The sequence below is a fragment of the Mesorhizobium sp. M1C.F.Ca.ET.210.01.1.1 genome, assembly GCF_004791585.1.
Lineage (GTDB): Bacteria > Pseudomonadota > Alphaproteobacteria > Rhizobiales > Rhizobiaceae > Mesorhizobium.
This window is the reverse complement of sequence record NZ_SRUU01000022.1, coordinates 1-55253: the sequence shown is the minus strand read 5'-3', so window position 1 is coordinate 55253 and position 55253 is coordinate 1. Positions and strand designations below refer to the sequence as shown.

Genomic DNA, 55253 nt, shown 5'->3' with positions numbered 1-55253 from the left:
CCAAAGGCCTTAGCGAACCACGTAGGGCAGCAGGCCGAGGAAGCGGGCGCGCTTGATCGCCTTGGCGAGCTCGCGCTGCTTCTTCTGGCTGACGGCGGTGATGCGCGACGGTACGATCTTGCCGCGCTCGGAAATGTAGCGCTGCAGCAGACGCACGTCCTTGTAGTCGATCTTCGGAGCATTGGCGCCAGAGAACGGGCAGGTCTTGCGGCGGCGGTGGAACGGACGCCGGGTCGGGATCTGGTTGATGTCGACCATTATTCTGCACTCCCTTCAACGCCTTCGCGCGGACGGCGCGGACCGCGCTCGCCATCGAAGCTGCGCGGGCCACGATCACCGCGGTCGCGGTCGCCGAAGCTGCGCGGGCCACGATCACCGCGGTCACGGTCGCCGAAGCCGCCGCGCTCCGAGCGCTCCTCGCGCTTCTGCATCATCGCCGAGGGGCCTTCCTCATGCGCCTCGACCTTGATGGTGAGGAAGCGCAGCACGTCTTCCGACAGGCCCATCTGGCGCTCCATTTCGTTGAGCGCGGCCGGCGGGCAGGTGATGTCCATCAGCGTATAGTAAGCCTTCCGGTTCTTCTTGACCCGGTAGGTGAGGGACTTCAGTCCCCAGTTCTCGATCCGGCCGACCGATCCGCCGTTGGCGGTGATGACGCCCTTGTACTGTTCGACAAGCGCATCAACCTGCTGCTGCGACAGGTCCTGCCGGGCAAGAAACACATGTTCGTAAAGAGCCATTATGTCTTTCTGCCTTTCTTCGTTTCTCTTACCGGCCCTCGCGGCTAAGCCTCTGCAACTTGTCTGACCCGGTCGCGAAGGAGCGGGGAAGAAAGGAGCATCACGAGACGGTCGAGAGCGGAGACACGGGAGGCCAAAAGCGCTTATGGCTTCATGACGTGGCCTTCGAAAAGCCACGGCCCTCCGTTCAGCCCCCAGCAAGGACCGGCAGATTGCCGGCGTCTATACAGCAATTCCTGAGGAAGGCAAGGGCGGGAGACAGGATCGACGATCCCACGATGCCGCATGGCCGCAAAGCTCCGGCGCTCGCGCAAATAGTGGCAGGCTCAGCTCGTATGCGCGACGAGCGGGACGATCGTTTCGGGGAAGAAGTCGGGCGCTATGCGGCGCTTGCCGAACATCATGTCGTACTGGATCAGCCGGAAATCGTTGATCTGCGGATCGATCTTCTTCTGCCTCGCCCAGTCGGGCGTCGCCTCGCCAAAGCGCGACAGCAAAAGGTTGCGGTCGACCACCCGGTAGCGCTCGCGCAGAGCGCCGAGGAAACCGGTGTAATAGGGGTGCGTGATCCCGGCCGTGGTGAGGATATGGTAAGGCAGGAAGGCCGGGCTGACCGAGCCCAGGTTCTCCACCGGACCGGAGCGGTTCGACCAGATGATCAGCGGTGTGTCGTGATGCTCGAGCGCGGCTTCGGGCGTCGGCTCCTTGCGCGGCGCGACATTGTCCTTGAGGAAGCCGGTCTCGACATAGACCGGGCCGAGCGGCGGCAGATGGTCGCCGAAGAAGGCGACGATGGTCGGCCGCTCGCGCTTCTTCGCCCAGTCGATCAGGCGCTGCAGGCCGCGATCTGCATCGGCCGAGCCTTCGGCATAGGAGAGCAGCGATTCCCGCGCCCAGCTGCTGATCGGCGCGTCGATCGTATGGGTCGGATTGTAATAGCGGTAGGGCTCGTAGGGCCCGTGGTTCTGCAGGCTGACCGCGAACAGGAACACCGGGTCCTCGCTGGCGTCGGCCTCGCGGATGATCTCGTCGGTCATCGCCGCGTCGGAAGCCAACGGCCCGCGCTTTTCCATCGGCGGCAGCGTCTCTTCCGAACGGAACTCGTTGAAGCCGAAATCGGCGTAGACGGCGCCGCGGTTCCAGAACCAGTTGGTGCCCGGATGGATGGCGCGGGCCCGGTAGCCCTCGCTTTTCAGGAAGGTCGCCAGCGACGGCGTCGGCGCGCGCACATATTGCTGGTAAGGGATCGAGCCCGCCGGCAGGAAGGCGTTGGAGAAGCCGGTCAGCGCCTCGAACTCGATATTGGCTGTCATGCCGCCGAATTCCGGCGAGAACATCGAGCCCGAGCGCAGCGCCCGCACCGTCGGGATCGGATCGGGCTTGATGCTGACGCCGGGAAGCTCCGTCGAATCCCAGAAGGATTCGCTCATCACCACGATGATGTCGGGCTTCTCGTCCGGCACCGTGGCGGCGACGTCGGGACGCGTGATCGCGTCCAGCGTCTTGTCGGTATAGCCAGGCGGGGCCGAGACATGCGCCATCGGCACGTTCATCGCGAAGGCGAGCGCGAAGCCGTTCGAGGCGTAGTTCTCCTTCTGGTCCCACATAATCGGGATGATCTGCAGCCTGTCGCGCGTCCACGAGAAGGTGGCGTAGTCCATGATCGAGACGAAGAAGGCGAGCAGCGGCACGGCCAGCGACAGCCGCGCCAGCCGTCCCTTGCGGCTGAGGATCGGCACGCGCCGGCGCCAGAGCCGCCAGCCATAGACGAGCAGTGTCAGGCTGGCGACGATGGCCGCGGCGAGCATCAACGCGGTCCAGGGTCGCTCGCGCACCAGAAGCGGCATCAGCGCCATGATCTGGCGGGCATAGAGGAAATCGGTCGGATAGAGCGGATCGCCGAGATAATGCGATTTCTGATGGCCGACGAAGGCCAATGCCAGCGTCAGCGGCGCCACGATCATCAGGCTCTGATGGCTGCGGCCGAGTATGGCGTCGAGGCCAATCAGCACCAGCGCAAAGACGATGATGGTCGTCCAGCCCGGCTTGAAGGGCTGCAGGAAGAAGTCGACCGTGCCGAAGAAGTCGCCGCGCACGATCCATTCGATGGCGAACACCAGAAGCGCGGAGGCAAGCAGCGTTGCCAGGCCGTAACGGACGATCGGCCATCTCCGCCCCGGCAGATAGCCGGTGGACGGATCGTCTTCCAAAAATTGCGGCGCGGGCTTGGCCGCGCCTTTCCTGATCCTTGCCACTTTGCTTCCCCGGCCCTGCTACGCGTCTTCCACTCGCGTCACGCCACTGTCATCGAAATGTCACGCAAGCTAGCGCCTGTGGCGGAAATAAGAAGAGCCAGCAAACGATTCGTGAGCGGTTTTCATCAGGTGTGATCGCCAAAAAGCCTTTTGGAACAGGCAACTCGGCTCGTTTCCCGGCTGAAATAGGCGCGGAACGGGCGCCTGCGGGCTTGACTTGGCCGTCCGCCTTGCGCCAGAGGCAGGGAAAAACAAGCCGCTGGAGACGCTAAGATGGCCGTCGCATTCACCTTTCCGGGACAGGGCAGCCAGTCTGTCGGCATGGGCAAGGACCTCGCCGATGCTTTTTCCGAGGCGCGCCGCGTATTCGAGGAAGTTGACGAGGCGCTCGGCGAAAAGCTGTCGACGCTGATCTGGGAAGGGCCGGAAGAAGCCCTGACGCTGACGGCCAACGCCCAGCCGGCGCTGATGGCGGTGTCGCTTGCGGCGCTTCGGGCGCTGGAATCGCGCGGCTTTTCGCTGAAGGATAAGGTGTCTTACGTCGCCGGCCATTCGCTAGGCGAATATTCGGCGCTTGCCGCTTCCGGCTTCGTCTCGGTCGCCGATGCGGCACGGCTGCTGCGCACCCGCGGCAATGCCATGCAGGCGGCGGTGCCGGCGGGCGAGGGCGCCATGGCGGCGATCATCGGGCTGGAGCAGGCGGATGTCGAAGCCGCCTGCGCGGAAGCGGGACAGGGCTCGGCCAAAGGGGCGGTTTGCCAGATCGCCAACGACAATGGCGGCGGCCAGCTGGTGATCTCCGGCGCCAAGGCCGCCGTCGAGCTGGCGGCGAAACTCTGCACCGAAAAGGGCGCCAAGCGCGCGCTGATGCTGCAGGTCTCCGCCCCCTTCCATTCGGCGCTGATGGCGCCGGCGGCCGAGATCATGCGCGAGGCGCTGGCCGGCGTGGCGAAGACGGCGCCGATGGTTCCGGTCGTCTCCAACGTCACCGTCACCCCGACGAGCGACCCGGACGAGATCGCCCGCCGCCTTGTCCAGCAGGTAACCGGCCGCGTGCGCTGGCGCGAGACGGTGGAATGGTTCGGCCAGAACGGTGTCGCGACGCTCTACGAAGTCGGCGCCGGCAAGGTGCTGTCAGGCCTGGCGCGCCGCATCAACCGCGACATCGCCACAGGCGCCGTCGGCACCGCGGCGGAGGTCGAGGCGGCGCTGGCGGCTTTAGTGTAAGCAGGGGCGTTTCAATTTCATCCGCAGGTGCGGCATGCCCACATCGGTTCGACCTTCTCCCGAAATTGAGCAACGCCTGGAGGATCTGGCGTGGAAGACGGGTCGAAGCAAAGCTCAGCACCTGCCAGATTTCGTTGAGCGCGGACTCGAAGATCTTGAGGACTACTATCTAGCTGCGGAAGTGCAGGAGCGGATCAGGCTCGGCGAAGAATCAGTCGTGAGCGCCGAGAACTTCTGGTATGGCCTGGACAGCATGACGAATACAGAACGAGGGTCGCTAGCGGGGCGTCCGGAAGAGAGAGGTTGAAGAAATGTTCGAACTGACCGGCCGCAAGGCGCTCGTTACCGGCGCATCGGGAGGCATCGGCGAGGCGATCGCCAGGGTACTGCACAGCCAGGGCGCCGTCGTCGGCCTGCACGGCACCCGGGTCGAGAAGCTGGAAACGCTCGCCGGCGAGCTGGGCGAGCGCGTGAAGCTGTTCCCGGCGGACCTCACCAACCGCGACGCGGTCAAGGCGCTTGGCCAGAAGGCCGAGGCCGATCTGGAGGGCGTCGACATTCTGGTCAACAATGCCGGCATCACCAAGGACGGCCTGTTCGTGCGCATGTCGGACGCCGACTGGGATTCGGTGCTGGAGGTGAACCTCACCGCGGTGTTCCGGCTCACCCGCGAGCTCACCCATCCGATGATGCGTCGCCGCCATGGCCGCATCATCAACATCACTTCCGTGGTCGGCGTCACCGGCAATCCCGGCCAGACCAATTACTGCGCCTCCAAGGCCGGCATGATCGGCTTTTCCAAGTCGCTGGCGCAGGAGATCGCCACCCGCAACATCACCGTCAACTGCGTCGCCCCGGGCTTCATCGAATCGGCCATGACCGACAAGCTCAACGACAAGCAGAAGGAGACGATCATGGCGGCGATTCCGACCAGGCGCATGGGCACCAGCGCCGAGGTTGCTTCGGCGGTCGCCTATCTCGCTTCGAACGAAGCGGCATACGTCACCGGCCAGACAATCCACGTCAATGGCGGCATGGCGATGATCTAACCGACCAAGGTCGGTGGGCTGTGAAAACAGCCATTTCGGCTTGGACGCCCGCCTTTTTTCGTGTAATGCGGCCGGCAACCCGGCGGTTCGGGCAAAAACCGGTCCTGTGGCGTTGCGTTTCCCACAAGACCATCTTTCAGCTTGATTAGCGGCATTCCGCCCGCTAACGAAGACAACACAACGTAAGACGAGGCCCCAAATGAGTGACACCGCAGAGCGCGTCAAGAAGATCGTCATCGAGCATCTCGGCGTCGATGCCGATAAAGTGACGGAGCAGGCGAGCTTCATCGACGATCTGGGCGCGGACAGCCTCGATACGGTCGAACTCGTCATGGCGTTCGAAGAAGAGTTCGGCGTCGAGATTCCGGACGACGCCGCCGAGACCATCCTGACTGTCGGCGATGCCGTGAAGTACATCGACAAGGCCTCGGCCTGAGGCTTTTCGCAGGCATCACCTGGGAGGACCTGCGATGAGGCGTGTCGTCGTCACGGGCCTTGGCCTGCTTTCGCCGTTCGGCATGGGCGTCGAGCATAGCTGGAAGGAACTGCTTTCCGGCCGCAGCGCTGCCCGCCGCATCACCGAGTTCGAGGTGGACGACCTTGCCTGCAAGATCGCCCACATCGTTCCGCGCGGCGACGGCACCAACGGCACCTTCAATCCCGAGGCCGTGCTCGAGCCGAAGGAACTGCGCAAGATCGGTGACTTCATCCTCTACGGCATCGCGGCCGCCGACGAGGCGCTGGCCGATTCCGGCTGGAAGCCCGAGACGCATGAGGATCAGTGCGCTACCGGCGTGCTGATCGGTTCCGGCATCGGCGGCATCGACGGCATCGCCGAGAACGCGATGATCCTGAAGGAGCGCGGTCCGCGCCGCATCAGCCCGTTCTTCATTCCCGGACAGATCATCAATCTGGTCTCCGGCCAGGTTTCCATCCGGCACGGGCTGAAGGGCCCGAACCATGCGGTCGTCACCGCTTGCTCGACCGGCGCGCACGCCATCGGCGATGCCGCACGGCTGATCATGTGGGGCGATGCCGACGTCATGGTGGCCGGCGGCGCCGAGGCGCCGATCACGCGGCTTTCCATGGCGGGTTTCGCGGCGTGCCGCGCGCTCTCCACCGAGCGCAACGATACGCCCGAGATCGCTTCGCGCCCCTATGACCGCGACCGCGACGGCTTCGTCATGGGCGAGGGCGCCGGCGTTCTCGTCCTGGAAGAGCTCGAGCACGCCAAGGCGCGCGGCGCCAAGATCTACGCCGAGGTCACCGGCTATGGCCTGACGGGCGACGCCTATCACATCACTGCTCCGGCGGAGGACGGCGACGGCGCGTTCCGCTGCATGACGGCGGCGCTGAACCGGGCGAAGCTCGCGCCCGCCGACCTCGACTACATCAACGCGCATGGCACCTCGACCATGGCCGACACGATCGAGCTCGGCGCCGTCGAGCGGCTGGTCGGCAATGCCGCCTCCAAGATCTCGATGTCGTCGACCAAGTCGTCGATCGGTCATCTGCTGGGCGCCGCAGGCGCCGCGGAGGCGATCTTCTCGATCCTCGCCATCCGCGACAACGTCGCCCCCGCCACTATCAATCTCGACAACCCGGAACACGAGACGGCGATCGATCTCGTGCCGAACAAGCCGCGCCAGCGCCAGATCGATGTGGCGTTGTCGAACTCCTTCGGCTTCGGCGGCACCAACGCCTCGCTCGTCTTCCAACGTTATGGTGGCTGAAAGGCCAGCTAGCCGGCAGTCCCGCCACCTGCCGTCATTTTTGCCAAATTCTCCCCTAGCTTCCGCTGGGGGATTCCTTGCGAGATGAGACGGTAGGGCGCTATGAATACAAATCCGGGCGGCGGGGAATTCGGACAGCGCCAGACCCAAGGACCGATCGTGCCCAAGACAGCCGCCGAAGCGCTCCGCCCCGAGGCCGGCACACCGCCGCCGTCGAAGCGCTCGCGCGCATCGCGCAGCCAGGTCGTCGTGTTCCTGAATTTCTTCCTGTCGGTGGTCATCCTGATCGTGCTTGCCTCGGGTGCTGCGCTTTATTTCGGCATGCAGGCCTTCGTCGAGCCAGGTCCGTCGGCCAATGGCGACACCTTCATGGTCAAGCCAAGCACCGGTGTGCAGGAGATTGCCGACCAGCTGGAGCGCCGCGGCCTGATCAGCGATGCCCGCATCTTCAGGCTCGGCGTGCGCGCAACCGGCAATGATTCCGCGCTGAAGGCCGGCGAATACGCGATCAAGCCGCGCGCCTCGATGCGCGACATCATGGAGCTGCTCAAGAGCGGCAAGTCGGTGATGTATTCGCTGACCATCCCCGAGGGGCTCACGGTCGAGCAGGCGCTTGAGCGCGTGGCCGACCAGGAGGCGCTGACCGGCGACATGCCGGCGTCCATGCCGCCCGAGGGCAGCATCGCGACCGACACGCTGCGTTTCACCCGTGGCGCCACCAGGCAGCAGATGATCGACAAGCTGGTCGCCGACCAGAAGAAGCTTATCGAGGATGTCTGGGCGCATCGTGCGCCCGACCTGCCGGTGGCCAATATGGAGGACTTCGTCATCCTCGCCTCGATCGTCGAGAAGGAGACGGGCAGGGGCGACGAGCGCTCGCGCGTCGCCGCCGTCTTCCTCAACCGGCTGGCCAAGGGCATGCGGCTGCAGTCCGATCCGACCATCATCTACGGCCTGTTCGGCGGCAAGGGCAAACCGGCCGACCGGCCGATCTATCAGTCCGACATCGACAAGCAGACGCCCTATAACACCTACCTGATCAAAGGCCTGCCGCCGACGCCGATCGCCAATCCGGGCCGCGCCGCGCTGGAGGCTGTGGCCAATCCGTCGAAGACCGACGACCTCTATTTCGTCGCCGACGGCACCGGCGGCCATGTCTTTGCCGCGACGCTGGAAGAGCACAACCAGAACGTTGCCCGTTACCGGGCGCTGCAGAAGAAGCAGGCCGACGATGCCGCCAAGGCCTCCGGCCAGACCACGGCGCCGGCCGCCCCTGATGACAGTACCGGCTCCGGCGACAGCGGCGAGAATGGCGACGCGGGCGGCGACGCCGCCCAGTAGGCCGCAGCGGTCGCCGGATCCGCCCGCTTCCTTTGACGCCGGGCCGTATTCATGTTTTGAGGGGAAATCCGACGCTGGCCAGAAGTCCAGCGTTTTGCAAGGGGTGCATGTTCGGGCAATCGAGCCCGGAGCTGCGACAGGGGTAACGCGCATCATGAACGTGCAGAGCATGACCGGTTTCGCGCGAGCCGTTGCTGAATACAACGGCACGTCGATCGCCTGGGAAGTGAAATCGGTCAACGGCAAGAGCGTCGAGGTCAGGCTGCGGCTGCCGCAAGGCTTCGACCGGCTGGAGACCGCTGTACGGCAGACCGTGCAGAAGCGTTTCGCGCGCGGCAATTTCCAGGCGACGCTGACCGTCGCCCGTGGCGTCGCGCAGCAGGCGCAGCCGGTGGTCAACGAGGCCTTCCTGAAGGACCTGGCGGGACTGGCCAGACGCCTGCAGGAGCAGTTCGGCACCCAGCCCGCCACCGCCGACGGTCTGCTGGCGCTGCGCGGCGTCCTCGATATCCCGGAGACGGTCGAGACGGAGGAGGAACGGGGTGCCCTCGACGCCGCGATCCTGTCGGCGCTGGACACGGCACTCGCCGGGTTGGAGCAGGCAAGGCAGAGCGAGGGTGCCGCGCTGCGCACACTGTTGTCCGGCCATATCGGCACCATCGAGGCGTTGACGCTGAAGGCCGAGGCCGACCCGTCGCGCGAGCCGGCGGCGATCCGCGAGCGCATGGCCGAACAGGTCCGCCTGCTGATGGATGCGTCGGCCAATCTCGACGCGGCGCGGCTGCATCAGGAAGCAGCCTTCCTCGCCACCAAGGCCGACATCCGCGAGGAGATCGACCGGCTGAAGACGCATGTCGCTTCCGCGCGTGCGCTGCTCGGCAACGGCGGCGCCGTCGGCCGCAAGCTCGATTTTCTGGCGCAGGAATTCAATCGCGAATCGAATACCTTATGCTCCAAGTCGAACGCCGCCGCGGTTACCGCGATTGGGCTGGAACTCAAGGCGGTGGTCGACCAGTTTCGCGAACAGGTTCAGAATCTGGAGTGACGGGGATGGTTGCCAAGGAACCGACGGCCGCCAGGGATCTGGGGTCCCGCATCCGCCGCCGTGGGTTGATGCTGGTGCTGTCGTCGCCGTCGGGCGCCGGCAAGTCGACGATTGCGCGCAATCTTCTGGAAAGCGACACAAGCCTGGAGCTGTCGGTCTCCGTCACCACCAGGCCGCGCCGCGGCTCGGAGATCGAAGGCGTCCACTATCATTTCCGCACCATGCGCGAGTTCGAACGGCTGCGCGATTCTGATGCGCTGCTGGAGTGGGCCGAGGTGCACGGCAATTTCTATGCAACGCCGCGCGAGCCGGCGGAAATGGCGCTGGCCGAAGGCCGCGACATGCTGTTCGACATCGACTGGCAGGGCGCCCAGCAGCTCAAGGAGAAGATGCGCGCCGATATCGTTTCGATATTCATCCTGCCGCCCTCGATGAAGGAATTGAAGGCGCGCCTGAAGCGCCGCGCCGAGGACCAGGAGCAGGTCATCGAAACCAGGCTGAAGAATGCCCGCGTCGAGATCGAGCACTGGAAGGAATACGACTTCGTCATCGTCAACGACGATCTCGACCGCGCCTTCGCCGAGGTCCGCGCCATCGTCACCGCCGAACGCCTGCGCCGCGACCGCCGGCCTGGCCTGTTCGACTTCATTTCCGGGTTGCTGGACGAGAAGACGGAGTGAGGCACCTCTCCTTCTCCCACAGGGGAGAAGGGCAGGGCGCTTCTACACCGCGTTCGTCAACCGCACGAACTCTTCCACGCTGAGCGTCTCCGCCCGCCTTGTCGGGTCGATGCCAGCGCGGGTGAGCAGCGCTTCCCCACCCAGGCTCTTCACGCTTTGCCGCAGCATCTTGCGGCGCTGGCCGAAGGCGGCTTCGGTGACGCGCCCGAGCTTCCTGCCGTCGGTGGGCAAGGGGGAGGCGCGCGGCACCAGATGCACCACCGAGGAGGTGACCTTGGGCGGCGGGGTGAAAGCCTGCGGCGGCACGTCGAAGGCGATCTTTGCTTCCGTGCGCCAGCCGGCAAGCACGCCGAGCCGGCCATAGGCGTCGCTGCCCGGGCTGGCGGTGATGCGCTCGGCGACCTCGCGCTGGAACATCAGCGTCATCGATTGATAGAAGGGCGGCCAGTCCGCCACCGTCAGCCAGCGGATCAGAAGCTCGGTGCCGATATTGTAAGGCAGGTTGGCGACGACCTTCACCGGCCCGCCATTTGCCTGCCCGGCCAAGGCGGCGAAATCCGTCTTCAGCGCATCGCCGGGAATGACTTCGAGCCGGCCGGGATAGTGGCCGGACAGCTCGGCCAGCGCCTCAAGGCAGCGCTCGTCGCGCTCGATGGCGATCACGCGCCGCGCTCCGTTGAAGAGCAGCGCCCTGGTCAGGCCGCCGGGGCCGGGGCCGACCTCGATCACGGTCGTCTCGCTGAGGTCGCCGGCGGCGCGCGCGATCTTGCTCGTCAGATTGAGGTCGAGCAGGAAGTTCTGGCCGAGCGCCTTCTTCGCCTGCAAGCCGTGCCGCTCGATCACCTCGCGCAGCGGCGGCAATCCGTCGATGGTCACGCGCCCCCCGCTCAATCGAGCCTCATGCGGCGGCGGCATGGCGGCCGCTGTCGGCCAGCCGGCGCGCGAGCCTCAGCGCCGCGATCAGGCTTTCGGGCCGCGCAATGCCCTTGCCGGCGATGTCGAAGGCCGTGCCATGGTCCGGCGAGGTGCGGATGAAGGGCAGGCCGAGCGTCACGTTGACGGCCTCGTCGAAGGCCAGCGTCTTGGCCGGGATCAGTGCCTGGTCATGATACATGCAAAGCGCCGCGTCATAGCTTGCTCGTGCCCGCGGGTGGAACATGGTGTCGGCCGGCAGCGGTCCGACCGCATCGATGCCCTCCGCCTTGAGCGCCTCGACGGCAGGCAGCACGATGGACAGATCCTCCGTGCCCATCGCCCCGCCTTCGCCGGCATGCGGATTGAGCCCGGCAATGGCGAGCCGCGGCCTGGCGATGCCGAAGCGGCTCTGGAGGTCGGCGGCGGTGATGCGGCCTGTGGCGACGATCAGCTCGCTCGTCAGGACCTTCGGCACCTCGGCGAGCGGGATGTGGATGGTGACGGGAACGGTGCGCAGTTCGGGTCCGGCAAGCAGCATCACCGGCGTCACCTCGGTGCCGGTATGGCGCGAGGCCAGATGCGCCAGGTATTCGGTGTGGCCGGGGAAGCGGAAGCCGGCGTCGTAGAGCGGCTTCTTGGCGATTGGGCAGGTGGCCACCGCGGCGGCGCGGCCGGCGAGGCAATCGGCGACCGCGCGGTCGATCGCTTCGATGGTGCCCGCGGCGTTGGCCGGATTCGGCCTTCCTGGAGCGTCCAGATGGCGGGCATAGAGCGGAACAACGGGCAGCGCGCGGGGGAAATGATGCGCCGCTTGCCCCGGCGAGGTCTCCATGATCGCCACCGTGAGACCAATTTCGCGCGCACGGGCCTCGATCAGGGCCGGGTCGGCAAGCAGATAGAACGGCGGCACGCCGGCGCTGTCGCCCGCCTGCCATGCGGCGATGGCGATATCGGGCCCGATGCCGGATGGATCGCCGACGCTGAGCGCCAGCGGCGCGTCGTTCCTGCGCATGCTCATGGTGCCCAGCGAAATGCCGTGCCTGTTTCGGGGTAGGGCGGGAGGCTCGAGCCTTGTTCTGTCATGTACCGAAACGCCCTAAAGCATGTCTCCCGAAAGTGGGAACCGGTTTCGGGACAAAGACATGCGTAAATCAAAAACCTAAAGCACACGGAGCGAATCTGAAAGATCGCGACGCGCTTTAGCGCTCGACGATGGTGGCCTTCTTGCGCAGTTCGTCGACATATTTCTTGCTGAGCTCGTCGGCGTCCTTGTCGTTGCTGCCGCCTTCGGCCTGGAACACCATCTGAGCGGCCTTGTCGTCGGAAACCTCGCGCGAGGAGCAGATGCCGATGAACTCGACGCCGCGTTCGGTTTCGCGCGTCGGCGTCGCGCCGCCGACCTTGGTTGCCTTGATCTGCTCGGCCCAGTCCGACGGCAATTGCGGCGCCAGCACGCGACCGAGATCGCGCACCGTGACGTCGAGCAGCCCCTTGGCGAATTCGCGCGTGGTGGCGCAGCCGTTGAAGCGGGCGCGCATGGCATCGGCCTCGCGCTTGCGCTTGGCGAGCGTGGCGGAGCGCTCTGAGGCGGGCACCACGAAGATGACCTGCTGCAGCATATATTCCATCGCGGTCGGCTTGGAGCCGCCCTTGTCGAGCATGCGGCGGACGGCGTCCTGCTCGGTCACCGAGCCGCCTTCGCCAGAGCGGTAGCGCGCGCTGAGCGCCTGGTTCCAGGCCATCTGCGCGCGGATGAATTCCTTGAAATGCTCCTTGGTGACGCCCGACTGCGTCATGATGGCGTCGAGCTTGGCCAGCGGCATCTTGTTGTTGGAGGCAAAACGCTGATAGGCGGCATCGACCTGCTGGTCGGTGATGCGGATGCCGAGCCGTCTTGCCTCGGCAAGGCGTAGCGTCTGGTCGATCATCTCCTGCGCTGCATCGCCCTTCTTGCGCTGCAGTTTGAAGAATGCGGCGCGGTGCGCGATGTCGCCAGTGGTGATCGGTACGTTGTTGACGACATATTTGATCTGGCTGGCGAATGCCGGCGGCGTCATCGCCGTGATCGAAACCGAGGTCGCCGCCACCAGCAGCGCGAATCCTGCCGAAAACAGGTATTTCCTCATCTCACCTTCCCAATTCCTATCCGCCACGACGGCGCCGCACGTCCTCCGAACGCATGCGCTATGTGGTCGACCCCATGCCTGTCTTATGCGGCGAAACAATGTCGCCGCCGCATGACCCCGAGAATCGCCTTCATTTTCGAAGGATCACGCGCCAAATCAAGGTCCGCGGCATCGTCCGCGCCCGAAGCGATGCGCAGCGCCGTGGCCCGCGCCTGCCTCCGCTTGCTGGCCCCCGCTACTGGATAGTGTTGACGGCGCTGGTCGACGAGCCGAAATCGCCGAGCGTGCGGAACGACAGGTTGAAGCCAATATTCTGCGACACTTCCTTGGTGACCGTATCGCGCGTCTGCGAGAACGTCATCACATAGGTGAAGCAGGAATCGTTGTAGGCGAAGCCGACGCCGTCCTTGACCAGGACGCTTGTCTGGAGATCGTAGGTGCCGGTTCCAAAGACCCGCCAGTTCTCGGCCAGATGCGTCGAGGCGCCGAGCGTGACCTCGTGGCGGTCGGTGGCGAAGCCGTAGAGCGGCTGCGCCTGGATGAAGGCATATTTGGCGCTCAGCGAAACCGGCAGGCCGGAATAGGCGGCCTTGATCTCGGCGCGCCTGACCTCGAAGGTCTGCTCGTCGAAACGGCCGCTGAGCGAGCCGGAGAAGCCGCTCGGGCTGTTGAAGCCGACAAGGCCGACATAGTCGGAGTTCGCGGTCTGCAACCCCGAATAGGCGCCGACATTGACGAGGTCCGGCGCGTCGAAGGAGTTCTGGCCGCCCAACTGATAGGACTGGCCGAAGATGGCGTTGGTGCCCCAGCCATTTTCATAGGCGCCCGAATAGCGGAAGCCGACATTGGCGCGCGTGCCGCCTTCGATGCGATCATAGCCCGAGAACTTATCGCGCTCGAACAGCGTGGTGGCGTCAAAGACGAAACTCTGCGCGTCCTCGTTCGGAATGGCGAGGCCACCGACATACTGCTCGTTCGGCCGCACGAAGATCTGTGCGGTCGGCTCCAGTACGTGGCTGGAATTCGGCATCGAGAACAAGAGCGGCCAGCGCGCCTCCAGGCCGAGGGTCGCCATGTAGCGGGCGAGCGAGGAGCGCATGTCGACGTCCTCGCCGAGATTCGTCGCCATCTGGTTGACCGCGGCCAGCGAGGCGGAGGTCTCCGAGTTGTATCCGGTGTCGCCGCGCAGCGCCAGCAGCGGCGTCAGCTGCAGGCCGCCGTCGGTGGTGAAGGTGCGCTTCCATTCGGCTTCCGCCGTCAGCCGGCTGGATTGGCCCTCGAGGCCGCGCACATTGTTGATGGACGTCGCATCTGCGCTGTTGGCCAACACCGCGTCGAGCCGGTCGCGGCTGATGACGCGCGCGTTGACGTTGAGCGACAGTTGCCCGCCGGCCACCGCCATGTCGGGGATATAGGCGTAGTCGAACGACGGCAGCACCCAGGGCTGCTTGGCCGAGCGCGCCGTCGGGTCGCTGGACAGCGTGTCTTCCTGCACCTCGAAGCGCATTGCCCTGACGTCGAAATAGTTACGGTCGCTCAGGCCTGTCAGGTAGATCGACGACTGGTGGACGAGCTCGTTGTAGCCTTCGATGTTGTAGGTGCGCGAGAAGTTCTTGTCGGTCTGCAGCAGCACGTCCCAGCCGAAGTTCCAGCGCTCGTTGATGGCGAACTGGCCCTTTGTGCCCATCATGCCGCGGAACTTGTTCGGATCGTTTAAATCTCCCGAATCGACCGTATGACGATTGCCCGCGCCGATGAAGGCGTCGGGATCCTGCTGATTGATGCCGGCGATCTTCAGGCTGTATTCGCCATTGTTGAAGCGCCGGCGCCATTCGGCCTCGCCGAGGAAGCCCTGCTTTGTGTAGCCGCTGCCGGTAACGGTCAGGTCATAGGTCGGCGAGAGCGCGAAATAATAGGGGACTTTGACGCCGACCCCGAGATGGTTGTTGTAGACGATGCCCGGGATCAGGAAGCCACTCTTGCGCTTGACCGTCGGGTCGGCGATCTCGAAGGCCGGCAGATAGGCGAGCGGGAAGCCGAAGAACTCGAAATTCGCGTTCTCGAAGCGAACCGTCTTCTTCTCGCCGTTCCAGATGATCTTTCTCGCCTTGACGCGCCATGTCGGCGCCGAATCGGGCTTCTCCTCGCAAGGCTCGCATGCGGTGTAGATGCCGTTGTGGAACGTCGTCAGCACGCCGCCCATGCGCTCGCCGCTCTCGGCAGCGAAATAAGCCTTCTCGACCGTCTCGACACGCAGCGCGTTGACGAAGCCGTCGGCGAAATCGTCGGTGATGTCGATATGGTCGGAGTTGATCTTGGTGCCGTCGCTGTTGATCAGCTCGACGGCGCCGCTGGCGACGAGGCGCTTGGTGTCTCGGTTGTATACGACGCGCTGGGCGACGAGCTTGTTGCCGCCATAGTCGATCTGAACGCCGCCGACGGCGGTCACGGTGTGATCGTCATTGTTGTAGACGAGCGTATCGGCGGCCAGCAGCATCTGCGTGCCGGAGGGAACGGGCTTCGCCGTAATGGTCTGCGCCAGCGCTGGCACCGTCGGCACCACGCAAGCAAACAGACATGCCAAAGCTGTCGCCCCATAAAGGCGTGCCAAACCGGCCTGCCTATGGCTGCGCAAACCAGCCTCCCTCACTAGCCGTCTTCCTTGTATAGCAGAAAAGTCACCCCAAAGAACATAGCCACGACAACCGGAACCCATGCAGCCACCATTGTAGGCACGAATCCCGCGATCCCGAATGCCTTGACCAGTACCGAAACGACATAAAGCAGAAAGCCGGCCAGGACGCCACCCAGAATCATCGTCGCCGACTGCCCCATTCGCGCAAATCGCATTGAAACTGTTGCGGCAATCAGCGTCATGGCGACGAGGAGGAACGGCAGCGCCACCAGCGAATCAAACTGCATGGCGAAGGCATTTGCCTTCAGCCCGAACGACCGGGCAACCTCGATCTTACCCGGCAGGTCGTAGAACGGGATGGTTTCGGGGCGCGCCAGGCGCTCCTGCACGAATTCCGGCTTGAGGTTGGTGGGCACGCGGTCGGAAGCCTCGGGACGGATGACGCCGTCCTTCAACACCTTGACGTCCTGCAATTCCCAGTAGCCGTCGCGCAGGAAGGCGCGCGCGGCATCCTTGCGTTCGACGATGTTGCCCTGCTGGTCGAGGACGAAGAACACCGCGTCCGCCATCTCCAGGCCCTGGTTGAGGATGGCGCGGGCGCCGATGATGGTGTCGCCGGAACTGGTCTTTTGCCTCAGCCACGGCGTCGTGTCCTGCGGAACGGCGTTCGACTTGCCGGCCCTGAGCTGGTTTTCCATCCGCTCCGACCAGGAAAAGCCATGCGCGGCGATCGGATTGAGCACGCCGACCGACAGCATGCCGAACATCAGCGCGCCGACGCAGCACGGGAACAGGAACTGCCAGGCCGAAACGCCGGCCGAGCGCGCGATGACCAGCTCATATCGGCGGTTGAGCGACACCAGCGTCGCCATCGCCGAGAACAGCCCGACGAACGGCACCGTCTGCAGCATGATCATCGGCATCCTCAGCGCCGAAATGGCGAAGGCGGTGCCATAGGTGAAGCCCGGCAGCCCGGTCGTGCGGCCCGAGAGCTCGGTGAAATCGATCAGGAACACCAGCGCCAGCAGGCCGAGGAAGAACCAGATGGTGATCGTCACATAGCGAAAGAAGAAATAGCGGCCCAGCGTCCAGCCCATGGTCAGGCTCCCTGGCCGGAGGTGCCGCGCCGGGCGAACCACAGCTTGAGCGCCGTCCAGCCCTCGCTGGCGCGGCCGGCGAGATTGGTCATCCAGTCGGCCCAGGCCGACGGCAGCTCCATGCTGCGCGAGGAGATGATGAACCAGACCGAGATCGCCGACGCCATGATCGGAACGGCATAGACCATATAGGCGTAGTACCAGACCTTGTCGGCCTTACCGGCGGCGAAGAAGCCAAGCCAGCGCACGAAAAGCGCGATTGCGATTGCGGTGATCAGCGGATGGATGCGCGCCTCGCGGTGCGAACGCGCGTCGCCCGCGACGGCAAGCGCGATCAGCGCGAACACCAGCGAATAGGACCATTCGGAGAAACGCTGGTCGATCTCGGCGCGGTAGCTGCCGGGCTGGCGCTGGTACATCTTGTCGTTGGGATCCGGGTTGAGCAGGTATGGCGTCGTTCGGTCCTTGGGCAGCAGCGTGATCTCGTTCGCCGCCGACATGAAGGCCGACAGGTCGAAGGCGTAGGAGGTGAAACGGATGACGGAAAGGTCGCCGGTCACCGATTTGCGGTTGATGACGCCGTCCTTCATCATCAGCACCTTTTCGTCGCCCTTTTCGACGATGCTGCCGGTCTTGGCGTAATAGGTGAGGTTGGCGCCTTCCTCGCGCGAATCGGCGACGAATATGCCGCCGAGCCTGTTATCGGGGAGCCGTTCGCCGACCTGCAGGAACAGGCCGTCATCTATTCTGCGGAACGTGCCCTCCTGGATGATCAGCGACAGAAGGTCGGCGCGCGAGGCGGCCACCAGCTGCCTGTTCTTCTGCCTGGCATAGGGATCGACGCCGTTGTCGACGGCGAAGGAAAAGACGCTGGCCGCCAGCGCCAGCAAAAGGATCGGCCGTGCGATCGTCCAGCGCGAGGCGCCGGCGGCGTTGATCACCGCCAGTTCCGAATCCGTGTTCATGGCGCTCAGCGTCTGCGCCACCGCGACCACCAGCGCAAACGGCACCACGATCGGTATGATCGAGGGGATGATCAGCCCCGCGACTTCGAAGAAGGTGAGCGCCGACTGGCCGCTGTCGGTGACGAGGTCGATCTTGGCCAGCACCTGCGTCGTCCACACGATCGCAAGCGTCCATACCAGCGCCGCCAGGAACATCGCGGTAGCGCGACGCATGATGTAGCGTTCAACGACCTTCATGAAGGCTTTTCTCGATTGTGCCGAACGGCATCATGCCCGCCGACAAGGTAGTCATCCGCCGACGCCTGTACAACCGGGTCCCAAGGCGGCTCATCTGGTTCGTTGCTCCCATACCGCGCGCTCCGGCGCGGCGGAGTGTCCGCGTCAATGGATAAGAAATGCGAAACATTGATGGTTAACAATAGGTTGCGGTAGGAAGCTTGCGTTCCGCCGCGACGAATCCTTGGTTGATTTCGGCGCCGATATAGACAGCGATTTCGGCCGAAGTCTTGCCAAATGGCGGAAAACGACCAAATGTCGCGCACGCTTGAAAGCCGGTTCGCGGCGCCTCACCCCGAAAGCAGGACCTGATGAATTCGAGACCTTCGATTGCCTTCGCCAAATTCGCCGCGCCTAAGAAAGGCAGCGTCTTCCTGCTTGCCGCCGATGGCGGCGGTCTTGGCGATGCCGCGAAGGCCTGCGATCCGGCTGGCGCCTTGGCTCGCGCGTTTCCGGTCGCCGATTTCTCCGGCAAGTTCGCCGGTTCGGTGGAAGTGCTGGCGCCGGAAGGGACGTCGGTCGACCGGCTGGTGGCGATCGGCGCCGGCAAGGTCGCAAGTCTCGACGACCACGCGTGGCTGAAGCTCGGCGGCGCGGTTGCCGCTTCGCTGCGCAAGGCGACCGAGGTCGCCGTCATCCTCGATCTGCCGGAGCTCCAGCCGGACGGCCGGCAGGCGGCGCATCTTGCCGCCGGCATCCTTCTGCGCAGCTACTCCTTCGACAAGTACAAGACCAGGAAGGAGAGGGAAAACGGCAAGCCTGAAGGCAAGAAGGACGAAGCGGCGAAGCCTGCCAAGATAACCATCCACTGCGCGGATCCCGCCGCCGCGAAAAAAGCCTTCGCCAGCGAAGGGGCGGTGATCGACGGGGTTTTGCTTGCGCGAGATCTCGTCAATGAGCCGGCCAATGCGCTTGGACCGGTCGAGTTCGCCGCCCGCGCCAGAGAACTGGAAGCGCTCGGCGTCGAGGTCGATGTCCTCACCGAGAAGGAGATGAAGAAGCTCGGCATGGGCTCGCTGCTCGGCGTCGCGCAAGGCTCGCCGCGCGGTGCCCGCGTGGCCGTCATGCAATGGAAGGGCGGCAAGGCCAAGGACGCGCCGATCGCCTTCATCGGCAAGGGCGTCACCTTCGACACCGGCGGCAATTCGATGAAGCCGGCCTCCGGCATGGAGGACATGAAGGGCGACATGGGCGGTGCCGCTGCCGTCACCGGGCTGATCCATGCGCTGGCGGCCCGCAAGGCCAAGGCCAATGTCGTTGGCGTGATCGGCCTGGTGGAGAATGCCGTCGACGGCCACGCCCAGCGCCCCGGCGACATCGTCACCTCGATGTCCGGGCAGACCATCGAGGTGCTCAACACCGACGCCGAAGGGCGCCTCGTGCTGGCCGACGCGCTCTGGTACACCAACGACCGCTTCAAGCCGAAATTCATGGTCAATTTGGCGACGCTGACCGGCGCTATCATGGTCGCGCTCGGCCAGCACTATGCCGGTCTGTTCTCCAACGATGACGAGCTGGCGGGCAGGCTGACCGGCGCCGGCCAGGCGACGCAGGAGCGAGTGTGGCGCATGCCGCTCGGCGCCGAATACGACAAGCTGATCGATTCCAAGAACGCCGACATGAAGAACATCGGCGGCCGCTACGGTGGCGCTATCATCGCGGCGCAGTTCCTGCAGCGTTTCGTCAAGGATACGCCCTGGGCGCATCTCGATATCGCCGGCACCGCGATGGGCGCGCCGGCGAGCGAAATCAACCAATCCTGGGGCTCCGGCTTCGGCGTCAGGCTGCTCGACCGGCTGGTGCGCGACCACTACGAGGGGTAGGGCTTTCGAGGTGGCCGACATCCTGTTCTACCACCTGACGGAATCAACGCTTGAAGAGGCTCTGCCGGGCCTCCTCGAGCGCAGCCTAGAGCGCGGCTGGCGGGCAGTGGTGCAGACCGGCACCGAGGAGCGCCGCGACGCGCTCGACCAGCATCTGTGGACGTTCCGCGACGATTCCTTCCTCGCGCATGCCACCGACCGCGAAGCCTATCAGGCCGAGCAGCCGATCCTGCTCACGACGGGGGAGGGCAATCCGAACACCGCGCAGATCCGCTTCCTGGTCGACGGCGCCGTCCCGCCCGAGCTTTCCGGCTACGAGCGCGCCGTCTTCCTGTTCGACGGCCATGACGCCGCTCAGCTCGAAGGCGCTCGGGTGCAGTGGAAGGTGTTGAAGGAGGCCGGCCACGCCGTGACCTACTGGCAGCAGACGCCTGATCGACGGTGGGAACGCAAGGCGTAGGGACGTCAGCGATCGCTGATCGTCACTTTGTTGATTTTTGTACCTTGTGGAAGGTCCTTGATCTGTCGGTGAATCTGGCCGGCAATATGGACTTTCACCACGAAGAACGTCTTCTCCATTTGTTCGACGCTCATTTCACCGCCGAGCACCGGTGGCTTTTTGAAGTCGTAGCATTGGCCGGCATCGAGGACCAAACCCTTCCTTCGCGCCGCCATCACCAAGCCAGCCAGCAAGAGATCATCCTGACGATCGGCGTCGTTTAGCTGCGTTTTGAGTTCCGACCATGTCCCCGACACTGGGGTCAAGCGACCCTCGATCATGTCTAGAAGCTTGACCGATCCATCAGCGGCACGAAAGAAGATATCGCCGAAGGCCGAAACGGCGGCAGGCTCCAAACCGTCGAGTCCGATCCACGTCCAACCGTCTAGAGCCTCCGCGACATCCTTCCCAGATGGCTCGATAAACAGGGGCTGAAGGTCGCGGGGCCATGCGCCTTTGACAAGACCCTGCTCTGCGCTTGCACCCGATTTGGGACCGGAAGTGCCAAAAATCGAAAATACAAAACGAGAAAAAGAATTGGCCATAGTTCGCCCCCGGAAAGTATACTTACAGGAGATTTATCTGCAATCAATTGGGCATCTCCCGCACCATGCATTCGTTCAGCTCCGATGATGGCCGTCGCCCCAAGCCATATTTTGAGCTAGATAGACGCAAGCTCACGCCGCGGGGGGAGGATGCGGATCAGGATCGTCGGAACCGGCAGGGCGGTGCCGGCTCAACGCGTGACCACACGCGCACTTGAAGAGAGGCTGGGCCTTGGCCGGGGCGCGCTCGAGGTCGCCACCGGTGTTGTCGAGCGCTATGTCTGCACGGCCGAATCGCAGATCGATCTCGCTTGCGTCGCCGCGCGGCTCGCCCTCGATGATGCCGGGCTCGAAGTCCAGGCTGTCGACTTGATCATCGGCGGCTGCGGCGTGCCTTACCAGCCGCTGCCGGCCACCGCTCCGCTGGTCATGCAGCGCCTTGGCCTTGCCGACGGTTCGGGCGCCGCCTTCGACGTCAACAGCACTTGTCTGAGCTTCCTCACCGCTTTCGAGACCGCCGGCCGCATGATCGCGGCCGGGCAATGCGAGACGGCGCTGGTTTTCTCTGCGGAAGTCGCCTCGCGCGCGCTGCCGTGGCGGGACCAGCCCGAGGTCGCGGCGCTCTTCGGCGACGGCGCGGCGGCGGCTGTGCTGCGCAGGGCGGGGCCCGGCGAGGGCAGGGTGGCGGCTAGTTTGATGCGCACCTATCCCTCGGCTTGGGAGGCCTGCGGCATCGGTTCGGGCGGCACCCGCTTCGACTTCCAAAACCAGCCGGAAGAATTCGCCCGCCACAGCCTCTTCCACATGGACGGCAAGGAACTGTTCCGCCTGACGTCGCGCCATTTCAATGGCTTCGTCGACGACCTGCTGGAGCGCGCCGGCTGGCGGCATGAGGATGTCGACCTCGTCGTGCCGCACCAGGCGAGCCCGTTGGCGCTGGCGCATATGGCGCGCCAGACCGGCTTCGCGCCGGAAAAGCTGGTCGACATTGCCGCCCGCTTCGGCAACCAGATCGCCGCCTCCATTCCCTTCGCGCTCGATGTCGCGCGCCGCGAAGGCCGCGTCGCGCCGGGCATGAAGCTGCTCTTCCTCGGCACGTCTGCCGGCGTGTCCTTCGGCGGCATGGCGCTGGAGGCTTGACGATGGCTGTTCTCGTCACCGGCGCCAGCGGTTTTCTTGGCTCTCATGTGCTCGAGCGTTTGGCCGCATCCGGCATGCTGGCGCTCGGCCTCGGCCGTGACGAGGCACGCTGCGCCGCTCTCGAAGCCGCCGGTCATCGCATCATCCGCCACGATCTCGCGCAGCCGCTCGACCGCGCGCTCGACCTGAGGCTCGGCAGGGTCGAACGGATCATCCATTGCGCGGCGCTGTCTGCGCCCTTCGGCCGGCTCGCGGATTTCTCGACGGCCAACGTCACGGCCACGCGCAACCTGTTGGACTTCGCCAAGCAACAGGGCGTCAGCCGCTTCGTCCACATCTCCAGCCCGTCCGTGTGCTTTGCCTTTCGCGACCAGGTCGGCCTGACCGAGGACGCGGCCTTGCCCGATCCGGTCAACCACTATGCGCGCACCAAGCGCGAGGCGGAGCGGATCGTGCTTGCCGCGCCCGCCGTCCATCCGGTGGTGCTGCGGCCGCGCGGCATTTACGGCACCGGCGATCGCGCGCTGCTGCCGCGCCTGATCAAGGCGGCGAAGAGCCGGCCGTTGCCGCTGTTCCGCGGCGGCCGGGCGGCAATCGATCTTACCCATGTCGACGATGTCGTCGACGCCGTCATGGCCGCGCTTGCCGCACCCAGCGAGGCCGAAGGGGAGGTCTTCAACATCTCCGGCGGCGAGGTGCTGCCGGTGCGCCGCATCGCCGACGAGGCCTGTGTTCGCGCCGGCCTTGTGGCGCGCTGGCGGCCGGTGCCGCTGCTGCCTGCCATGCTGGCGGCCAGCCTGATGGAAGCGGTGGCGCTCAGGCTGCCCGGCCGCCCCGAGCCGCCGGTCACCCGCTATGGGCTCGGCCTCTTCGCCTATGCCCAGAGCCTGGATATCTCCAAGGCGAGACGCGTGCTCGGCTGGGCGCCGAAAATCGCTTTCGAAGAGGGGCTTGACCGCACCTTCTTCAGTAGGGCCAGGCTATGAAGATCGTCTTCGCCAACAGCGCCTGGGTCAACGCCGCCGAACGGCTCATCCTGCGCGGCGGCGGCTGGCAAAGCGTGCGGCTGCGCGTGCGTTACGCGCTGATCTTTCATCCCGTTGCCGGACCGGTGCTGGTCGACACCGGCTATACGCCGGAAGCGCTTTCCGGAGAGCGGCGAGGCCGGATGCTGCGCCTCTACGGCGCGTTGCTGAAACCCGAGCTCAACGCCGCCGAGCAGGTTTTGCCGGTGCTTTCGCGTTTTGGCCTCTCTCCAGACGATATCCGCACTGTTATCGTCACGCATTTCCATGCCGATCACATTTCCGGCTTGTCGCTGTTTCCGAAGGCGCGCTTCATCGCCAGCGACGCCGCCTGGGCGCGGGTCAGATCCCGCACGCCCCGGCAGAACCTCCGCCACGGCGTTTTCACCGAGCTCTTTCAGGCGGATTTCGAGACGCGTTTGGACGGCCTGTCCTCCAAGCCGCGCGTTGAAGCGAACGGTGGCGTTCCCGGCGGCGCCGACCTCTTCGGCGACGGCAGCGTGATCGCGGTCGATCTTCCTGGACATGCCGACGGACAGTTCGGCCTGCTGTTCAGCGGCCTCGATCGGCCGCTGCTCTATGCCGTCGACGTGCAATGGATGCTGCAAGCCTTGACCGAAAGCCGCACGCCCGGTTTCCCGGCCACGCTGATCGCCGAGGATGCCGGGGCAATCGAGCCGACCAGCGCCATGCTGCGCCACTTCATGGACACGGGGGGCGAGGTGGTGCTCTGCCATGATCCCGTGCCGACGGTCTATGATCTGGCAATGAGTGATCCGGAGGCCGGATGAACGCCCTGGGGGAAGCGGTCGGCTCCTTCGTCCTGACGCGCTGGGTCTCGCGCAAGAGTCGCGCCGATTTCGAGCGCTGGCAGGCGGCGGCCTTGCGTCGTTTCCTCGACCGCGACCTGCCGCGCGCGCCTTTCTATCGCCAAGCGCCGGCGCGTCTCACCGACCTGCCGGTCACCGACAAGGCGCTGCTGATGGCACGCTTCGAAGATTTCAACATCCATGGCATCACCGCGGCCGAAGCCTGGGCGGCCCTGGCCCGCGATGGGGGCGTCGGCAACCTCACCGTCGGCGCCAGCACCGGCACATCGGGCAATCGCGGCCTGTTCGTGATTTCGGAGGCGGAGAAATACCGCTGGCTGGGCACGATCCTCGCCAAGGCGGCGCCCGATCTTTTGTGGCGCGGCATGCGCGTCGCCGTCATCCTGCCGCAGAACACCGGGCTTTACGACAGCGCCCGCAAGTCGCGGCTGATCAAGCTCACCTTCTTCGATCTGACGCCTGGACCGGAACGCTGGCGGGAGGCGCTCGAAGCCTTCGACCCGACGGTGATCATCGCGCCGCCGAAGGTGCTCCGGCACATCTCCATCGAAGGCTTTCGGCTTGCGCCAAAACGCATCTTCTCGGCCGCCGAGACCCTCGACCCGATCGACCGCCGGGCCATTGAGTCCTTCTTCAAGCTGCCGCTCGACCAGATCTACATGGCGACCGAAGGGCTCCTCGCCGTGACCTGCCGGCACGGCGGGCTGCATCTTGCCGAGGACTCGGTCGTCTTCGAGTTCGAGCCTGCGGGCGAGGGGCTCGTAACGCCGCTTATCACAGCCTTCCGCCGCCAAACCCAGATCATGGCGCGCTACCGAATGAACGACCTGCTGCGGCTCTCGGAGGAGCCTTGCCGTTGCGGCTCGCCGCTGCGCTGCGTCGACGAGATCGTCGGCCGCATGGACGATGTCTTCCGGCTCGCCTCGCCGGGCGGGCCGATCTTGATTACCCCGGATGTGTTACGCAACGCCGTGCTCAAGGCCGATCGCCGCATCGACGATTTTCGGCTGGTCCAGGTCGCGTCGGACACGATCGAACTGCGGCTCCCGCGCGGCCTTGCCGACGATGCCGCGACAGCCGCGCTGCAGGCTGTGCGCGCCCTGCTTGAAGGGCGAAATGCGACCGTCACCGTGACGCTCATCCGAGCGCCGCTGCCGCTCGAAACCAGCCGCAAGCTGCGCCGTGTCGAATGCCGGGTGGAGCGGACGCCATGACCCGGGCGACCACTATGGACAGGCGGGCGCAGCAAGCCGACCGCGTCGAAAACAAGCGGGCCAAGGTCGAGGCTTTCGTCAGCCTGTTCAACGAGATACCGGTAAGCGACCTCGTCGCCAACCTGACGACCACGGTCGAGACCTTCGAGGTCGCGGGCCGGACCTTTCCGCTGACGCTCAACGACGCCGGCGAGGCGCCGAACTGCTACATCTGCTGCCCGTCGAGCGCCTATATCGACTATGCGATAGACGAGACGCGCAACTTCGCGGCTCACCCTTCGCTGGGGCGCGCGCTCCGGGCGCTGATCGGCGCCTGCGCGCCGCTGGTCAGGGCAAGCGGCCTCGATCATCAGGCGCAGGTCAACAACTGGCTCTATTCGACCAATCCGGTGCCGCTGCTCGACCGGCAGACGGTCGCCGCGCTTAGATCGGCGCTGGTCGCTCGCTTTCCCGATCGCGCCATCGTCATCCGTTCGCTGAACGAGATCGCCGATCCGGCGACCATCGCCGCGTTGACGGCGGAAGGTTTTCGGATGCTGGCGGCCCGGCAGATCTACATCTTCGCCGATCGCAGCGCCGCACCCGCCATGACAAAGAACCTGAAGCGCGACCGCAAGCAACTCGGCACCACGCTTTTCGAGCGGGTCGGCGACGACGATTTTTCCGAAGCCGACTATGCGCGCGCCGAGCAGCTCTACAACATGCTCTATCTCGACAAATACACGCCTTTGAATCCGCACTACACGGCACGCTACATCGCCGAGATGCACGGGCGCGGCATCATCAGCCTTGCCGGCCTGCGCCGGCCGGGCGGCGATCTCGTCGCGGTCACCGGCCTGTTCGAGAATGGCGGCACGCTCACCCAGCCGATCGTTGGCTACGACACCGGCCTGCCGATCGGCGAGGGGCTCTACCGCATGGTGATGGCGCTTGCGCAGGATCACGCCACCGCGCGCGGCCTGTTCTTCAACATGAGCGCCGGGGCCGCCGGCTTCAAGCGCCTGCGCGGCGCTGTTGCCGCGATCGAATACATCGCCGTCTATGCCGGCCATCTTCAGCGCCGCCGGCGCATGGCGATCCGCGTGATGGAGACCGTGCTGGCGCTGGTCGGCATCCCTTTGCTCAGGAGGTTCGAACTGTGAGCGAGCGCCGCGACCACGGGAGGGATTTTTGGCAGGCGGTGGCGCTCGCGGCCGACATCGGCAAGCGGCCGAAGCGCGTCCTCTTCGACGGCGCGCCGCTGGTGCTATTCCGCTCGGCGCAAGGCATTGCCGCGCTGTTCGACCGCTGCCCGCACCGGCTGGTCGAGCTGTCGACCGGCAAGGTCGTGGGCGGCGAAATCGAATGCCCTTACCATGGCTGGCGCTATGACGGTGAAGGCCGCTGCACCGCCATTCCCGGCCATGTCGGCGCCATGCCGCACTACCGCGTCCGCCGTTACCCCGCGATCGAGCGCGATGGCGTCGTCTTCGTCTCTTCCGGCACGCCGCAAGGCGAGCCCTATCTCCACTGCATGCAGGGCAAGGACATCATCGTGCGGCGGGTGCGCAGTTCGACACAGTCCACTGTGCTCGATGTCGCCGAGAACATCCTGGACGCCACCCATACCCATTTCACCCACAAGGGCCTGCTGCGCGGCCTGACCTCGAAGCGCCATCTGGTGCGGGTCGAGGTGACCGGCGGCGAGGGCTGGGTCGAGGCTTGCTACACCGGCGAGGATCGCCAGCAGGGACTGATCAGCCGGCTGCTGGAAGGCGAACGCGCGAAAACCGTCGGCCGCTTCCGCCATCCCGGTATCGCCGAGCTCGAATACTGGGGCAAGGACGGGCTGGTGCTCGCCACCACCTTTCATCTGCGGCAGGCCGACGAGCGCACCGTCGAGGGCGTCGGCTGGCTGATCGGCCAGCGCCAGGGCCTGCTCGGCGAGGTGAAGGCGCTTGCCTTCAAACCGCTGTTCACCATCGCGCTGCACCAGGACCGCCGCGTGCTGAAATCGGCGAGCGACAATGCCCGTTTCCAGCCTCCGGTCTTGCCGGTGATCGGCCCGCTCGACTTCCTGCGCCGCGACATCGCCGCGATCATGGAAGGCAAGCTGCCGCCGGCGGCAGCCGGGCCGAGGCTGTATCAGATCGAGCTGTGATCGGCTGCGGACAGCAAGGATGCGTCTCATTCCTTCGCGCCCCCCTCTGTCCTGCCAGCGTTACTCGCCCGGCCCGTTCCACTCGATATCGCGCGTCGACGCCGCCTGCAGGCTGATGCGTTGGCGCCAGGCCACCCGGGCGATCTCGGCAAGCGCCGTCCATTGCGCCTTGACCGGCGCGGCGTCGTCCGGCCAGTCGAGCAGTTCCTGGCCGTCGCGCATCGCCTTCCGAAAGCGGCCGAGGCCGCCTGAACGCAACGCCGCCGGCAGCCCGTAGACCCACATGGCGAGCCGCACCGTTTGCGGCGCGGTGACGTCGGGCGTGACCTCTGGACCGTCGCCGAGCACAGCTTCCGCGAAGCGCGCCGGCTCGCGGAAGAAATGCAGGCCGCTCACCGCGCGCGGATTGCATTCCAGCGGCAGCACTGTTCCGTCCGCCTCGCGCATCAGGTCAAAGGAAATCTGCCCGCTCCATCCGGTGCCGGCGACGATGCGCTCGACCAGCTTGCGCGCGGCCCGGTCCTCGACCTGTTCGAAGTAGATGCCGGCGCCCTTGCCGGCGCGATAGAGCGAGCGGTAGAGCGCCAGCGCCTTGAGCCTGCCCGCACGCGCCACCGCATAGGCGCTGATCTCGTCGCCATCGATGCAACGCTGCGCCACCCACGGCATGGCGGGTGAGGGAGCGATCGCGTCGAGAAAGTCCGGCGTCGGCCGCAGCAGCACGTGGCTGGCGAAGCGCGACCAGACCGGCTTGAACACCAACTCGCGTGAGCGGCTGCGCACCGCGTCCAGATCGTCGCGCGATCTGAGCAGCGTCGTTTCCGGCACCGCCAGGCCGAGGCTATCGACCAGCCCGATGAAGGCGTGCTTGTTGTGCACCTGCGCCAACAAATCGATGTCGGGGGCGAACAACCGGGCCGGCACTTTCCGGCCGCGCCAGGTCAGCGCGAGATAAAACACCTCCTCGCAGGTCGGGATGACCAGTTCTATGCCTTCGGCCCGGACCATCGCCTCGACCGCATCGGCATAAGCCTCCGGCTCGAAGCGCGGCGGCGGCAGGCGATAGTAGCGCGCGCAGGCCTTGCTTGCGGCGGCGATCGGACGCGCCGGCGTGTCGGCCAGGATCACCCTGCGGCCCGCGCCGTCGAGCAGGCGCGCCAGATGCAGCGCCACCGGCGCGCGCGCCCCGGTGATGAGCACGGTCTTGTCAGCCCCCGGCATCAGGTCTCGCGATCGTTTCGGTCGTCGGAACGGTTGCGCGAAATCCCGGTGCTTTGCAACGCTGCTACCGCCCACCGACCGGGAGTGCGCGCTGGACGACGTTGAGGAAGAAGCGGACGCCGATCGGGATGATGGCGTCATTGAAGACGTAGCGGTCGCCGTGCAGTCCGGCGCGCTGGCCGACATCGCCGGCGCCGATCCACACATAGGCGCCGTCGCCGACGCCCTGCAGCAGGAAGGCGAAATCCTCGCAGCCCATGCTGGGCTGGAACTCGGTTGCGACGCGCTCGGCGCCGACCGTGTCCGCGCCGGCTTGCGCCGCGAGCGCCGCCCCATTCGCCGGGTTCACCACCGGCGGATAGCCGCGCTTGTAGGTGAACTCGGCGCCGGCGCCGTGCATGGCGGCCGCGGCCTGCGCCACGCGCTCGATTTCGGCCGCGCAATGATCGGATAGGGCGCGGTCGTAGAAGCGGCAGGTGCCCTCGACCTTCACCTCGCCCGGCACGAAATTGTTGAAGCGGCCGCCATGGAACTGCGTCACCGACAACACGGCCGGCGACAGCGGATCGACGCTGCGGGAAACCAGCCGCTGGATCGCGGTGACAAAGCTTGCCGCGGCCAGCAGCGGGTCGTCGCCCAGATGCGGCATCGCCGCGTGGCAGCCGCTGCCGCGAAAGACGATCTCGAAGTCGTCCACCGCCGCCATCTGCGGCCCGGCGCGCACGCCGATACGGCCTTCCGGAAGACCCGGCCAGTTGTGCGCGGCAAACACCTGCTCGACCGGGAAGCGTTCCAGCAGCCCGTCCTCGATCATCTTTTTGCCGCCGCCCAGCACCTCTTCCGCCGGTTGGAAGACGAAAACCACGGTGCCGTCGAATTCCTCGCTTTCGGCGAGCAACTTCGCCGCTCCAAGCAGCATGGCGGTGTGGCCGTCATGGCCGCAGGCATGCATGACGCCGTCCTTGCGCGAGGCATAGGCGACATCGGCCGCCTCCTTGATCGGCAGCGCGTCGAGCTCCGCGCGCAGCGCGATCGCCCTCCTGCCTGTGCCCTTTGTCAGCGTCGCGACGACCGCGGTGGCGCTGACATTGGTATGGACGGCAAGGCCGAGCTCTTTGAGCTTCGCCGCGACGAACGCCGCCGTCTCATGCTCGGCGAAACCGAGCTCCGGATTGGCGTGGATCGCCTGCCGCCAGCCGATCACCTCCGGCACGAGCGCCGCCACCTTGTCGTTCTCCCGCATCGTCTTATCTCCGCTTCGTTCGCAGTGATGTTGCTGAAGTGACCGGCTCGCGTCTTGAACGGGATTGACGGGCAGGCCGGTTTGAAGAAGGCTTCGGGCATGAGCTATGCCAGCGAGCAAAAGGAACGTGAGGCGGCAAAGCTGACGCGGCATGAGGGCCTCGGTGGCCTCGAAATGCTCGCTGCCCGCTATCGCGACCATGCCTATGCGCTGCACACCCATCCAACCTGGGTGTTCGGTGTCGTGGTGGCGGGCGTCGAGAAGTTGCGCATTGGCCGCCGCCGGCATCTGGCGCCGGCGGGCTCGATCATCATCGTCAATCCGGAAGAGCCGCATGACGGCGAGAAGGGCGCGCCCGCCGGCTGGGCCTACCGCACCTGCTATCCGGATGTCGCGCTGATGGCCGAGATCGCCGAGGATCTGGAACTGCCTGCACCGCCGATGTTCGGCGAGGGCATTGTCGATGCACCGGACCTGGCGCGGGCTTTCGTGAACGCGCACCGTCTGGCCGGCCAGGCGCTCGATCAGGAAGCGGCGATGCTGATGGTTTTGCGCGGACTGGCGAGCCGCTTCGGCGACGGCGGGCACCGCGAGCGCGCTTCGGACGGCGGGGAGACGGCGCGACGCTTCCGCCTCTATGGCGAGCTGATCGCCGCCGATCTTTCGGCCGGCTTCGACCTTGCGCGTCTGGCCGCCACCGCCGGGGTCACCCGCTTCCAAGTCATCCGCGACTTCCACCGTGCCGCCGGCATGACACCGGGCCAATATTTGCGCGATCGCCGTATCCGCGCCGCTTCGCTAATGATGCAGACCGACATGCCGCTGGCCGAGATCGCCGTGGCGGCCGGCTTCGCCGATCAGAGCCATCTGACCAGGGTGTTCAAGACGATCAAAGGCCTGTCGCCCGGCGCCTGGCGTGCCGCGGCCTAAGCCCCGTCATTTCCGGTAGCGGCCTACAGCTTCGCCTTGATGCGCTTCATCTTGCCGCTGGCATAGTCGCCATAGCGCAGCTTCGACAGGCCGTGCCTGTCTTTGAACGCATACCACTCGCCATCGGGCAGCTTGCGTTGGTAGATCACGTTGCCTGCCTGACGATGCTCGAAGCAGGTCATGGATTTCTTCGACCCCCAGCCGCCGTGCCAGGTGGCGCGGTAGCAGACCTTGCCGCCGCCGGGAATGAACCAGATGCCGTCGCCGTAGCCGGGCTTGCCTTTGTCCGAGGTCCAGGTGTCGAACTGCCGCTGCTTCGCCGAGAAGAAGGCAGTGCCGGTCTTGCCCCATAGCCACGAATGGTTCTGATAAAGCTGGTAGATGCCCGCGTCGGAAAGAGCGGCGGCCCTTGACGCCTGGTCATCGGCCTTGTTCGCGGCCTTGGCTGTAGCAGGAGCTTGCGAGCCGATAACAAAAACGGAACAGGCAAGCGCTGCTCCAACAAGATTCCCCACCACCCGTTTCACGCCTTTGCTCCGCCCACTGATTTGCGCCACGCCTGCACCCATCTCCAAAGCCGAGCCTTGGAGCTTGTCACTTTCGAAGTTGAAGCTGGAGCCCGTCCCGGGTGTCGGGACGGGCTGATCTCTGCGGTCTTACGGCAGCACGTGCTGCGTCACCCGCCAGTCGGGCAGCCCATAGCCGTTCAGCCACGGCCACGTTTCCTTCTGGTTGAAGTAGACGACCGAGGTCAGGGCCGGGAACTCCGCATAGGATTTGCGGGAATCTTCCGCCCACTTCGTCACATAGTCCTGCTTTCCGACATAGCCGAGCTCGGCCACGATCACCGGCTTGTTGAATTTCGCGACACGGTCGTAGCCGGGCTTGAGCGTCTCTTCGAAGGTCCGGTCGCGACCGGCTTCGTCATTGTCCTTCTTCTGCAGGCCGAACACCGACAGGCCGATGACATCGACATAATCGTCGCCCGGATAGTATTTCTCGAGGCCGTCCAATCCCTTCGGCGACCACATGTATTTGGCCGCCGGCGCCGCCTTGCGGCAGACGTCGACTTCGCGCTTGTAAGCGGCGATCCAGTCCTTCGGCGCCCAGTTGGCCCAGGTAAAGCGGCCGTTGGTGTCCTCCATTTCCTGCGCCCAGCGGATCGTCACCGGGCTTTTCATCTGTCCGACCAGGTTGCAGATCGCCTGCATGTTGGCGTCGTATTTGCCGCCCAGGATGCCGTTGCGCAGTTCCGGCGGCGTGATGCGCCAGTCCTTCGACCATGTCCACGGCTCGATGGTGATCAGCAGTGAGCGGCCGCGCTGCAGGGCGTAGGCGTCAGCCAGCGGCAGCGTCGAGAGATCGACGTCTTCCCAAGGCAGGAAGAGCTCCTCGATGCTAGCCGATTTGTCGTTGCTGAAGTCGCCATAAGGATCATAGGAGCCGAATGCCGACGCAGCCGAGCTCGTCTGCACCGGATCCGTTCCAGAGGGCGATCCCGCCGATGCCGGCAGGACAATGCAGCCGCCGACGATGAATGCCGACACAAGTGCGGTTGCTGTGGGGTATCTCATGCCCAACCTCCATAGCCCCAACGAAGGATGTTGAAGCTCGCCACCACGTGCCAATAGGGATCGGCACGCAAACCCAGACAATCGGTCTGCCGACGTGAACTGCGGGTTTTCTGAGCGACCGGGACGGGCACAGCTTCGGCCGTCCATCAGAGTAATCCCGCGAGGTGCTTATACCTTGGAGCCCCCAGGAGACTGTCGCCGCGATACTCACAAATTCGCGTCAACATTACGATATTAACCCTTACTGATATAAGAGCCTATGCTTACCGAGAGTCAAGTGCAATTAACCGTTACTTAACCATATCGCACGGAGATGGTTAACGCGACGGTCGCAAAAAGAGCCGTCGGCGGTCGGACGTCGCGTTCGTTTGAAATCCCTCACTCAGGTGCGCCACGGCTGCGCAGCCGGCCTGCCGGGACATGGGGTTAACCACCCCTCAAGAAGCCTGGTTAACGGAACCTGAATTCTGTTGACTCTCTATTAGCAGGTGCTGATCCTACCGTGGGGATGTGAACGCTTTCGGCCGCAAGGACGAGAGCGAAAGTGGCGGCGGGTAGTATGGGCATTTCATTGGATGCCGGCGTTGTCGGCGGCAGAGGACGGCGTGCGAGTCGGCCCGGCAGGGCCATTGGCGGCATTGGCCCGAAAGGCCCCTATCTAGTGCCGGTCCTGTCGCCTCGACAGCAATTGATCCTTCGGCTCGGCCTCGCTTTCTGGTTCATCTCGCTCGGCTTCTTCTGGTCCTGGTGGTTGCGGCCGGAGCACGTCGAGCATATCGGGCCATATGCCTTCGCCACCGGGGTCCTGGCCTGGCTGACGCTGATGCCGATGTACTTCCTTCTCAACGTCCACGCGTCGCGGAAATCATCGAAGCTGCATACCATCCCCGAACGCTCGCGCGTCGCAATGGTGGTCACCAAGGCGCCGTCCGAGCCGTTCTCCGTCGTGCAGCGCACGCTGGAGGCGATGCTGGCGCAGGATTATCCGCACGACACCTGGCTGGCCGATGAGGATCCGTCGGAGGAGACGGTTCGCTGGTGCGATGCGCATGGCGTGCTGGTTTCGACACGGCGCGGCCGCGAGGACTATCACCGCAAGACCTGGCCGCGCAGGACACGTTGCAAGGAGGGCAATCTCGCCTTTTTCTACGATCACTACGGCTATGAGCGCTACGATTTCGTCGCCCAGATGGACGCCGACCACGTGCCGACGCCGACCTATTTGAGGGAAATCCTCTATCCCTTCGCCGATCCGGCCGTCGGCTATGTCTCGGCGCCCAGCATCTGCGACAACAACGCCGGCGAAAGCTGGGCGGCGCGCGGCCGCCTGTTTGTTGAGGGGATGCTTCACGGACCACTGCAATCCGGTTACACAACCCGCGGTGCGCCCCTCTGCATCGGCTCGCACTATGCTGTAAGGACGAGGGCGCTGCGTGAAGCCGGGGGTCTCGGTCCGGAACTCGCCGAGGACCATTCCACCTCGATGCTGATCAACGCCGCCGGCTGGCGCGGTGTGCACGCGATCGACGCCATCGCCAATGGCGACGGACCGCAAACTTTCGCCGATCTGATTACTCAGGAATTCCAGTGGTCGCGCAGCTTGACGACCATCTTGCTAGAGTACTCGCCCACATATCTACCCAGGCTGAGTCCGAGGTTGAGGTTCCAATTCATCTTCTGTCAGCTTTGGTACCCATTGTTCGCAGTATTCGCTTTGATTATGTATCTTATGCCAATATATGCGCTTCTATCGGCAAGAAATTTTGCCAATGTTACATATCCAGAATTCATTTTATTTTATCTTCCCAGCTCTCTTATCCCGGTCGGCCTGGTAGTTCTGCTGAAAGGCTTCGGTCTGTCGCGTCCGACCACAGCCAAGGCGATCAGTTGGGAAGGAATGCTATTTCATCTTTTCGCGCGTTGGCCGTGGGTGCTTGCTGGGTCGATGGCATCTGTTCGCGACTATCTAACGAAGTCCTTCGTCGATTTTCGTGTGACGCCGAAGGGGAGCGGCCCAAAGACCCTTTTGCCAAGTCGCGTGGTAGTGCCCTATTTGGTCCTGGCCGCCGGCGCCTCGCTGCCGGTTCTCCTCGTGGAACGGCCGGCCAGCGCCACGGGTTTCTATTGGTTTGCGGCGCTGAGCGGGGCGATCTATGGAGTTCTCGTGGCGGTCATCATTGCCAAGCATCTTACCGAGAACAAGATCCTGGTGCGATCGAACTCGGCCAGCATCGCGCTGCAAGGATGCCTCGCCGCCATGGCACTTTTTCTTCCGATTGCCGGTTTCTACCATCGGGGATTGGAGGGAATATACGGATTGCAGCAGGGCGCCGGTCACTTGCGCATCGTCAGGATAACCTTTCCGGTTTCAGGCGCGGGACAGGGCGGGGTCGGGACCCAGAACTTCTATTTCGATCCCGGCTGGGATCCGTCGCCCTGAGGTCGCAAGCATCCTCCATCACCTGGTTCGGCTGAACTGCTGACCCTCTCGACGATCGCCGTTCCCTAAAAAGTTCAAATTTTAATAAGAGTCGATCGAGTGCCGAAAGACGGCGCTCATCATGTCGTTTGCACGAATTTTAATAAGTGTCCCCTAATATTAAACCATGATGTGAGCTGCGAAAGGCGGCCTGCGTAGGGCGGAAAGAAAGCAGAGAGAAATATATCTCTGCAGTCCGACGAATTATATTTGGCGACAGGGGACGGCAATGAACAAGCTTATGGAAAACGCGGCGGTGTTCGGCAAGAAATATGCCCACGCCTTGGCCGCTATTGCACTGGTCTCGATGGTGTCTGGTTGCCAGACCATGGATACGGCCAGGACCGGCTCGATCAGTGGCAACAAGCCCACGGTGAACGCGCTCGGCAAGAAGGTCCACTATGTCAATAAGAAACGGCTCTATCGGGTCCACCGCAGGCCGTTGACGCAGACGACCAGCGTGACGCGCGTGAGGGAAGAGGCCTATGCCGCCTTCGTGCGGCCGCAGCGCATCCACACGTCGGCGCTGACCAAGGTTTCCTACAACATCGGCAGCCCTGGCCCGCTGCTCGGCCATTCGCCCTGGATCTGCGGTCCAAGTGGCTTTGGCCAGCGTTCGGCCTGCCGCGCGCGCTAAACCGTCGCCGGGGGGCGAGAGCGGGGGGCGAGAGGATTTGCGCCGGCCGCGCGCTACCTCTTGCCCTCCGGCCGCCATTCCTGCCGGTACCAGTCGACGAATTTCGCCAGCCCTTCCTCGATCGAGACTTTCGGCTTGAAGCCGAAGTCGCGCTCAAGCGCGCTGGTGTCGGCATAGGTTTTCTCGACCTCGCCGGGCTGCATCGGCAGGCTGTCGCGGATCGCCTTGACGCCGAGCAGCTTCTCCAGCGTTTCAATGAAGCGGCCGAGATGCACCGGCTGGCTGTTGCCGATGTTGTAGATCCTGTGGCGCTCGCCGCCGGCCACCGGCGGCTTGTCGAGCACCGCCACCACGCCGTCGACGATGTCGTCGACATAGGTGAAATCGCGCCACATCTCGCCATGGTTGAAGACACGGATCGGCTTGCCGGCCAGCATCGCCTCGGTGAAGATCCAGGCGGCCATGTCCGGGCGCCCCCAGGGACCGTAGACGGTGAAAAAGCGCAGGCCGGTCTGCGGCAGGCCGTAAAGATGCGAATAGGTCGAGCTGATCAGCTCATCGGCCTTCTTCGTCGCCGCGTAGAGCGACACCGGATTGTCGACGCGGTCGGTCTCCGCGAACGGCACCTTGGTGTTGCCGCCATAGACCGAGCTTGACGAGGCGTAGACCAGGTGTCTGATCTCGGGCGACGCGCGGCAGAGCTCCAGCACCTCCAGATGGCCGGCGATATTGGCGTGGATATAGGCGCGTGGGTTCTCCAGCGAGTAGCGGACGCCGGCCTGGGCGCCAAGATGCACGATGCCGCTGACCGGCGTTCCCTTGAGCTTCGCTGCCAGCGCGCCCGGTTCGGCGATGTCGAGCTGATGGAACGAAAATCCCTTGGCCGGCGAAAGCCTGGCCAGCCGCGCCGCCTTCAGCGCCGGATCGTAATAGGTGTTCATGCTGTCGACGCCGACAACGGCGTCGCCGCGCGCGAGCAGGCGCTGGCAGACATGGCTGCCGATGAAGCCGGCGGCTCCGGTCACGAGGATGGTCATGCGCGGACCTCGAATGGGGGCAGGGGCGAAATCATTTGCGGCGCGGGCTCTTCCTGGCAGTCGCCGGCAGGCTCGGCCGGTGCCAGCCGTCGCCCTCGCCATGCGCGGGCTGCGGGCGCGCCACGTAGGCGAGGGAGACATTTGCTTCAAGGTAGACGCGCGACAGCATTTCGGCCAGCACGCCCGAGGTCACCATCTGCAGCCCGGCGATCACCAGGAAGAAGCCGGTGAACAGCATCGGGCGCGTTCCGATGTCCTGCCCGAAAAACACCTTCAGGCCGAACAGGTAAGCCAGCACCAGCGAACCGAGCAAGCCGAGCACGATGCCGATGCCGCCGAAGAAATGGCCGGGCCTGGTGCGGTAGCGCATGAAGAAGAACATGAAGACGAGGTCGAGCACCACGCGGAAGGTGCGCGAGATGCCGTATTTCGACTGGCCGTGGATGCGGGCGTGGTGCGTCACCACCTCCTCAGCGATGCGGCGCGGCGTCGTCACCGTCGCCAGCCAGGCCGGGATGAAGCGGTGCATTTCGCCATAGAGCCTGACGCTGCGGATAACGCTGCCGCGGAAGATCTTCAGGCTGCAGCCATAGTCCTTCAGCTTGACGCCGGTGACGCGCGCGATCAGCGAGTTGGCGATGCGCGACGGCAGCCGGCGCATCCAGAACCCTTCCTGGCGGTTCTTGCGCCAGCCGGCGACGAGGTCGAGGTCCTCGGTCAGCAGGCGATAGACCATGCGCGGAATGTCGAACGGGTCGTTCTGCAGGTCGCCGTCGAGGGTCGCGATGACGTCGCCGCGGGCGGTGTCGAGGCCGGCCTGCATGGCGGCTGTCTGCTTGTAGTTGCGCACCAGTTCAACGCCATGCACGTGCGGACCGTACTCGGCCGCGAGCCGGCGGATTTCGTTCGCCGTGGCGTCGGTGCTGCCGTCGTCCACCAGCACCACTTCCCAGGGCTGGCTGTAATGCTCCATCGCCTGGTGGATACGCACCAGCAGCGGCTCGACATTGTCGGCTTCGTTGTACATCGGAATGACGATGGAAAGCCTGTGCTCGGGCATGACGGCGCCCTCTGGCAGTCCCGATTGAGGAATGGGAAGCACGTCCATGGCGGTCATTTCCTTGCGGGTCCCGTGGCCGGATTCTCCGGCAGCGTCGATTTGGAGGGAAACAGCCAGGCGATCGCGCCGGTGGCGACGGCCGAGCAGAGGATGAAGAGATGCAGCGCCAGCGCCGCCTGCAGGCCGTCCTTCATGGCGATGCCGGAATAGAGCAGCGCCGCCGCGGCGCCCGCCTCGTAGGTGCCGAAACCGGCGACGCCCTGCACCGGCAGGATGGCAGCGGCCTCGGCCCCGACGGCGCCGGGGAAAGCGGTCTGGAAGGAGGTGCCGAGCAGCATGGCGAGCAGCCATCCTTGCACGGCAAGCTTCAGCGTCCAGTTGGCCACCGTCCACCACCAGCCGTAGCGGGAGCGCCCCGTCGCCTCGGTGAAGATGTCGCGCAGCTTGCCGAGCTTTGAGACGATGCTGCCGCGATGGGCCCAGTCATGCGGCGCGCGCGCCCAGCGCGGCAGGTACCAGGCGACGGCAATCAGCCCCGCGATGCCGGCTGCTCTCAGCGCCGGATGCAGGCCCGGCCACACCAGGCAGGCAAGCACGCCGACGACAAAGGCGTCCTGCAGCCTGAACCACAGGAGCGAAGCGCCGGCGCGCACCATCGAGATGCCGAATACCTGCCGCAAAAGCAGCGGGAAGGCGGTTTCGCCGCCGCGGAACGGCACCACGTTGATCATGGCGTTGTGGATCAGGATGACGCGCAGGCAGGCGCCGAAGCGGCCATTCACCTCGTCGCGGAACTCGTCGCAGACGCGCAGCGCGCGCAGCACATAAGTGACGAACAGCGAAAGCGTCACCGCCGCGAAGGCGCCGGGCGTGATGCTGGCGAAGGCATCGCCCACCATCTTCCAGCGCGAGTCGCTGGCAAGCCATGCCAGCAGCGCCAGGGTGACGATTATCGAGAATGCTTTTTTCAACCAGTTCTCCGCCGGCTTCCATCGCCGCGTCAGCGGCCGGGCCGCAACGTCCATCGCTACGCGGCCGTCCGCCGGCCGCCTGGCCCGCCGGTAGCCGCTGAAAGGCGAACCGCGTCCAGTCCATGGCCGAGCCTCGACAGGCGCGGCTCCCTCACGGGCGGGTGATCCTATAGACCAGCAGCGTGTCCGAATCCACAAGCTTGGTTGCGGTCTTGTCGAGGTAGTCGATCACCCCGTCATGATGTTCGACGAACAGACGGTCCCGTTTGTCGGCGGCGTTCTTGGCGGTGCCGAAATAATCCGCGCCCTGGGCGCGCAGATCCTCGAGCTGGGTGATCGCGGTGGCGTCGTCCTCGGCGAATTTCGACCATTCGACATCGCCGCCGCCGGGCGGGAACACCCAGCCGCGCGCCCGGCTGTAGTAGATCGCGACAGGGTCGCCGGCCTCCGGCGCGATGGCGACGACAAGCTCGCCGGGCTGGACGAGGCGCGCCAGCTCCTCGCCGAGCAGCTTGCCGTTCATGGCGAACGGCGCCTTCATCGTCTTGAGCAGCGGAACGGTCGAAAGCGCCAGGGCCAGGGCCGCGATGAAGGCCGAGCGCAGCATGACGGCGGGAGTAAGCGCTGTTCCGGTGCCGAGCGTCGCCAGCACCAGCGCACCGCGGCCGCAGAACATCGCCAGCGGCACGTTGAAGATGTGGTAATTCCATGGATTGGTTGTGATCTCGCGCGCCGCGGCGATATAGACGACCGCTGCCGCCGCGAGCCACACATAGGGAACGGCCGAAAGGGCGCGCTCGCTGGTCTCGGCAGGCTTCGGCGGCATCCAGAACCCGACGGCGATCAGCGCCATGAACGGATAGCCGTAGAACCACCAGACGGAGGTGTTCCAGACGGACTTCAGGTAGAAACTGTTCTTGAAGAATGTTGCGAAGCCGGAATCCCAGATATACCCGCTGCCCGCCACATGGTAGGGCGGGTAGGAGCGGCCGAGATAGATTGCCCAGCCGAAATAGGCGGCGATGACGGCGAGGCTAAGCAGTCCGGCCACGAACACCTTGGCCGCGAGCTTTCGTTTCCCGGCAACCAGCCAGCACACCATCAGGTAGAAGATGACCGCGCCGGCTGCGAGCCCGGGCGGCTTCGCCAGCGCGCCGAGCGTGAAGCTGAGGGTTGCCAGCGGCAGCAGCCATGCCTTGCCGCTGGTCCAGTATTTCGCGAACAGCCACACGCCGAGCGTCACCAACGCCAGCATCGAGGGATCGGGCAGGAACGAGCTGTCGATCATCACGGTGCCGGGCATCAACGCATAGGCGAGCGCCGTCGCGTGGGCATGCGCCTCGTCCCAGCAGAGCGCCGTCAGCCGATGCAGGGAAAACACGGTCACCATGCCGAAGGTCGCCGCCACCATCCGGCCGAACCAGTCGTGCCAGCCGAAGAGCTGATAGAGCAGGGCGGTGATATAGCTGACGATCTGGAACTCCCGCCCCTGATAGCTCGGTCCGGGGCCGGTCCAGCTCACCTCGGGAAAGAAGATGTTCCAGCTGCGCTGCTGGAAATTGTCGGCCATCATGGCAGTGCTTGTCTCGCGCCAGCTGAAGGCGTCGACAAGCGGCTGGGTGATGTTGTGAAACCGCGCGATCGCCGCCACCAGCAGGATGGCCAGCAGCATCATCGTATTGAGATCGATACGGATGCCAGCCACGGCTCGCCGGCCAGGCAGCGCCACGCCTTGCAGGTCGGCCGTTTCCGTATTGCCTGTCATCTGGAGCCGCCTCTTCCCAGCCCAAGCAGTGCGATCGCCAAACACTGCCAGAATATCACAAGATTGTAGTACCCACGGTTAAATAAGCGCTTGTAGTGATGTTTAGACTTGGACTCGGTTGACATCGCGCCTCGCGCGCTTGTTAATAGTTTCAAGGGTGCTGATCGCGGCGCAGCCGGGCTCACGAGTCCTGGCTTGCGACGGACCGGGGAAAGCCCCGAGTAATCTTCCAAACCATGGTTGCTCGGCCGGACCGTATCGGGGTCGAGTTGGGGGCTATTGGCATGCGTTCGCTTATCGACACGGCTGCTCGGACCACATTTCCATTTGAACCCGGCAGGACTGCACGCCGGCTTGCGGCGCGCGGCTGGCTGGTGCCGCTGCTCATCGCCTGCGGCCAACTCGCGTTTGGCGGCGCCGCCGATGCGGCCGCCGCGAAGAACAATGCTCCTGTCGAGGCGGCCGCAAAGCCCGAGACGGCGCCGACGGCGTTCGAATTGCAGCTTCTCTATGCCGACCGCACCTGGAACTGGAGGAACGGTGCCGCCTATTTCGGGCTGGACAGGCGGCTGCATGCCTGGACGGCCGGGGAAGACAAGGCCGTCGTCGGCGAAGGCCGTTGGCTGCTGACCGACACCGGCAAGATGTGCATGGAGCTTGCCTGGAGATCCAAGACCTACGCCACCAAGCCGAAACGCACCTGCTACAGCCACCGCATCGAGAGCGGCAACATCGAGCAGCGCAAGGATCCGGACGGCGAGTGGTACGATTTCAAGCACGCCAAGGACGATCCTGCAGACGAGCACCAGAAGTTCGAGGCCGGCAACACCAAGGGCGCGCAGTTCGACGAGACCCGCAAGCTGGTCGACAGCAAGGGTTAGAGCGGGACTTGCCCCGGAACACATGCTTCCGGCGCGCCGACAATTTCCGTTGAAAGCCGAACCGCTCCGACAGCCATCCATCCGAAAAGATGAGGCTCGCTGAGACAAGCCCTCAACCCCGCTCAGCGAGCCCGCGCCCCGACACATTACTCACGGGGACGACTGCCAGCCTTGCGGGCCGGCGTTTTTTTGTTGCACCCGCGCCGCGCGGCGCGCGCTTGCGCGTGAAACGGCGGCGGTCGCGTTGAAAGCTTTTGGCGTCGGGGTGGCAGCGAGCCCGAAGAAGGGCGCGGCCGTCCTGACGATGGTGTCGATGTCGGAAGCTTCCGCCACGAAGCCCAGTGTTTCGCGTGCAAGGCTGGGATCGGCGAAAAGTCCGGCCGGATCGCCGGGCCGCCGCGGTCTGTACGCGACCGGCACCGGGCGCGACGTGATGCGGCCGACCGCCTCGAGGATTTCCTTGATCGAGATGCCTTTGCCGGTGCCGAGATTGACCGACAGGCTGGCGCCGCCGGCCTCGAGATGCATCAGCGCCTTGAGATGCGCGCGGGCGAGGTCGCTGACATGAATGTAGTCGCGCACGCAGGTTCCGTCTGCCGTCTCGTAGTCGGTGCCGAAGACCTCGATCGCCTCGATCATGCCGGATGCCGCCATCAGCACGCGGGGAATGAGATGGGTTTCGGGCGTATGCCACTCGCCGAGCTCGCCTTCGGGATCGGCGCCGCAGGCGTTGAAGTAGCGAAGGATCGCGTAGTTCATTCCATAGGCCTCGGCACAGTCCCTGATGATCTCTTCGCCCATCAGCTTGCTGCGGCCATAGGGGCTGATCGGCCTTTGCGGGGAGGCCTCGCTCACCGGCAGCGCTTCCGGCACGCCGTAGGTTGCGCAGCTCGAGGAAAAGATCACCTTGTCGATGCCGTTCGCCCGCGCCGCATCCAGCACGGCGATCGTGCCGCCGACATTGGTCGAGTAGTAATCCGCCGGCGCGCTGACGGATTCGCCGACATAGGCAAGCGCGGCGAAATGGATGACCGCCCGCGGCCGGTAGGTGTCGATAGACCGCTGCAGCGCTTCGCGGTCGCGGATGTCGCCGACGACCAGCGGCCCCCAGCCGACGGCCTTCCGGTTGCCGCGGCTCAGATTGTCGTAGACCACCGGCAGGTAGCCTGCAGCCGACAAAAGCTTGCAGGTATGGCTGCCGATAAAGCCGGCGCCACCCGTCACCAGAACGGGCCGGCGGGTCGTCATGCCGTTGCCTCCCTGACGGCGGACGCGCGGATGCTGGGCGGGACGACGGACCGGCGGCAGCCCAGGAGCGCGTCGAAATGGGCCGTGGTATGGGCGAGCCCTTCGCTCAGCGCGACCTTCGGCTCCCAGCCGAGATGCTGCCTGGCAAAGGCGATGTCGGGCTTGCGCTGCCTGGGGTCATCGACCGGCAGCGGCCTGTGCACGATGCGCGAGCGTGAATTCGTATAGTCGATGACCATTTCGGCCAATTCCATGATGGTGAACTCGACCGGGTTGCCGAGATTGACCGGGTGCTGCGGGGCGACCTCGGCGTTCATCAGGCGCACGAAGCCTTCGATCAGGTCGTTGACGAAGCAGAAGGAGCGCGTCTGCGTGCCGCTGCCATAGACGGTGATGTCGTCGCCGCGCAGCGCCTGGACGATGAAGTTCGACACCACGCGGCCGTCGTCGGGCTGCATGCGCGGGCCATAGGTATTGAAGATGCGCGCGACGCGGATATCGATGCCGTATGTCCGCGAGTAGTCGAAAAACAGCGTCTCGGCCGAGCGCTTGCCCTCATCGTAGCAGGAGCGCGGCCCGTGCGTGTTGACATTGCCGAAGTAGCCCTCCGGCTGCGGATGCACCAGCGGATCGCCATAGACTTCCGAGGTCGAGGCCTGGAAGATCTTGGCATTGTGGCGCCTGGCGAGTTCCAAAAGGTTGATCGAGCCCAGCACGCTTGTCTTGAAAGTGTGGATCGGATTGGCCTGGTAGTGAGGCGGGGAGGCGGGGCAGGCGAGGTTGTAGATCTCGTCCACGGCGAAGTCCGCCGGCAACTCGTCGACGATGTCGTGCTTGATGCAGGTGAAGGAGGAGTCGCGCGCTATGCCTGCAAGATTGTATCTTTTGCCGGTGTGGAAATTGTCGAGCGCAATGACTTCATAGCCGTCGGCAAGCAGTCTTTCGCACAAATGCGAGCCCAGAAAACCCGCTCCGCCGGCAACCAGAGCGCGACCACGATCGAAGCCCCTGCGATGTGGCGTGCCGCCCAACTTCAACACCTTGACGACCCTGCTCATGGCTTCCCCACGCACACACACCACCGCTCCGGCCAGGACAACTGCGTTGCCCGACCAGATGAAACCACGGCGGCCTTCCGCACGCGCGAAAACCGCCATTGACCACAGTGTCTGTCTGAGTTCGCGGAGCTTTGCCGTACGGCTTATCTGCTGCCGATCAGCGTCCCTTTGCCCCTAAGTCGCGATCCACGAAAATGGTTGCCACCACCGCAGACTGCTCGCCCAAATTGCACACCCAACGCATATAAAAATATACTTGTGGGCAGCGTAGTCAACTAAATTAGCGTTTCGTTAACCCCACTTGTTCGTGAGCGGTTAATCATAATCGGTGTGAATTGGGCGCCTCTGTAGGTGATGGTCGTGATGTTGTGTCGCCTGCGCACACGCAATTGATAGGCGCGCATCAAGTCGGGCAGCCAGAGCCGGAGATGAAGGCATTGCCGGATTTCAAGACGTGAGAGAGCAGCGCGCAAGGAAAACATCTCGCGCCGGCGCCCGGCGTGCTTGGTATTATTGCAACGCCGGATCGAATATCAGATAGTTTGTGCCGAAAGCGGTCCAGCGCTTCTCTGGAAGCAATGCGATTGCTGTCCGAAGCCGCTCGGACTGCAGATATACGCGGCATTGCCGATATAGGGGTTGACGCTTACGCTGGTGACTGGCGCCGGCACGGTTCTCGTCTGCGCGACACGATTTGGTTTCAAGTGCATAAGAGCGGAACTGCCGCTCTGGGTTGCGCTGAACGAAGTCGGCTGTCCGAAATTGAAGTATTGACAACCAGAAACCGCAAGAATTGCGCCAAAAATCAGGAAGTTATAAAAAGATTTGCTGTACGGGAAGAGCTTTTTGCTATCTGAAGGCACGTTTTGTCTGTCATGAGCCATGAGCATCAAAAATCCCCTCGGGTGCGCGACGCGCCCTATGTTCGAATCATTGACCAGCTACCCGCCTCCAAGGACATTATGCAAACTTGGTTAATTTTAGCGATAGCTGTTTGAACGTGGGCGTTGGATTTTCAAAGCCTGGCGCAAGGGCGGTGCAGTGGCGCTCGCGGACCATTCACCGCCGCCGGTTGTCAGGTCTGGCGGGCGGCGATCATCGTGGTCCCAACAGCAAGCATGGCCCGCGAGCCCAGGGGCCATGCTTCTTGTCCATTGTGCTGCCGTGGCGGATATCACTCCCCGCCCATATCCTTCTTGAACTGGGCCATATCGACCTGCATGCCGTTGAAGATGGTGCTCCAGTGGCGGGTCAGCGCGGCCATGGCGACGGCCTCCTGGATCTCCTCGTCGGTGGCGCCGGCGCGTTTGGCGTTCTCCGTGTCCGACCAGACGCAATAGCTGCAGGGGATCTGCGCCGCGACCGCCAGCGAGATCAGCGACTTCACCTTGGGCGACAGCGCCGTCTTGTCGCTGAGCTCGATGGCCTTGACCTCGGCCCAGGCACCGGGCAGACCGGCTTTCGGGAACTGTTTCACGAAGCTCGGAACGCCACCCATCGTCGACTGGATGTCCTTGATGGCGGCGTCATAGTCGTCGGCGCTGGCCGGCGTGGTCAAGCTCGCGGTGAGCGCGACGGCGGCAAGCAGCGAGGCGGAACGGAGACAGGAATGCACGGTCGAGGCGACGCGAATGACAGACATGGTTTTCTCCTCTGGTTTTTGTTAGCCTTACGGTGTAAGGTGATATGGAAAATGAACCTTACAGTGTAAGCTGTCAAGCGGCGCCATGGACTCGTCGATCAAAAAAAAGCGAACACGCGGCCGGCTGTCCCGCGAGATGATCGAGGACGCCGCCTTCGAGGTGATCGAGCGGGAAGGGCTCTCCGGCTTTTCGATGCGCAAGCTTGCCGCCGCGCTCGGCTGCGAGGCGATGAGCATCTATCATCACTTCCCCTCGCAGGCGCATCTCTACGAGGCGCTGGTCGACCGGCAGATGAGTGGGCTTGTCGTTCCCGACGACGATAGCCTGCCCTGGCGCGAAAGGGTCCGCATCGGCATGCAGGAGTTCCGCCGCGTCGCCACCGAGCATCCGGCCTTCGCGCCGTTCATCGTCGTCTACCGCATGAACTCGCCGCCCTGTCTCGCCAAGCTGAACGCCATCATCGGCCTGTTCGAGGATGGTGGTTTCGGCCCCGAGCTCAGCGCCCGTCTTTTCCGCGCCGCCGGCTACTATCTGATGGGCGCGATCCTCGACGAGACCGCCGGCTACGCCAAAGGCCCGTCGGCGGTCACCACGGTCAGCGACGAGGATCTTGCGCGCGACTATTCCAGCGTCGTGACCGCCGGCGCTTTTTTTGGCGCAGCCGGCTTCGACAAGACTTTCGAGCTTGGCCTGGAAATGTTTCTGGACGAGATGGAGCGGCTCCGCGAAGCTGCCCGAAGCGAAGCCGCGCAAGGCGGTGATCGCGGCCGGAAAAGAAAATAGCCAAGGTTTCGATGCGCCTCCTCTCTGTCCTTCTTCTCATCGCTGGCGCCGGCATTGGCGTTCTCTATCCGTGGGTGATGAGCAATTTCTCCGGCCACGAGATCGGCACGTACCGTGTCTATGAGGGTGGCCGCTTCCGGCCGGTGACCGTTCAACTCAAGGCAAGCGACGCGCCCATCCGTGTGCTGGTCGACCTCACCGCGAAGGCCGAACGCGTTGCTTCGCAGCAGCGCACGGTGCTGACGCTGACCGCGGCAAGCGGAGGCCGCACGGCGATCGCCTCGACGCTCTCCTTCAACCACACCGACAATCCGCGCCAAGTGAGCCCGCAGCTGCCCGACAAGATGTTTCGCGACGAGGCCGGGGTGATCGAAGAGGTCTCGCCTGGCCCTTACGTCCTCACCGTCGGTCCGGGCGATGCCGACGGCATCGACATGCGCGCCGTCGATCTGGTCTTGCGCGCCGGCACCGGTTCGATCGACGAGAGGGCGCGGCCGGCGGGTTATGCGCTGATGGGCATCGGCCTTGTCGGGCTGATCCTCTCGCTGGTCTTCGGTCGCGGCGGCGGGCGTCCGCAGAACCCCAACTCCCAGCCGCCACCGCCGCGCTGGGGCCGCAGCGGCGCGCCGCGGTGAGGCCGGCATGAATTACCGCCATGCCTATCATGCCGGCAATTTCGCCGACGTCGTCAAGCACGCCGTGCTCAGCCGGCTGGTCGAGTATCTCAAGCAGAAGGACAAGGCCTTCCGCGTCGTCGACACCCACGCCGGCATCGGCCGCTACGATCTCGCCTCGGTCGAGGCCGGCAAGACGGGCGAGTGGCAAGGCGGCATCGGCCGGCTGTTCGAGGCCACGCTCGAGCCTCGGGCGGCAGCGCTCCTGCAGCCTTACCTGGAGGCCGTGCGCGCGGAAAATCCCGACGGCGACCTTCGCCGCTATCCCGGCTCGCCGCTGATCGTGCGCCACCTCATGCGCAAGCAGGACAGGCTGACGGCGATCGAATTGCACCCGCAAGACGCGGCACGGCTGAAAGCGGTTTTCACCGGCGATTTCCAGACGCGGGTAATTGAGCTCGACGGCTGGCTGGCGCTTGGCGCGCACCTGCCGCCGAAGGAGAAGCGCGGCCTGGTGCTCGTCGATCCGCCCTTCGAGGAGGAGGGCGAGTTCCCGCGCCTTGTCGAGAACCTGCGCCGCGCGCACCGGCGCTGGCCGGGCGGCATCTACGCGCTCTGGTATCCGATCAAGGACCGCAAGGCGGTCGCCGCCTTTCGCGCGGCGCTGAAGGAGACGGCCATTCCAAAACTGCTCGACATCGGCTTCGAGGTTCGGCCAACGTCGGCCGAGCCCAGCCTCGACGGCAGCGGCCTCGTGGTGGTCAACCCGCCCTTCACGCTGGAAGCCGAATTGAGGGTGCTGCTGCCGGCGCTGCACAAGCTGTTGGCTGTCGGCCAACCGTCACGCTGGACGCTGGACTGGCTGGCCGGGGAGTAAATTCTCCCTTTGTCAGGAGATGGCAGTGCTGTCGCGGTATCCGTTGACACCGCGTCGGCAAACCGATATTAGATATCTAATTATACGACTATCGAAATAAATTTCCGCCCTTGACGCATCCGCGGCGGCGGGTGGTTGTCGATTGCCTCAATGGAGGAGAAGGGCGTCCCCTGACATTTCTCGCCCCCGCCGTAACGAGGCGGGCAGCACCACCGGTCGACCCATAAGCCGCCCGCTCGGCCGCGCTTTAGAAGCTCTCCCAACCCAAAACCCCAGCCGCAAGGACTGCCGATGCCCAAGATGATCTTTGTCAATCTACCCGTCACGGACCTGGCTAAATCGATGGCCTTCTACAAATCGATCGGTTTTGAGAACAATCCCCAGTTCACTGACGAAACCGCCGCCTGCATGGTGTGGAGCGAGGCTATCAACGTCATGCTGCTCACCCACGACAAGTGGCGCCAGTTCACCACTCGGCCGATCGCGTCCCCCGGCGCCAGCGAGGTGATGATTGCGCTCTCCTGTGACGGCCGGGCCCAGGTCGACGCCATGAACGGTGCGGCCGCGAAGAATGGCGGCACGGCCGACGTCAATCCGGCGCAGGACCTCGGCTTCATGTACAACCGCAATCTCGCCGACCCGGATGGCCACATTTTCGAGGCGATGTGGATGGACATGTCGGCGATGCCGCAAGGCTAGCGGCGCTTCTACGGCGCGCCGCCCGCCAGCGCCGTCGGCGTGACGCCGGTCAGCCGCCGGCTCTCGCGGATCAGATGCGCCTGGTCGGCATAGCCGGCCTCGACGGCCAGCACGGCGGTCGAGGCATCTTCTGCTTTCTCGCGCAGGCGGCGGAAGCGGTGGAAGCGAAGGATGCGGTCGAGTGTCTTCGGGCCATAGCCGAAGGCGTCCTCGAAGCGCCGACGCAGCGTCCGCTCGCTCATATGCAGGTGGCGCTGCAGGAAGGGAACCAGCGGCGTTTCCGGCGGCAGCCCTTCATCGATGACGCCGAAGGCTCTGCCCATCAGCGGGTCGAGCACATCGCGCCCCTCTGTATGCGCGCCGATGATATTTTCCAGTTGCTGCACCATGGCGCCGAGGTCGGGCGCGGCCCTGACGCGGTCAGACAGCTCCCTGGAGCGCGTGCCCCAGAGCTCGCCAAGGTCGAGCCGTACGCCGACGATCTCGCTGGCCGGCACGCCGAGCCAGGCGGCGGCAGCTCCCGGCCGGAAGCGGAAGCCGACGATCACCGCTCCCGCGGGCGGCCTTTCGATCTGCGGCTCCTTGTCCGGTCCGGCGATGCGGAACCGGCCGTCGATCCACTGCAGGTCGATGGTCGCATCCGGCGTGATGACGATCGGCGGGGCGGCGTGACCGTCCAGGCGATGCACCCAGACCGCGGAGAAGGCGCCGGCCAGGCCTCGGCTCACGGGCCGCTCCCGAAAGAAGCCGGTGGTCTGCGCCAGGACCGGTTCCATCATTTCTCCGATCTGCTCCACCGGATCTGCGCGACGGTCATTTTGGCCGAAATCTTCAATGCCGGCCGCCTTGTCCGTGGCAAAACGAATGCAGCCTTACGGCGCTTCACGCGCTTCTATCAGACCGCGTCCGTTTCCGAATGTGGTCACGAATATAGAAAGGAGTGAGAGAAATGAAAGCTCGCATCACAGTCATCACGCTTGGCGTCGACGATCTCGAAGCCTCGCTCAAATTCTACCGCGACGGTCTCGGCCTGCCGACCGAAGGCATCATCGGCCGCGAGTTCGAGCACGGCGCCGTCGCTTTCTTCGAGCTCGCCGGCGGCCTGAAATTCGCGATCTTCGAGCGCTCGAGCATCGCCCACGACGCCACGGTGCCTGAGAGCGGCCGCAGCCCGACCGAGCTTACAATCGGCCACAATGTGGCGAGCGAGGCCGAGGTCGACGCGGCGATGGCCGAGGCAGTCAGGGCTGGCGCGCGCGTGGTCAAGCCGGCGCAAAAAACCTTCTGGGGCGGCTATGCCGGCTATTTCCAGGATCCCGACGATCACCTCTGGGAAGTCGTCTACAACCCCGCTTTCATCCCCAAGGATTGAGCAAAGCGCGCAGGAGGGCGACATGCCCATTGATACCATCCAGGCGATAGGCGCGCTTCTTATCGGCGGCGTGTTCGTTTTCGCCGGCATCGAGCACTTCCTGAAATTCAGCGCGATGCGCGACTATCTGGCGAGCCGGAAATTCCCGGCTCCCGACTTCATGCTTGCCGCTGGCTCGGCGCTCGAGATCGTCGCCGGCCTGATGCTCGCGCTCGGCCTTGCCGCGCCGTTGGCCGCCGGTGCGCTGGTTGTGTTCACGCTGGCGACGAATGTCATGCTGCTGCGCTTCTGGGGCTGCGAGGAGCCGGAGCGGCAGGTGCTGCGCAATGCCTTCCTGATCAACGTCGCCGTCGTCGGCGGTCTGCTGGTGGCGGGAACGGTCTGACGACCGGACCGCATCTGCAACGATCATTTGGGAAACCATTGTCTTCACAACCGCTTGACCGTCGCCGAGCGAATCCGCACAGTGCGCGCAATCGACCTTGAGAGGCTGTCATGACTCGATTCGCCCATTCCGCCCTTGCCGCGCTGATTTCGCTGCTGGCGCCGCTCGGCACCTCGCTTGGCTTCACCCAGGCGGCGCACGCCGCTGACTTGGGCGTCTACACGGAGGACGACGGCGGCGTCTGCGGCGAGGCCTGGGTGCTGAACAAGATCACCGACCGCTTCGCCTACCAGGTCAGGCACGTGCCGCATCTGCCCGATGTCGCGATCACCGACTTCCATCGCATCCACCAGCACCGCTACCTGCCGGCCAGCGACGAATGGCCGATCGGCCGCCGCTATTGCGGCGCCACCGTCAGCCTGTCTGACGGCCGCGACCGCATCATCTGGTACCTTATCGAGGAAGGCCAGGGCTTTGCCTCGATCGGCGACAATGTCGAGTTCTGCGTCTCGGGCTTCGACCGCTGGATGGTCTATAACGGCCGCTGCCGCGTGCTCAGATAAAATCGGCCCGGGTTCCAAACTGGGACAACAGCTTATTGCCACAGTTGCACCCGTGTGCGTTGCAAAGCAAGCGGCGCAGCGCTATATGGCCCATGTCGGAAAAGGCAGACTTGGTCTGGTAAGCCCAAGTCCTTTCGGTAACGAAAGCTCTGGTCTTTGGCCTCGTGCAGGAGATCCCCACGACGAACATCGGACGCCGTTCGGGCGCCCAATCGTTCGTCCGTGCGGCTCTCGAATGTGGGGAACGCTCCGGTCGAACATCGACAAAGGAGCAGTTCATGCACAATCGCCACCCCTCTCTCTATGATGTCGTCATTTCCGGCGCCGGCCCTGTCGGCCTGTTTCTCGCCTGCGAGCTGCGTCTCGCGGGCCTCTCCGTGCTGGTGCTGGAACAGGCACAGGATCCGCGTTCGCCTCTCAAACGGCTTCCATTCGGAATGCGCGGCCTCTCGGCACCTACCCTCGAAGCCCTCTACCGTCGAGGGCTGCTGAACGACGTCGCTGCGCCGCAGCCTGCGAAAAATGGCGCAGGCGCCCGCAGCGTCGCGGCCGCCGCGCACTGGATGCAGCAAGCGCGCCGGCCAGCCGGCCATTTCGCCGGCATTCAGTTTTACCATGACGACATCGACACCTCGAAGTGGCTGTATCGCCTGCCAAGCCCGGCCGGCACCAGCTTGGCAATCGAGATGGAATCCCTCGAGGGCGTGTTGGCAGCACGCGCAAACACCATGGGCGCCGAGATCAGGCGCGGCTTTGGCGTCGAGGAATTCGATCAGTCCGATAACGACGTGACCATCCACGCCGGCGGCGAGACCTTCCACGGCCGCTGGCTTGTCGGTTGCGACGGCGGCCGCAGCATGGTGCGCAAGGCCGGCGGCTTCGAGTTTACCGGCACCGAGCCGGAGTTCACGGGCTATTCCGTCGAAGTCGAGATGGCTGATCCTGATAAGCTTCGCCTCGGCCGCCACTACACCCCGACGGGCATGTATACCTTTTCGAAGCCCGGGACGATCGCGATGGTCGAGTTCGATGGCGGCGCATTCCATCGGAGCCCGCCGCTTACGCCGGAGCACGCACAAGCGGTGCTGCGCCGTGTTTCCGGGACCGACGTCACCGTGACCGCTCTTCGGCTTGGCACAACCTGGACGGATCGCGCTTTTCAGGCGACGACCTATCGCAACGGGCGGGTGCTGCTCGCCGGCGATGCGGCGCATATCCATTCGCCATTGGGTGGTCAGGGCCTCAACCTCGGGCTCGGCGACGCGATGAACCTTGGATGGAAGCTTGCCGCCACCATCCGCGGCGATGCGCCGGCCGACCTGCTCGACACCTATTCGAGCGAGCGGCATCCGGTGGGTGCGCAGGTCCTTGACTGGTCGCGCGCTCAGGTCGCGCTGATGCGACCGACCCGCAGCACACGCGCTCTCGAAGCTGTCATCCGCGATCTCATCGACACCCGCGATGGCGCGACCTATTTCGCCGAGCGCGTGTGGGGCGTCTCGCTTCGCTATGACCTCGATGGCGACCACCCGCTGATTGGCCGCAGCGTTCCTGATTTCGAACTGGCTGACGGGACGAAGATCGGCGATCTGCTGAGGACAGGTAAGGGTCTCTTGCTGGACTTCGAATCCCGCGCTTCGCTTCGGGCGCTCGGCAGCCGCTGGAGTGGACGGATCGCCTATGTCGCCGGCGAGGCCAAGGACCGGTTGGCCTTGAGCGCCATGCTGGTGCGCCCCGATGGTTTCGTTGCCTGGGCCAGTGAGGGCGCCGCTGACCATGAGGAAATCTTTAGGGCAGGCTCACGCTGGTTCGGCGAACTTGATGCGACTTGAGTCCGCCGTCACGCCCGCGCGCCCTGGCCGGACAGATAGGCGCAGATCAGCTCGCCGAGCTGCTTCTGCAGTTCCGGCGCATCGAGCATGTTGCGGCGCGCCGCGTTGTGGATGACGCCCTCGATGGCGGAGGAGAGCACCCGCGCCATCGTCTCGGTATCCTTCTTGCGCCGGCGGTATTGCGCGACCGCCGATGCATAGTGCTCCAGATAGCGGGCCTGGAACGAGGCATGCGCGGCACGCGAGCCGCGGTCGCCCGGCGCCTCGTCGAGCAGCACCTGATGCAGCGTCGGGTGGACGCTGTGCGCGGCGATCATGCCGCGCACCAGCTCGCGCGCGAATTGCCGGAGCGGCTTCTCCTCGGCAGCGGCTTCGCGGATGACCGACAGCACATGGTCGAAATGGCGGCGCCGGATTGCATCGACCAGGGCGAGCTTGTCGGGAAAATACTGATAGAGCGAGCCGATGCTCACCCCCGCGGCCTCGGCCACCTTGTTGGTGCTGAAGCCCGCCCAGCCGATCTCGCTCAGAACGCGAGCACCTGCATCAATTATTGCCTCGACGGTGGCGACCGAGCGCGCCTGGCGCGGCTCCTTGCGCATGCGCGCGGCTGGCTTGGCAATGCGAGTAGACATCCTGGCCGGGTCTCCCGAGAATATAAACAAGATACTCACATTCACATCGAGTGCAAACGGGAGCCGGAAGATGAGCACCTCGACCTTGCTGCGCAGCCTGCTTGTCTATCAGGCCTGGGCCAACGATGAATTGTTGGAAAAGCTCGCCAGTATCGAACCGCGCCGCAACGGCAAGGAACGCCACGCCGCGTTGAGGCTGATGAACCACATCCATGTCGTGTCGCAGATCTTTGCGGCGCATCTCGCCGGCGTTGCCCACGGTTATGCAAGCGACAACACCGACGATACGCCGGAGCCCGCGCAACTGCGCGCCGCGATGACGGAGAGCGACCGCTGGTATCTCGACTATCTCGAAACCGTTTCGGAGCAACGGCTTGCGGAGCCGGTAGCCTTCGTCTTCACCGACGGCGACAACGGCTGCTTGACCAGACAGGAGATGCTGACCCATGTCGTCCTGCACGGCAGCTATCACCGCGGCGAGATCGGCCGCATGCTGGCCGCCGTCGCGGTCCCGCCACCCTGGGACACCTATGCCGTTCACCTGCACCGGGCCGATCCATCGCGCCGCCTGTATCGGGAGCGAGAGCAGCTCGATGCCTCGAATTGCAGCTCTTGAATGCGAGCGATAGGCTCGCTTTCCAGAAGGCAAGCTTTGCCGCCTCGCTGCTCGGGTACTGCTTCGCCGTGGCCTGTAGATATTTCCGTTGGACAAGATGAGGCGCGCGATTTGGCCTATGTTGGCCATTATGAGCAATGCGCTCACATTCTACACTCTGCGCGGTGCCAAGACGTCAGGATGATCCGACGATAGAGGACGTCGGGAATTCTCGACGGCGCGGTTTCACTTCGACGGACAAAGATTCGTTGTCGATTTTTGCGTCGATACCCTTGTCAGAGCGGCTAACGTAACCAAAATTCAATAACTGAAATTCATTGTGTTGCTTCGCTGGCTAGATAGCCGCGAGTCAGATATGCATGAGCACGCCGGGTCACTCACGACCTTCGGCAAAACGCAAGGGGCATCGCATGGCAAAGACGACAACCAAGGCGCCGGCGGCGAAAGCGCCGGCAAAGAAAGCGGCACCGAAAGCTGCCGCGAAACCCGCAGCAGTGAAGAAGGCAGCACCGAAGGCAGCCGCCAAGGCTCCGGCCAAGGCCGCGGCGAAACCCGCCGCCAAGAAGCCGGCCGCAAAGGCAGCAGCTAAGCCCGCCGCCAAGGCAGCAGCGAAGCCCGCCGCCAAGGCAGCGGCGAAGCCTGCCGCCAAGAAGCCGGCAGCGAAGGCTGCAGCCAAGCCCGCCGCCAAGGCGCCGATGAAAGCGGCAGCCGCCAAGTCGACGGCAGCCGTGAAGAAGGCAGCGCCTGCCAAGAAGGCGCCGGCCAAGAAGTAATCGCGTAGCTCCGCTCGCGACAAGGAATGGGTGAGGGCGGGCGCCGTGGGCGCCCCTCTTGCCAGTTCGGCGTCACAGCGAGCGAAGCGGATCGGCAAACGCCTTTCCTGAAAGCTCCTGGAAATTTGCCGTCCGGCAAACTTCCGGGAGCTTTTTTGTTGTCTGGCTCTCGGCAGCTTTGTTGTCGAAGCATTGGCTATTCGGTTTCTCGGTGCTGGCCGTTGCTCTGGCAAGAGCATTCGGTCAACAGTGCGCGCGGACAATCAGGAACCCGATCATGCCGAAGCTGCTCTACGCCTCCACGTCTCCCTACAGCTCGAAGGTCCGCATGGCGGCCGCCTATGCCGGCATCGCCATCGACCTCGTGCCGGTCAAGACGGAGGACAAGCCGGCGGAATTGATAGCAGCCAATCCGCTCGGCAAGATCCCGGTGCTGGTGCTGGAGGACGGCCGCACGGTCCATGACAGCCGCGCCATCACCCAGCATCTCAACCGGCTGTCGAAGAACGCGCTGTTTCCGCGCAATCCCGACAAGCGGCTCGAGGCCGAAGTACTGGAGGCGCTGGCCGACGGCATCTGCGACTGCGCGCTGTCGATGGTCTATGAGCGGCGCACGCGCCCGGACACCATGGTCTATCAGCCCTGGCTCGACCGGCAGTGGACGAAGATCACCACGGCGCTCGATTTGCTCAACGCCAATCCGCCGAAGCTGCCGAAGAAGATCACCGCCGGCCAGATGGCGCTGCGTGCCACACTCGGCTATCTCGCGCTGCGCTTCGGCGGCCAGTGGGAAAAGGGCCGCGGCCGGCTCGTCCGCTGGGCTGCGCGCTTCGACGAGAAGTTCCCGGAGCTGAAGGGCTGTGTGCCGGGGTGAAGGCGCCTCTCCTTCCCCCCTTGTGAGAGAAGGTGGATCGGCGCGCACCGCCGAGACGGATGAGCGACTATCTGAGGTGTCAAGTTGCATTTGCGAACTCGCTGCGCGCGTCGCGTGCTTTTGCATTGAGAATGACGAGCAGCTTGCGGGCGAGCGCGATACGGATGACCATTTTCTCCTTGC

Annotated in this window: 55 protein-coding genes and 1 pseudogene; 31 read left to right on the top strand and 25 right to left on the bottom strand. The window is 64.6% G+C overall.

The genetic code is table 11. The features are described 5' to 3' along the window. Positions 1-9 precede the first annotated feature (9 nt). From rpsR to EN853_RS22660, 3 genes are all read right to left on the bottom strand, one after another. On the bottom strand, positions 10-258 hold the full coding sequence (gene rpsR / locus EN853_RS22670) for a 30S ribosomal protein S18 (RefSeq protein ID WP_006203718.1): 249 nt from the start codon (positions 256-258) through the stop codon (positions 10-12). Next, complete coding sequence (gene rpsF, locus EN853_RS22665; RefSeq protein WP_127861595.1) at positions 258-740, bottom strand: 30S ribosomal protein S6; 483 nt, start codon at positions 738-740, stop codon at positions 258-260. Before rpsF ends, rpsR begins: the two co-directional genes overlap by 1 nt. A 326-nt stretch (positions 741-1066) precedes the next feature. Next, positions 1067-2995 carry an LTA synthase family protein gene (locus tag EN853_RS22660; protein WP_127861596.1) on the bottom strand — a complete coding sequence of 643 codons (1929 nt, stop codon included), beginning with the start codon at positions 2993-2995 and terminating at the stop codon, positions 1067-1069. 273 nt (positions 2996-3268) lie between these two features. Between EN853_RS22660 and fabD the strand changes: the two genes are divergently transcribed. The 8 genes from fabD to gmk all read left to right on the top strand — a co-directional run bounded on the left by fabD (position 3269) and on the right by gmk (position 10070). Beyond that, positions 3269-4222: an ACP S-malonyltransferase gene (gene fabD / locus EN853_RS22655; protein ID WP_127861597.1), complete on the top strand. Its 954-nt coding sequence runs from the start codon at positions 3269-3271 to the stop codon at positions 4220-4222. Between the two features lie 34 nt (positions 4223-4256). After that, entirely contained in the window at positions 4257-4529 is a 273-nt protein-coding gene (locus tag EN853_RS22650) for a CopG family transcriptional regulator (RefSeq protein WP_127861598.1), read from the top strand. Between the two features lie 4 nt (positions 4530-4533). After that, a complete protein-coding gene (gene fabG / locus EN853_RS22645; RefSeq protein WP_127861599.1) occupies positions 4534-5271 on the top strand; it encodes a 3-oxoacyl-[acyl-carrier-protein] reductase in 738 nt (245 codons plus the stop codon). Positions 5272-5470: 199 nt separating this feature from the next. Next, positions 5471-5707, top strand: a complete 237-nt coding sequence (locus EN853_RS22640; protein ID WP_006203723.1) for an acyl carrier protein — start codon at positions 5471-5473, stop codon at positions 5705-5707. Positions 5708-5741: 34 nt separating this feature from the next. Further along, positions 5742-7004, top strand: coding sequence for a beta-ketoacyl-ACP synthase II (fabF, locus tag EN853_RS22635; protein ID WP_127861600.1), 1263 nt, complete (start codon positions 5742-5744; stop codon positions 7002-7004). A 102-nt stretch (positions 7005-7106) separates the two neighbouring features. Continuing rightward, positions 7107-8345 carry an endolytic transglycosylase MltG gene (gene mltG, locus EN853_RS22630; RefSeq protein ID WP_127861601.1) on the top strand — a complete coding sequence of 413 codons (1239 nt, stop codon included), beginning with the start codon at positions 7107-7109 and terminating at the stop codon, positions 8343-8345. A gap of 154 nt (positions 8346-8499) precedes the next feature. Beyond that, on the top strand, positions 8500-9390 hold the full coding sequence (locus EN853_RS22625; RefSeq protein WP_127861602.1) for a YicC/YloC family endoribonuclease: 891 nt from the start codon (positions 8500-8502) through the stop codon (positions 9388-9390). A gap of 5 nt (positions 9391-9395) precedes the next feature. Then, positions 9396-10070 carry a guanylate kinase gene (gene gmk, locus EN853_RS22620; RefSeq protein WP_127861603.1) on the top strand — a complete coding sequence of 225 codons (675 nt, stop codon included), beginning with the start codon at positions 9396-9398 and terminating at the stop codon, positions 10068-10070. A 42-nt stretch (positions 10071-10112) separates the two neighbouring features. Here the strand turns inward: gmk and rsmA are convergent, their stop codons facing one another. The 6 genes from rsmA to lptF all read right to left on the bottom strand — a co-directional run bounded on the left by rsmA (position 10113) and on the right by lptF (position 18045). Beyond that, positions 10113-10946 carry a 16S rRNA (adenine(1518)-N(6)/adenine(1519)-N(6))-dimethyltransferase RsmA gene (gene rsmA / locus EN853_RS22615; protein ID WP_127861645.1) on the bottom strand — a complete coding sequence of 278 codons (834 nt, stop codon included), beginning with the start codon at positions 10944-10946 and terminating at the stop codon, positions 10113-10115. A 22-nt stretch (positions 10947-10968) separates the two neighbouring features. Beyond that, the gene (pdxA, locus tag EN853_RS22610) at positions 10969-11997 is read right to left on the bottom strand and encodes a 4-hydroxythreonine-4-phosphate dehydrogenase PdxA (RefSeq protein ID WP_127861646.1); all 1029 of its coding nucleotides are present in this window, start codon (positions 11995-11997) and stop codon (positions 10969-10971) included. A gap of 187 nt (positions 11998-12184) precedes the next feature. Beyond that, positions 12185-13111 (bottom strand): peptidylprolyl isomerase, encoded by a 927-nt coding sequence (locus EN853_RS22605; RefSeq protein ID WP_127861604.1) that lies wholly within the window; start codon positions 13109-13111, stop codon positions 12185-12187. Positions 13112-13346: 235 nt separating this feature from the next. Further along, positions 13347-15761 carry an LPS-assembly protein LptD gene (locus EN853_RS22600; protein ID WP_167524568.1) on the bottom strand — a complete coding sequence of 805 codons (2415 nt, stop codon included), beginning with the start codon at positions 15759-15761 and terminating at the stop codon, positions 13347-13349. Beyond that, positions 15761-16843 carry an LPS export ABC transporter permease LptG gene (gene lptG, locus EN853_RS22595; RefSeq protein ID WP_127861606.1) on the bottom strand — a complete coding sequence of 361 codons (1083 nt, stop codon included), beginning with the start codon at positions 16841-16843 and terminating at the stop codon, positions 15761-15763. The genes EN853_RS22600 and lptG overlap by 1 nt, the downstream gene beginning before the upstream one ends. A gap of 2 nt (positions 16844-16845) precedes the next feature. After that, positions 16846-18045 (bottom strand): LPS export ABC transporter permease LptF, encoded by a 1200-nt coding sequence (lptF, locus tag EN853_RS22590; RefSeq protein ID WP_127861607.1) that lies wholly within the window; start codon positions 18043-18045, stop codon positions 16846-16848. A 350-nt stretch (positions 18046-18395) separates the two neighbouring features. Between lptF and EN853_RS22585 the strand changes: the two genes are divergently transcribed. Together EN853_RS22585 and EN853_RS22580 are read left to right on the top strand one after the other, a co-directional pair. Beyond that, positions 18396-19907, top strand: a complete 1512-nt coding sequence (locus tag EN853_RS22585) for a leucyl aminopeptidase (protein ID WP_127861608.1) — start codon at positions 18396-18398, stop codon at positions 19905-19907. A 10-nt stretch (positions 19908-19917) separates the two neighbouring features. Further along, positions 19918-20367 (top strand): DNA polymerase III subunit chi, encoded by a 450-nt coding sequence (locus EN853_RS22580; protein ID WP_127861609.1) that lies wholly within the window; start codon positions 19918-19920, stop codon positions 20365-20367. A 5-nt stretch (positions 20368-20372) separates the two neighbouring features. Here the strand turns inward: EN853_RS22580 and EN853_RS22575 are convergent, their stop codons facing one another. Continuing rightward, the gene (locus EN853_RS22575) at positions 20373-20951 is read right to left on the bottom strand and encodes a T6SS immunity protein Tdi1 domain-containing protein (RefSeq protein WP_127861610.1); all 579 of its coding nucleotides are present in this window, start codon (positions 20949-20951) and stop codon (positions 20373-20375) included. A gap of 198 nt (positions 20952-21149) precedes the next feature. Here EN853_RS22575 and EN853_RS22570 point away from each other — a divergent pair, with 198 nt between their 5' ends. From EN853_RS22570 to EN853_RS22545, 6 genes are read left to right on the top strand one after another with little or no spacing between them, the layout of a single operon-like run. Further along, on the top strand, positions 21150-22091 hold the full coding sequence (locus tag EN853_RS22570) for a 3-oxoacyl-[acyl-carrier-protein] synthase III C-terminal domain-containing protein (protein WP_245517465.1): 942 nt from the start codon (positions 21150-21152) through the stop codon (positions 22089-22091). 2 nt (positions 22092-22093) lie between these two features. Next, entirely contained in the window at positions 22094-23077 is a 984-nt protein-coding gene (locus EN853_RS22565) for an NAD(P)-dependent oxidoreductase (RefSeq protein ID WP_127861612.1), read from the top strand. Continuing rightward, positions 23074-23907, top strand: coding sequence for an MBL fold metallo-hydrolase (locus EN853_RS22560; protein WP_127861613.1), 834 nt, complete (start codon positions 23074-23076; stop codon positions 23905-23907). The genes EN853_RS22565 and EN853_RS22560 overlap by 4 nt, the downstream gene beginning before the upstream one ends. Next, positions 23904-25160: a F390 synthetase-related protein gene (locus EN853_RS22555; RefSeq protein ID WP_127861614.1), complete on the top strand. Its 1257-nt coding sequence runs from the start codon at positions 23904-23906 to the stop codon at positions 25158-25160. The genes EN853_RS22560 and EN853_RS22555 overlap by 4 nt, the downstream gene beginning before the upstream one ends. Further along, positions 25157-26302 (top strand): GNAT family N-acetyltransferase, encoded by a 1146-nt coding sequence (locus EN853_RS22550; protein ID WP_245517152.1) that lies wholly within the window; start codon positions 25157-25159, stop codon positions 26300-26302. The genes EN853_RS22555 and EN853_RS22550 overlap by 4 nt, the downstream gene beginning before the upstream one ends. Continuing rightward, positions 26299-27300 carry a Rieske 2Fe-2S domain-containing protein gene (locus tag EN853_RS22545; RefSeq protein ID WP_127861616.1) on the top strand — a complete coding sequence of 334 codons (1002 nt, stop codon included), beginning with the start codon at positions 26299-26301 and terminating at the stop codon, positions 27298-27300. The genes EN853_RS22550 and EN853_RS22545 overlap by 4 nt, the downstream gene beginning before the upstream one ends. Positions 27301-27360: 60 nt before the next feature. On the opposite strand, the gene EN853_RS22540 is transcribed toward EN853_RS22545, so the two are convergent. Next, positions 27361-28521, bottom strand: coding sequence for a hypothetical protein (locus EN853_RS22540; RefSeq protein WP_127861617.1), 1161 nt, complete (start codon positions 28519-28521; stop codon positions 27361-27363). Between the two features lie 64 nt (positions 28522-28585). Further along, entirely contained in the window at positions 28586-29764 is a 1179-nt protein-coding gene (locus tag EN853_RS22535) for an amidohydrolase (RefSeq protein ID WP_127861618.1), read from the bottom strand. Between the two features lie 99 nt (positions 29765-29863). Between EN853_RS22535 and EN853_RS22530 the strand changes: the two genes are divergently transcribed. Further along, positions 29864-30694, top strand: a complete 831-nt coding sequence (locus EN853_RS22530; protein WP_127861619.1) for an AraC family transcriptional regulator — start codon at positions 29864-29866, stop codon at positions 30692-30694. 23 nt (positions 30695-30717) lie between these two features. Here EN853_RS22530 and EN853_RS22525 read toward each other — a convergent pair whose 3' ends face one another. Continuing rightward, on the bottom strand, positions 30718-31221 hold the full coding sequence (locus tag EN853_RS22525) for a DUF995 domain-containing protein (protein WP_127861647.1): 504 nt from the start codon (positions 31219-31221) through the stop codon (positions 30718-30720). Between the two features lie 129 nt (positions 31222-31350). Further along, a complete protein-coding gene (locus EN853_RS22520; RefSeq protein WP_127861620.1) occupies positions 31351-32268 on the bottom strand; it encodes a glycoside hydrolase family 26 protein in 918 nt (305 codons plus the stop codon). Between the two features lie 559 nt (positions 32269-32827). On the opposite strand from EN853_RS22520, the gene EN853_RS22515 reads away from it, so the two are divergent. Together EN853_RS22515 and EN853_RS22510 are read left to right on the top strand one after the other, a co-directional pair. Then, positions 32828-34708, top strand: a complete 1881-nt coding sequence (locus EN853_RS22515; RefSeq protein WP_127861621.1) for a cellulose synthase catalytic subunit — start codon at positions 32828-32830, stop codon at positions 34706-34708. Between the two features lie 268 nt (positions 34709-34976). After that, positions 34977-35384 (top strand): hypothetical protein, encoded by a 408-nt coding sequence (locus EN853_RS22510; protein WP_127861622.1) that lies wholly within the window; start codon positions 34977-34979, stop codon positions 35382-35384. A 53-nt stretch (positions 35385-35437) separates the two neighbouring features. On the opposite strand, the gene EN853_RS22505 is transcribed toward EN853_RS22510, so the two are convergent. The 4 genes from EN853_RS22505 to EN853_RS22490 form a co-directional block, all read right to left on the bottom strand. Next, positions 35438-36421 carry an NAD-dependent epimerase/dehydratase family protein gene (locus EN853_RS22505; protein WP_127861623.1) on the bottom strand — a complete coding sequence of 328 codons (984 nt, stop codon included), beginning with the start codon at positions 36419-36421 and terminating at the stop codon, positions 35438-35440. Between the two features lie 31 nt (positions 36422-36452). Further along, the gene (locus EN853_RS22500) at positions 36453-37529 is read right to left on the bottom strand and encodes a glycosyltransferase family 2 protein (RefSeq protein WP_127861624.1); all 1077 of its coding nucleotides are present in this window, start codon (positions 37527-37529) and stop codon (positions 36453-36455) included. A 5-nt stretch (positions 37530-37534) separates the two neighbouring features. Continuing rightward, the gene (locus EN853_RS22495) at positions 37535-38452 is read right to left on the bottom strand and encodes a lysylphosphatidylglycerol synthase domain-containing protein (RefSeq protein WP_127861625.1); all 918 of its coding nucleotides are present in this window, start codon (positions 38450-38452) and stop codon (positions 37535-37537) included. A gap of 151 nt (positions 38453-38603) precedes the next feature. Then, complete coding sequence (locus EN853_RS22490) at positions 38604-40217, bottom strand: glycosyltransferase family 39 protein (protein WP_127861626.1); 1614 nt, start codon at positions 40215-40217, stop codon at positions 38604-38606. A gap of 284 nt (positions 40218-40501) precedes the next feature. Between EN853_RS22490 and EN853_RS22485 the strand changes: the two genes are divergently transcribed. Next, entirely contained in the window at positions 40502-41098 is a 597-nt protein-coding gene (locus tag EN853_RS22485; RefSeq protein WP_167524567.1) for a DUF995 domain-containing protein, read from the top strand. A gap of 150 nt (positions 41099-41248) precedes the next feature. Here the strand turns inward: EN853_RS22485 and galE are convergent, their stop codons facing one another. From galE to EN853_RS22465, 4 genes are all read right to left on the bottom strand, one after another. Further along, on the bottom strand, positions 41249-42346 hold the full coding sequence (galE, locus tag EN853_RS22480; protein ID WP_127861627.1) for a UDP-glucose 4-epimerase GalE: 1098 nt from the start codon (positions 42344-42346) through the stop codon (positions 41249-41251). Next, positions 42343-43404 (bottom strand): UDP-glucuronic acid decarboxylase family protein, encoded by a 1062-nt coding sequence (locus tag EN853_RS22475; protein ID WP_127861628.1) that lies wholly within the window; start codon positions 43402-43404, stop codon positions 42343-42345. The genes galE and EN853_RS22475 overlap by 4 nt, the downstream gene beginning before the upstream one ends. A 533-nt stretch (positions 43405-43937) precedes the next feature. After that, positions 43938-44294 carry a hypothetical protein gene (locus tag EN853_RS22470; protein WP_127861629.1) on the bottom strand — a complete coding sequence of 119 codons (357 nt, stop codon included), beginning with the start codon at positions 44292-44294 and terminating at the stop codon, positions 43938-43940. Positions 44295-44578: 284 nt separating this feature from the next. Continuing rightward, positions 44579-45046, bottom strand: a complete 468-nt coding sequence (locus tag EN853_RS22465; RefSeq protein ID WP_127861630.1) for a carboxymuconolactone decarboxylase family protein — start codon at positions 45044-45046, stop codon at positions 44579-44581. Positions 45047-45131: 85 nt separating this feature from the next. On the opposite strand from EN853_RS22465, the gene EN853_RS22460 reads away from it, so the two are divergent. The 4 genes from EN853_RS22460 (at position 45132) to EN853_RS22445 (ending at position 48020) form a co-directional block, all read left to right on the top strand. Next, complete coding sequence (locus EN853_RS22460) at positions 45132-45830, top strand: TetR/AcrR family transcriptional regulator (protein ID WP_127861631.1); 699 nt, start codon at positions 45132-45134, stop codon at positions 45828-45830. A gap of 11 nt (positions 45831-45841) precedes the next feature. After that, entirely contained in the window at positions 45842-46465 is a 624-nt protein-coding gene (locus tag EN853_RS22455) for a hypothetical protein (protein ID WP_127861632.1), read from the top strand. A gap of 7 nt (positions 46466-46472) precedes the next feature. Continuing rightward, complete coding sequence (locus tag EN853_RS22450; protein ID WP_127861633.1) at positions 46473-47321, top strand: 23S rRNA (adenine(2030)-N(6))-methyltransferase RlmJ; 849 nt, start codon at positions 46473-46475, stop codon at positions 47319-47321. A gap of 291 nt (positions 47322-47612) precedes the next feature. Next, positions 47613-48020 carry a VOC family protein gene (locus tag EN853_RS22445; protein ID WP_127861634.1) on the top strand — a complete coding sequence of 136 codons (408 nt, stop codon included), beginning with the start codon at positions 47613-47615 and terminating at the stop codon, positions 48018-48020. 8 nt (positions 48021-48028) lie between these two features. On the opposite strand, the gene EN853_RS22440 is transcribed toward EN853_RS22445, so the two are convergent. Then, positions 48029-48799, bottom strand: coding sequence for a helix-turn-helix domain-containing protein (locus tag EN853_RS22440; protein ID WP_245517151.1), 771 nt, complete (start codon positions 48797-48799; stop codon positions 48029-48031). A 170-nt stretch (positions 48800-48969) separates the two neighbouring features. Here EN853_RS22440 and EN853_RS22435 point away from each other — a divergent pair, with 170 nt between their 5' ends. The 4 genes from EN853_RS22435 (at position 48970) to EN853_RS22420 (ending at position 52172) form a co-directional block, all read left to right on the top strand. After that, a complete protein-coding gene (locus EN853_RS22435) occupies positions 48970-49392 on the top strand; it encodes a VOC family protein (protein WP_127861635.1) in 423 nt (140 codons plus the stop codon). A 22-nt stretch (positions 49393-49414) separates the two neighbouring features. After that, on the top strand, positions 49415-49777 hold the full coding sequence (locus tag EN853_RS22430; RefSeq protein WP_127861636.1) for a DoxX family membrane protein: 363 nt from the start codon (positions 49415-49417) through the stop codon (positions 49775-49777). Positions 49778-49887: 110 nt separating this feature from the next. Beyond that, complete coding sequence (locus EN853_RS22425) at positions 49888-50340, top strand: hypothetical protein (RefSeq protein WP_127861637.1); 453 nt, start codon at positions 49888-49890, stop codon at positions 50338-50340. Between the two features lie 278 nt (positions 50341-50618). Further along, complete coding sequence (locus tag EN853_RS22420; RefSeq protein ID WP_127861638.1) at positions 50619-52172, top strand: FAD-dependent monooxygenase; 1554 nt, start codon at positions 50619-50621, stop codon at positions 52170-52172. Between the two features lie 8 nt (positions 52173-52180). Here the strand turns inward: EN853_RS22420 and EN853_RS22415 are convergent, their stop codons facing one another. Then, positions 52181-52774 carry a TetR/AcrR family transcriptional regulator gene (locus EN853_RS22415; protein WP_127861650.1) on the bottom strand — a complete coding sequence of 198 codons (594 nt, stop codon included), beginning with the start codon at positions 52772-52774 and terminating at the stop codon, positions 52181-52183. 103 nt (positions 52775-52877) lie between these two features. Between EN853_RS22415 and EN853_RS22410 the strand changes: the two genes are divergently transcribed. The 3 genes from EN853_RS22410 (at position 52878) to EN853_RS22400 (ending at position 55070) form a co-directional block, all read left to right on the top strand. Then, the gene (locus EN853_RS22410) at positions 52878-53423 is read left to right on the top strand and encodes a DinB family protein (protein ID WP_127861639.1); all 546 of its coding nucleotides are present in this window, start codon (positions 52878-52880) and stop codon (positions 53421-53423) included. Positions 53424-53833: 410 nt separating this feature from the next. After that, positions 53834-54196, top strand: a complete 363-nt coding sequence (locus EN853_RS22405; protein ID WP_127861640.1) for a histone — start codon at positions 53834-53836, stop codon at positions 54194-54196. Between the two features lie 277 nt (positions 54197-54473). Then, positions 54474-55070 (top strand): glutathione S-transferase, encoded by a 597-nt coding sequence (locus EN853_RS22400; RefSeq protein WP_127861641.1) that lies wholly within the window; start codon positions 54474-54476, stop codon positions 55068-55070. Between the two features lie 79 nt (positions 55071-55149). Here EN853_RS22400 and EN853_RS35330 read toward each other — a convergent pair. Further along, positions 55150-55253: pseudogene (locus EN853_RS35330) on the bottom strand (IS110 family transposase); the annotation flags it as partial.

What these genes read in the sequence shown, in the direction of transcription:
- rpsR (WP_006203718.1), bottom strand. Translation starts at nt 258, where the DNA reads ATGGTCGACATCAACCAGATCCCGACCCGGCGTCCGTTCCACCGCCGC.
- rpsF (WP_127861595.1), bottom strand. Translation starts at nt 740, where the DNA reads ATGGCTCTTTACGAACATGTGTTTCTTGCCCGGCAGGACCTGTCGCAG.
- fabD (WP_127861597.1), top strand. Translation starts at nt 3,269, where the DNA reads ATGGCCGTCGCATTCACCTTTCCGGGACAGGGCAGCCAGTCTGTCGGC.
- EN853_RS22650 (WP_127861598.1), top strand. Translation starts at nt 4,257, where the DNA reads ATGCCCACATCGGTTCGACCTTCTCCCGAAATTGAGCAACGCCTGGAG.
- fabG (WP_127861599.1), top strand. Translation starts at nt 4,534, where the DNA reads ATGTTCGAACTGACCGGCCGCAAGGCGCTCGTTACCGGCGCATCGGGA.
- EN853_RS22640 (WP_006203723.1), top strand. Translation starts at nt 5,471, where the DNA reads ATGAGTGACACCGCAGAGCGCGTCAAGAAGATCGTCATCGAGCATCTC.
- fabF (WP_127861600.1), top strand. Translation starts at nt 5,742, where the DNA reads ATGAGGCGTGTCGTCGTCACGGGCCTTGGCCTGCTTTCGCCGTTCGGC.
- mltG (WP_127861601.1), top strand. Translation starts at nt 7,107, where the DNA reads ATGAATACAAATCCGGGCGGCGGGGAATTCGGACAGCGCCAGACCCAA.
- EN853_RS22625 (WP_127861602.1), top strand. Translation starts at nt 8,500, where the DNA reads ATGAACGTGCAGAGCATGACCGGTTTCGCGCGAGCCGTTGCTGAATAC.
- gmk (WP_127861603.1), top strand. Translation starts at nt 9,396, where the DNA reads ATGGTTGCCAAGGAACCGACGGCCGCCAGGGATCTGGGGTCCCGCATC.
- pdxA (WP_127861646.1), bottom strand. Translation starts at nt 11,997, where the DNA reads ATGCGCAGGAACGACGCGCCGCTGGCGCTCAGCGTCGGCGATCCATCC.
- EN853_RS22605 (WP_127861604.1), bottom strand. Translation starts at nt 13,111, where the DNA reads ATGAGGAAATACCTGTTTTCGGCAGGATTCGCGCTGCTGGTGGCGGCG.
- lptG (WP_127861606.1), bottom strand. Translation starts at nt 16,843, where the DNA reads ATGGGCTGGACGCTGGGCCGCTATTTCTTCTTTCGCTATGTGACGATC.
- lptF (WP_127861607.1), bottom strand. Translation starts at nt 18,045, where the DNA reads ATGAAGGTCGTTGAACGCTACATCATGCGTCGCGCTACCGCGATGTTC.
- EN853_RS22585 (WP_127861608.1), top strand. Translation starts at nt 18,396, where the DNA reads ATGAATTCGAGACCTTCGATTGCCTTCGCCAAATTCGCCGCGCCTAAG.
- EN853_RS22575 (WP_127861610.1), bottom strand. Translation starts at nt 20,951, where the DNA reads ATGGCCAATTCTTTTTCTCGTTTTGTATTTTCGATTTTTGGCACTTCC.
- EN853_RS22565 (WP_127861612.1), top strand. Translation starts at nt 22,094, where the DNA reads ATGGCTGTTCTCGTCACCGGCGCCAGCGGTTTTCTTGGCTCTCATGTG.
- EN853_RS22560 (WP_127861613.1), top strand. Translation starts at nt 23,074, where the DNA reads ATGAAGATCGTCTTCGCCAACAGCGCCTGGGTCAACGCCGCCGAACGG.
- EN853_RS22555 (WP_127861614.1), top strand. Translation starts at nt 23,904, where the DNA reads ATGAACGCCCTGGGGGAAGCGGTCGGCTCCTTCGTCCTGACGCGCTGG.
- EN853_RS22550 (WP_245517152.1), top strand. Translation starts at nt 25,157, where the DNA reads ATGACCCGGGCGACCACTATGGACAGGCGGGCGCAGCAAGCCGACCGC.
- EN853_RS22540 (WP_127861617.1), bottom strand. Translation starts at nt 28,521, where the DNA reads ATGCCGGGGGCTGACAAGACCGTGCTCATCACCGGGGCGCGCGCGCCG.
- EN853_RS22535 (WP_127861618.1), bottom strand. Translation starts at nt 29,764, where the DNA reads ATGCGGGAGAACGACAAGGTGGCGGCGCTCGTGCCGGAGGTGATCGGC.
- EN853_RS22530 (WP_127861619.1), top strand. Translation starts at nt 29,864, where the DNA reads ATGAGCTATGCCAGCGAGCAAAAGGAACGTGAGGCGGCAAAGCTGACG.
- EN853_RS22520 (WP_127861620.1), bottom strand. Translation starts at nt 32,268, where the DNA reads ATGAGATACCCCACAGCAACCGCACTTGTGTCGGCATTCATCGTCGGC.
- EN853_RS22515 (WP_127861621.1), top strand. Translation starts at nt 32,828, where the DNA reads ATGGGCATTTCATTGGATGCCGGCGTTGTCGGCGGCAGAGGACGGCGT.
- EN853_RS22510 (WP_127861622.1), top strand. Translation starts at nt 34,977, where the DNA reads ATGAACAAGCTTATGGAAAACGCGGCGGTGTTCGGCAAGAAATATGCC.
- EN853_RS22505 (WP_127861623.1), bottom strand. Translation starts at nt 36,421, where the DNA reads ATGACCATCCTCGTGACCGGAGCCGCCGGCTTCATCGGCAGCCATGTC.
- EN853_RS22500 (WP_127861624.1), bottom strand. Translation starts at nt 37,529, where the DNA reads ATGGACGTGCTTCCCATTCCTCAATCGGGACTGCCAGAGGGCGCCGTC.
- EN853_RS22490 (WP_127861626.1), bottom strand. Translation starts at nt 40,217, where the DNA reads ATGACAGGCAATACGGAAACGGCCGACCTGCAAGGCGTGGCGCTGCCT.
- EN853_RS22485 (WP_167524567.1), top strand. Translation starts at nt 40,502, where the DNA reads ATGCGTTCGCTTATCGACACGGCTGCTCGGACCACATTTCCATTTGAA.
- galE (WP_127861627.1), bottom strand. Translation starts at nt 42,346, where the DNA reads ATGACGACCCGCCGGCCCGTTCTGGTGACGGGTGGCGCCGGCTTTATC.
- EN853_RS22475 (WP_127861628.1), bottom strand. Translation starts at nt 43,404, where the DNA reads ATGAGCAGGGTCGTCAAGGTGTTGAAGTTGGGCGGCACGCCACATCGC.
- EN853_RS22470 (WP_127861629.1), bottom strand. Translation starts at nt 44,294, where the DNA reads ATGCTCATGGCTCATGACAGACAAAACGTGCCTTCAGATAGCAAAAAG.
- EN853_RS22465 (WP_127861630.1), bottom strand. Translation starts at nt 45,046, where the DNA reads ATGTCTGTCATTCGCGTCGCCTCGACCGTGCATTCCTGTCTCCGTTCC.
- EN853_RS22460 (WP_127861631.1), top strand. Translation starts at nt 45,132, where the DNA reads ATGGACTCGTCGATCAAAAAAAAGCGAACACGCGGCCGGCTGTCCCGC.
- EN853_RS22455 (WP_127861632.1), top strand. Translation starts at nt 45,842, where the DNA reads ATGCGCCTCCTCTCTGTCCTTCTTCTCATCGCTGGCGCCGGCATTGGC.
- EN853_RS22450 (WP_127861633.1), top strand. Translation starts at nt 46,473, where the DNA reads ATGAATTACCGCCATGCCTATCATGCCGGCAATTTCGCCGACGTCGTC.
- EN853_RS22445 (WP_127861634.1), top strand. Translation starts at nt 47,613, where the DNA reads ATGCCCAAGATGATCTTTGTCAATCTACCCGTCACGGACCTGGCTAAA.
- EN853_RS22440 (WP_245517151.1), bottom strand. Translation starts at nt 48,799, where the DNA reads ATGATGGAACCGGTCCTGGCGCAGACCACCGGCTTCTTTCGGGAGCGG.
- EN853_RS22435 (WP_127861635.1), top strand. Translation starts at nt 48,970, where the DNA reads ATGAAAGCTCGCATCACAGTCATCACGCTTGGCGTCGACGATCTCGAA.
- EN853_RS22430 (WP_127861636.1), top strand. Translation starts at nt 49,415, where the DNA reads ATGCCCATTGATACCATCCAGGCGATAGGCGCGCTTCTTATCGGCGGC.
- EN853_RS22425 (WP_127861637.1), top strand. Translation starts at nt 49,888, where the DNA reads ATGACTCGATTCGCCCATTCCGCCCTTGCCGCGCTGATTTCGCTGCTG.
- EN853_RS22420 (WP_127861638.1), top strand. Translation starts at nt 50,619, where the DNA reads ATGCACAATCGCCACCCCTCTCTCTATGATGTCGTCATTTCCGGCGCC.
- EN853_RS22415 (WP_127861650.1), bottom strand. Translation starts at nt 52,774, where the DNA reads ATGCGCAAGGAGCCGCGCCAGGCGCGCTCGGTCGCCACCGTCGAGGCA.
- EN853_RS22410 (WP_127861639.1), top strand. Translation starts at nt 52,878, where the DNA reads ATGAGCACCTCGACCTTGCTGCGCAGCCTGCTTGTCTATCAGGCCTGG.
- EN853_RS22405 (WP_127861640.1), top strand. Translation starts at nt 53,834, where the DNA reads ATGGCAAAGACGACAACCAAGGCGCCGGCGGCGAAAGCGCCGGCAAAG.
- EN853_RS22400 (WP_127861641.1), top strand. Translation starts at nt 54,474, where the DNA reads ATGCCGAAGCTGCTCTACGCCTCCACGTCTCCCTACAGCTCGAAGGTC.